General features: G+C 64.4%; 53 protein-coding genes (2 of these 53 only partly in view). 25 read left to right on the plus strand and 28 right to left on the minus strand.

Translation table 11 applies throughout. From position 1 onward, the window contains the following. The 5 genes from VK98_RS05920 to VK98_RS05940 all read left to right on the plus strand — a co-directional run. On the plus strand, positions 1–131 hold the 3' portion of the coding sequence (locus VK98_RS05920) for a LysR substrate-binding domain-containing protein (RefSeq protein ID WP_048413129.1). The gene continues 763 nt to the left of window position 1, outside the view; only the last 131 of its 894 coding nucleotides appear in the window; its start codon lies off the left edge, out of view; its stop codon occupies positions 129–131. A gap of 81 nt (positions 132–212) precedes the next feature. Continuing rightward, positions 213–1223 carry a nucleoid-associated protein gene (locus tag VK98_RS05925; protein ID WP_227105359.1) on the plus strand — a complete coding sequence of 337 codons (1011 nt, stop codon included), beginning with the start codon at positions 213–215 and terminating at the stop codon, positions 1221–1223. Positions 1224–1923: 700 nt separating this feature from the next. Beyond that, positions 1924–3177: an EAL domain-containing protein gene (locus VK98_RS05930; protein WP_197082975.1), complete on the plus strand. Its 1254-nt coding sequence runs from the start codon at positions 1924–1926 to the stop codon at positions 3175–3177. A gap of 99 nt (positions 3178–3276) precedes the next feature. Then, complete coding sequence (locus VK98_RS05935) at positions 3277–3933, plus strand: response regulator transcription factor (protein WP_053077248.1); 657 nt, start codon at positions 3277–3279, stop codon at positions 3931–3933. 107 nt (positions 3934–4040) lie between these two features. Further along, positions 4041–6314 (plus strand): ATP-binding protein, encoded by a 2274-nt coding sequence (locus tag VK98_RS05940; RefSeq protein ID WP_197082976.1) that lies wholly within the window; start codon positions 4041–4043, stop codon positions 6312–6314. Positions 6315–6375: 61 nt separating this feature from the next. Here VK98_RS05940 and VK98_RS05945 read toward each other — a convergent pair whose 3' ends face one another. The 8 genes from VK98_RS05945 to hemF all read right to left on the minus strand — a co-directional run bounded on the left by VK98_RS05945 (position 6376) and on the right by hemF (position 14521). Beyond that, positions 6376–7275 (minus strand): 4-deoxy-4-formamido-L-arabinose-phosphoundecaprenol deformylase, encoded by a 900-nt coding sequence (locus VK98_RS05945; protein WP_048413133.1) that lies wholly within the window; start codon positions 7273–7275, stop codon positions 6376–6378. A 56-nt stretch (positions 7276–7331) separates the two neighbouring features. After that, positions 7332–8375 carry a bifunctional UDP-4-keto-pentose/UDP-xylose synthase gene (locus tag VK98_RS05950; protein WP_053077249.1) on the minus strand — a complete coding sequence of 348 codons (1044 nt, stop codon included), beginning with the start codon at positions 8373–8375 and terminating at the stop codon, positions 7332–7334. Positions 8376–8443: 68 nt separating this feature from the next. Continuing rightward, complete coding sequence (locus VK98_RS05955) at positions 8444–9340, minus strand: formyltransferase (protein ID WP_048413134.1); 897 nt, start codon at positions 9338–9340, stop codon at positions 8444–8446. Beyond that, positions 9337–10284 (minus strand): glycosyltransferase, encoded by a 948-nt coding sequence (locus VK98_RS05960; protein ID WP_048413135.1) that lies wholly within the window; start codon positions 10282–10284, stop codon positions 9337–9339. The genes VK98_RS05955 and VK98_RS05960 overlap by 4 nt, the downstream gene beginning before the upstream one ends. 6 nt (positions 10285–10290) lie before the next feature. Further along, a complete protein-coding gene (locus VK98_RS05965; RefSeq protein WP_048413136.1) occupies positions 10291–11418 on the minus strand; it encodes a DegT/DnrJ/EryC1/StrS aminotransferase family protein in 1128 nt (375 codons plus the stop codon). A gap of 16 nt (positions 11419–11434) precedes the next feature. Beyond that, positions 11435–11806: an SMR family transporter gene (locus VK98_RS05970; protein WP_048413137.1), complete on the minus strand. Its 372-nt coding sequence runs from the start codon at positions 11804–11806 to the stop codon at positions 11435–11437. Between the two features lie 28 nt (positions 11807–11834). Further along, on the minus strand, positions 11835–13505 hold the full coding sequence (locus VK98_RS05975; RefSeq protein WP_053077250.1) for a glycosyltransferase family 39 protein: 1671 nt from the start codon (positions 13503–13505) through the stop codon (positions 11835–11837). 104 nt (positions 13506–13609) lie between these two features. Next, positions 13610–14521, minus strand: coding sequence for an oxygen-dependent coproporphyrinogen oxidase (gene hemF, locus VK98_RS05980; protein WP_048413138.1), 912 nt, complete (start codon positions 14519–14521; stop codon positions 13610–13612). Between the two features lie 99 nt (positions 14522–14620). Between hemF and VK98_RS05985 the strand changes: the two genes are divergently transcribed. Then, complete coding sequence (locus tag VK98_RS05985; protein ID WP_048413139.1) at positions 14621–15241, plus strand: glutathione S-transferase family protein; 621 nt, start codon at positions 14621–14623, stop codon at positions 15239–15241. 144 nt (positions 15242–15385) lie between these two features. Here the strand turns inward: VK98_RS05985 and VK98_RS05990 are convergent, their stop codons facing one another. From VK98_RS05990 to VK98_RS06005, 4 genes are all read right to left on the minus strand, one after another. Further along, on the minus strand, positions 15386–15973 hold the full coding sequence (locus tag VK98_RS05990; RefSeq protein WP_048413140.1) for a porin: 588 nt from the start codon (positions 15971–15973) through the stop codon (positions 15386–15388). Between the two features lie 463 nt (positions 15974–16436). Continuing rightward, positions 16437–17258 (minus strand): carboxylesterase, encoded by an 822-nt coding sequence (locus VK98_RS05995; protein ID WP_082158781.1) that lies wholly within the window; start codon positions 17256–17258, stop codon positions 16437–16439. Between the two features lie 144 nt (positions 17259–17402). Further along, a complete protein-coding gene (locus tag VK98_RS06000) occupies positions 17403–18749 on the minus strand; it encodes an ATP-binding protein (protein ID WP_048413141.1) in 1347 nt (448 codons plus the stop codon). A 3-nt stretch (positions 18750–18752) separates the two neighbouring features. Beyond that, positions 18753–19472, minus strand: coding sequence for a response regulator (locus VK98_RS06005; RefSeq protein WP_048413142.1), 720 nt, complete (start codon positions 19470–19472; stop codon positions 18753–18755). A 245-nt stretch (positions 19473–19717) separates the two neighbouring features. Between VK98_RS06005 and VK98_RS06010 the strand changes: the two genes are divergently transcribed. The 4 genes from VK98_RS06010 (at position 19718) to VK98_RS06025 (ending at position 23898) form a co-directional block, all read left to right on the plus strand. Continuing rightward, on the plus strand, positions 19718–21778 hold the full coding sequence (locus tag VK98_RS06010) for a carbon starvation CstA family protein (RefSeq protein WP_048413143.1): 2061 nt from the start codon (positions 19718–19720) through the stop codon (positions 21776–21778). Next, the gene (locus tag VK98_RS06015; RefSeq protein ID WP_053077251.1) at positions 21778–21966 is read left to right on the plus strand and encodes a YbdD/YjiX family protein; all 189 of its coding nucleotides are present in this window, start codon (positions 21778–21780) and stop codon (positions 21964–21966) included. Before VK98_RS06010 ends, VK98_RS06015 begins: the two co-directional genes overlap by 1 nt. Before the next feature lie 151 nt (positions 21967–22117). Continuing rightward, positions 22118–23308, plus strand: coding sequence for a hypothetical protein (locus VK98_RS06020; RefSeq protein ID WP_048413145.1), 1191 nt, complete (start codon positions 22118–22120; stop codon positions 23306–23308). A 164-nt stretch (positions 23309–23472) separates the two neighbouring features. After that, positions 23473–23898: a DUF2628 domain-containing protein gene (locus tag VK98_RS06025; protein ID WP_197082977.1), complete on the plus strand. Its 426-nt coding sequence runs from the start codon at positions 23473–23475 to the stop codon at positions 23896–23898. A gap of 71 nt (positions 23899–23969) precedes the next feature. Here the strand turns inward: VK98_RS06025 and VK98_RS06030 are convergent, their stop codons facing one another. Beyond that, entirely contained in the window at positions 23970–24995 is a 1026-nt protein-coding gene (locus VK98_RS06030) for a YeiH family putative sulfate export transporter (RefSeq protein WP_048413147.1), read from the minus strand. A gap of 116 nt (positions 24996–25111) precedes the next feature. On the opposite strand from VK98_RS06030, the gene VK98_RS06035 reads away from it, so the two are divergent. Then, positions 25112–25996 carry a LysR family transcriptional regulator gene (locus tag VK98_RS06035; RefSeq protein ID WP_048413148.1) on the plus strand — a complete coding sequence of 295 codons (885 nt, stop codon included), beginning with the start codon at positions 25112–25114 and terminating at the stop codon, positions 25994–25996. A gap of 7 nt (positions 25997–26003) precedes the next feature. Here the strand turns inward: VK98_RS06035 and VK98_RS06040 are convergent, their stop codons facing one another. Genes VK98_RS06040 through paaN form a run of 3 tightly spaced genes read right to left on the minus strand, consistent with a single transcriptional unit; the run spans position 26004 to position 29664 of the window. Next, the gene (locus tag VK98_RS06040) at positions 26004–27632 is read right to left on the minus strand and encodes a cation/acetate symporter (RefSeq protein ID WP_048413149.1); all 1629 of its coding nucleotides are present in this window, start codon (positions 27630–27632) and stop codon (positions 26004–26006) included. Beyond that, entirely contained in the window at positions 27629–27937 is a 309-nt protein-coding gene (locus tag VK98_RS06045; RefSeq protein WP_048413150.1) for a DUF485 domain-containing protein, read from the minus strand. The genes VK98_RS06040 and VK98_RS06045 overlap by 4 nt, the downstream gene beginning before the upstream one ends. A gap of 59 nt (positions 27938–27996) precedes the next feature. Further along, the gene (paaN, locus tag VK98_RS06050; RefSeq protein ID WP_048413151.1) at positions 27997–29664 is read right to left on the minus strand and encodes a phenylacetic acid degradation protein PaaN; all 1668 of its coding nucleotides are present in this window, start codon (positions 29662–29664) and stop codon (positions 27997–27999) included. 201 nt (positions 29665–29865) lie between these two features. On the opposite strand from paaN, the gene paaG reads away from it, so the two are divergent. The 13 genes from paaG (at position 29866) to VK98_RS06120 (ending at position 41501) form a co-directional block, all read left to right on the plus strand. Beyond that, positions 29866–30663 (plus strand): 2-(1,2-epoxy-1,2-dihydrophenyl)acetyl-CoA isomerase PaaG, encoded by a 798-nt coding sequence (gene paaG, locus VK98_RS06055; protein WP_048413152.1) that lies wholly within the window; start codon positions 29866–29868, stop codon positions 30661–30663. Between the two features lie 2 nt (positions 30664–30665). Further along, positions 30666–32180 carry a 3-hydroxyacyl-CoA dehydrogenase gene (locus tag VK98_RS06060; protein ID WP_048413153.1) on the plus strand — a complete coding sequence of 505 codons (1515 nt, stop codon included), beginning with the start codon at positions 30666–30668 and terminating at the stop codon, positions 32178–32180. Beyond that, positions 32173–32595: a hydroxyphenylacetyl-CoA thioesterase PaaI gene (paaI, locus tag VK98_RS06065; protein WP_048413154.1), complete on the plus strand. Its 423-nt coding sequence runs from the start codon at positions 32173–32175 to the stop codon at positions 32593–32595. Before VK98_RS06060 ends, paaI begins: the two co-directional genes overlap by 8 nt. A gap of 90 nt (positions 32596–32685) precedes the next feature. Then, the gene (gene paaK / locus VK98_RS06070) at positions 32686–33999 is read left to right on the plus strand and encodes a phenylacetate--CoA ligase PaaK (RefSeq protein ID WP_048413155.1); all 1314 of its coding nucleotides are present in this window, start codon (positions 32686–32688) and stop codon (positions 33997–33999) included. 121 nt (positions 34000–34120) lie between these two features. Then, complete coding sequence (paaA, locus tag VK98_RS06075; protein ID WP_048413156.1) at positions 34121–35104, plus strand: 1,2-phenylacetyl-CoA epoxidase subunit PaaA; 984 nt, start codon at positions 34121–34123, stop codon at positions 35102–35104. A gap of 12 nt (positions 35105–35116) precedes the next feature. Next, on the plus strand, positions 35117–35614 hold the full coding sequence (locus VK98_RS23230) for a 1,2-phenylacetyl-CoA epoxidase subunit B (RefSeq protein WP_082158782.1): 498 nt from the start codon (positions 35117–35119) through the stop codon (positions 35612–35614). Positions 35615–35624: 10 nt separating this feature from the next. Then, complete coding sequence (gene paaC, locus VK98_RS06090; RefSeq protein ID WP_048413157.1) at positions 35625–36401, plus strand: 1,2-phenylacetyl-CoA epoxidase subunit PaaC; 777 nt, start codon at positions 35625–35627, stop codon at positions 36399–36401. Next, positions 36401–36907: a 1,2-phenylacetyl-CoA epoxidase subunit PaaD gene (gene paaD, locus VK98_RS06095; RefSeq protein ID WP_048413158.1), complete on the plus strand. Its 507-nt coding sequence runs from the start codon at positions 36401–36403 to the stop codon at positions 36905–36907. The genes paaC and paaD overlap by 1 nt, the downstream gene beginning before the upstream one ends. 32 nt (positions 36908–36939) lie before the next feature. Then, on the plus strand, positions 36940–38004 hold the full coding sequence (locus tag VK98_RS06100) for a 2Fe-2S iron-sulfur cluster-binding protein (protein WP_048413159.1): 1065 nt from the start codon (positions 36940–36942) through the stop codon (positions 38002–38004). Positions 38005–38126: 122 nt separating this feature from the next. After that, on the plus strand, positions 38127–38759 hold the full coding sequence (locus tag VK98_RS06105) for a TetR/AcrR family transcriptional regulator (protein ID WP_048413160.1): 633 nt from the start codon (positions 38127–38129) through the stop codon (positions 38757–38759). Continuing rightward, positions 38728–39501: an enoyl-CoA hydratase-related protein gene (locus VK98_RS06110; RefSeq protein ID WP_048413161.1), complete on the plus strand. Its 774-nt coding sequence runs from the start codon at positions 38728–38730 to the stop codon at positions 39499–39501. Before VK98_RS06105 ends, VK98_RS06110 begins: the two co-directional genes overlap by 32 nt. A 15-nt stretch (positions 39502–39516) precedes the next feature. Next, positions 39517–40728, plus strand: coding sequence for a 3-oxoadipyl-CoA thiolase (pcaF, locus tag VK98_RS06115; RefSeq protein WP_048413162.1), 1212 nt, complete (start codon positions 39517–39519; stop codon positions 40726–40728). After that, positions 40728–41501: an enoyl-CoA hydratase-related protein gene (locus tag VK98_RS06120; RefSeq protein WP_048413163.1), complete on the plus strand. Its 774-nt coding sequence runs from the start codon at positions 40728–40730 to the stop codon at positions 41499–41501. The genes pcaF and VK98_RS06120 overlap by 1 nt, the downstream gene beginning before the upstream one ends. A 48-nt stretch (positions 41502–41549) precedes the next feature. On the opposite strand, the gene VK98_RS06125 is transcribed toward VK98_RS06120, so the two are convergent. From VK98_RS06125 to arsC, 5 genes are all read right to left on the minus strand, one after another. Continuing rightward, positions 41550–43082, minus strand: a complete 1533-nt coding sequence (locus VK98_RS06125) for a DHA2 family efflux MFS transporter permease subunit (RefSeq protein ID WP_048413164.1) — start codon at positions 43080–43082, stop codon at positions 41550–41552. Between the two features lie 12 nt (positions 43083–43094). Continuing rightward, positions 43095–44255, minus strand: a complete 1161-nt coding sequence (locus VK98_RS06130; RefSeq protein ID WP_048413165.1) for an EmrA/EmrK family multidrug efflux transporter periplasmic adaptor subunit — start codon at positions 44253–44255, stop codon at positions 43095–43097. A gap of 10 nt (positions 44256–44265) precedes the next feature. Further along, positions 44266–45672: an efflux transporter outer membrane subunit gene (locus VK98_RS06135; RefSeq protein ID WP_048413166.1), complete on the minus strand. Its 1407-nt coding sequence runs from the start codon at positions 45670–45672 to the stop codon at positions 44266–44268. A 110-nt stretch (positions 45673–45782) separates the two neighbouring features. Next, entirely contained in the window at positions 45783–46283 is a 501-nt protein-coding gene (locus VK98_RS06140) for a MarR family transcriptional regulator (protein ID WP_048413167.1), read from the minus strand. 133 nt (positions 46284–46416) lie between these two features. Continuing rightward, positions 46417–46764 carry an arsenate reductase (glutaredoxin) gene (gene arsC, locus VK98_RS06145; RefSeq protein ID WP_048413168.1) on the minus strand — a complete coding sequence of 116 codons (348 nt, stop codon included), beginning with the start codon at positions 46762–46764 and terminating at the stop codon, positions 46417–46419. A gap of 176 nt (positions 46765–46940) precedes the next feature. Here arsC and VK98_RS06150 point away from each other — a divergent pair, with 176 nt between their 5' ends. Then, the gene (locus tag VK98_RS06150) at positions 46941–48137 is read left to right on the plus strand and encodes a multidrug effflux MFS transporter (protein WP_048413169.1); all 1197 of its coding nucleotides are present in this window, start codon (positions 46941–46943) and stop codon (positions 48135–48137) included. On the opposite strand, the gene VK98_RS06155 is transcribed toward VK98_RS06150, so the two are convergent. The 7 genes from VK98_RS06155 to VK98_RS06185 all read right to left on the minus strand — a co-directional run. Further along, positions 48134–49324, minus strand: a complete 1191-nt coding sequence (locus VK98_RS06155) for a GNVR domain-containing protein (RefSeq protein WP_048413170.1) — start codon at positions 49322–49324, stop codon at positions 48134–48136. The two genes, VK98_RS06150 and VK98_RS06155, sit on opposite strands and share 4 nt — an antisense overlap. A 34-nt stretch (positions 49325–49358) precedes the next feature. Beyond that, a complete protein-coding gene (locus VK98_RS06160) occupies positions 49359–51320 on the minus strand; it encodes an SLBB domain-containing protein (protein WP_231589212.1) in 1962 nt (653 codons plus the stop codon). 11 nt (positions 51321–51331) lie between these two features. Further along, positions 51332–54118, minus strand: coding sequence for a YjbH domain-containing protein (locus VK98_RS06165; RefSeq protein ID WP_231589213.1), 2787 nt, complete (start codon positions 54116–54118; stop codon positions 51332–51334). Between the two features lie 238 nt (positions 54119–54356). Further along, on the minus strand, positions 54357–54626 hold the full coding sequence (locus tag VK98_RS06170) for a hypothetical protein (protein WP_053077252.1): 270 nt from the start codon (positions 54624–54626) through the stop codon (positions 54357–54359). 173 nt (positions 54627–54799) lie between these two features. Beyond that, positions 54800–55744, minus strand: a complete 945-nt coding sequence (thrB, locus tag VK98_RS06175; RefSeq protein WP_048413173.1) for a homoserine kinase — start codon at positions 55742–55744, stop codon at positions 54800–54802. A gap of 10 nt (positions 55745–55754) precedes the next feature. Further along, on the minus strand, positions 55755–56102 hold the full coding sequence (locus VK98_RS06180) for a DUF2782 domain-containing protein (RefSeq protein WP_231589214.1): 348 nt from the start codon (positions 56100–56102) through the stop codon (positions 55755–55757). A gap of 5 nt (positions 56103–56107) precedes the next feature. After that, positions 56108–56173, minus strand: partial view of a TIGR00730 family Rossman fold protein gene (locus VK98_RS06185; RefSeq protein WP_048413174.1) — the end only. 663 nt of this gene lie beyond the right edge of the window; 66 of the gene's 729 nt are visible here — the last part of the coding sequence; its start codon lies off the right edge, out of view; its stop codon occupies positions 56108–56110.

Below are 56173 nucleotides of genomic sequence, written 5' to 3' on the forward strand. Positions count from 1 at the left end.
ATTACCGCGAGCCGGACGAGGGCATTTGGGCGCTGACGCCGCACAACCGCCAGCTGTCGCCCAAGGTCCGGCTATTGATGGACTTCCTGGCCGAATCGCTGATCGACGATCCGCTGGCCTTGCCGGAATAGGCGGCCGGCCGCTTTCGCGGTTGCCAAGCCCGGGCGCAGTGGCAATAATCGCGCATTCGATTTTCAGGCGGGAGCGTACAGATGTTGGCGATTGGCGAATGCAGGGTGGAGCGGCTGGTGGTGCACCGGGTGGGCAATGCCGCGCGCGGCGAAGGCGCGCGTCTGTCCGAGCGGGCCAGCTCCGTGGACGAGGAGGTGTCGTCGTTGTTGCTGGGCGGTTATCTGAAGAACATCGTGTCGGACAAGCGCCAGCACCAGTTCTTCCACGAGTCCGACCTGAATCTGAACGAGATCTACCACTACACCCGCCAGTTTTTCCGCGGCGAGCTGGATTTCCTGGCGGTGTCCCAGCGCATCGCCAAGCATTTGTACGCGCGTTCGCAGCACCCCAACATCAATGCCGGCGACCTGCTGGTGATTCTGTTCTCCGGCCTCAACGACGGCGACCGCGAGCTGCGCGCGCTGGGAGTGTTCAAATCCGAGATCCGCGATGATTTCCTGACCGTGGTGGAGTCCGGCGACGTGTTCGACATCAGCCACGCGTCCGGCATCAACCCGCGGCTGATCGACAAGGGCGCGCTGATTCTGGAACACGGGCCCACGGTGTACGCGGTGGACCGGCTCAGCCGCGAGGCCAAGTTCTGGCTGGACGATTTCCTGAAAGCGATGCGGGTGCCGGACAAGGCCTCCAGCAGCAAGATGATGGCCAGCGTGGTGGAGCAGCTGTCGGAGGAGATTGAAGACCCGCTGCAACAGGCGCGTTTCAAGGATGAATTCCTCAATCTGGTGAGCAGCGAGGAAGACGTGTCGGCCAGGCAGCTGGCCAGCGCCGCCGAGAAGTTCGTGCCGCGCGAGCAGGTGGACCAGGCGATGGGCTCCGCCGCCGAATCCTACGGCTTCGCGCTGGACGAGGAGGCCAAGCTGCCGGCCAAGGGCATGGCGCGGCAGCTGGAAAAAACGCTGTCCAAGTACGGCGTCGGCCACGGCATCAGCGTATTGCTGCCCACCGGCATCACCTTGAAGAACATTCAATCGCAGAACGACGGCGAAGGCGAGTTGACTCTGACGCTGCGCCTGAACAAACGCGGCTGATTGTTTGTTGATTTGAATCCCGCCGCGATCGGCGTGGATTTGTTTGCAGTGCGTCCATTTCAAACGGGCAAGGCGACAATCGCCTTGCCCGTTTTCTTTTCTGCTCGGCTTCCCTCGTTTGAGTCGGTTCCCGGCGCGCGTACGCGCGCGGGTCCGGATGCCGCGCGCGCTTGAAATCCTCGCCTATCACGCAATGACGTTGTTTTTATTTTTATCTTTTAATAATTCATTAATTTTTATATTAAAAATATTGCAAGAAATCAATATGACAATTGGCTTGATATTTAAGATAAATCCTATGTTTGATTCTATGGATTTTTTTTATTATCGCAGTTTAAAACCAAATAGAACGACGTGATCTGGTTTGATTGCACCTGATGCGGACGGCGCCGAGGAGACGCCGTGGGGCTGGGCGTGATGCGTGCAGTGGGTCGTGGCTTGAATACCGGGGCTTGCAGCGTCGTTGCGGCGGCAGGCGTCGCCAGGCAGAGCCTGCGATCTTGAATGATTCTTTAGATTCATTGACCTTGGATGCATCTAGCCGGCAATGTGCTTTCACATTGTCATTATTGAATTGGCTAAACGGGCCGGCAATTAAGCTGATCAATCGCATGCTTTTTGGGATGTTGAAAAAATGGCGGCGCGCCAGTCTGAAAGTGGTGGGCATTCGGCTGCCAATATTCCAAATGGTAGGGAATCCATGGAAGATCTTAATGTTATGGTGGTGTCCGGGCCATCACGGGACAATGAGCGTTTTCAACGCATGCTGTTTCAGGCCGGCATCCGCAATATCCGTTATTGCGGCCATATTCGCGAGGCGGAGCAGCAACTGCTGCGCGACCCGGTGGATTTGCTGGTATGCGATATCCAGATGCCGGACGGCGGCGGCGCCGAGCTGATCGCCAAGGTGCATGCCGGCGTGCGCCGCGGCGAACTGTCGGACGCGCCGATGCTGCTGTGGCACAGCGCGGCGGGCAAGTCCTTGCAGGAATCGCATGTCCGGCTGGCGCGCGAAGCCGGTTTCAACTACGTCTGGACGGCGCATCCGACCATGGACGACGGCGAGTGCGCGCAGTTTTTGCGCCAGGTGGAACTGGCGCGCGCGGCGATGGCCGAGGCCGTCCGCGTCAAGGGCGTGCCGGGGCGTCTGGGAACTCGGCCCTTCAGCGAGCAGGAGGTGATAGAGGCTCTGTGCTCCAAAGGCAATGTCACGATCGATCTGCAGCCTCAGGTGCGTTTGCGCGACGGAGCGATCACCGGCGCCGAGGCGCTGGCGCGCTGCATGCACCCGACGCGAGGCAATATCCGCCCATCGGTGTTCCTGCCGGTGGTGAGCAAGCTGGGTCTGGACCTATTGCTGTTTTTCCATGTGTTGAGCGGGGTGATCGCCACCCAGCAGGCGTTGAGCGCGCAGGGGGTGAGGCTGCCGATTTCGATCAACGCGTCCGCGGCTACCCTGTCCTCGCCGAATCTGGCGCGCGAGATCACCATGCGCTGGGACAAGACCCAGCTGGAGCGTTCGCTGCTGGTGGTTGAACTGACGGAAAACCTCGAACCGGAAATCGGCCTTGATTTGATGGTGGCGCTGAATCAGCTGCGCGCCAACGGTTTCGGCATCGCCTGCGACGACTACGGCATCGGCATCTCTTCGCTGAAGATGTTGTCCGCCATGCCTTTTTCGTCCCTGAAGCTGGATCAATTGTTCGTCGCCTCGATGCTGGAGAGCTCGCGGCATTATGAAATCGTCCGCTCTTCCATTCTGCTGGGCAGGGAATTGAAGCTGCAGGTGGTGGCCGAGGGCGTGGAGAGCGCCCGTCACATCAAGGTTTTGCGCGAGATGGGCTGCGAGATCGGCCAGGGCTTCGGCCTGTACCGTCCGATGGCGCCGTCGCGCTACATCGAATTGGTGCGCCGGACTCCGAAGGAGTGGGACCTGGCGGGTCCGGACGACTAGGCGCGGGGGCAGGGCGCGCTGGCGGGACAGGGGATGCGGCGGACATGTTCCCGCGGGGCGCGACGGCAAGCCGATTGGCCAACTTTAAATGAGAACGGCATGAGAAAAAGAATATCGCTGATGATTCTGGACGACCATGACGTGGTGAGGGTGGGGCTGGAAGCCTGCCTCAAGCGCTACCCGGAATTCGAGATCATCGGCAGCTTCGCGCACAGCACTCAGTTGCTGGGAGTGTTTCGCAAGCAGCTGCCGGATGTTCTGTTGATGGACTTTTCTCTGGGCAGCAACGAGGTGGACGGTCTGAATCTGATTCAGTCCATCAATGTGCGTTATCCGGAGTGCAAGGTTCTGGTGCTGTCGTCGGTGGATCTGGTGGGCACGATCAACCTGATGCTGCGCGCGGGCGCCAGAGGTTTTTTCAGCAAGTCGCAGCCGGTGGAGGCGCTGGCGGGCGCGATCCACTGCGTTCATGCCGGGAGGGTGTATCTGACCGTCAAGATGATGAGCGAGATGAATCTCCTGCTGTCCAGCGACATCAAGCTGGAGGAAGGGCAGAAGCTGGATCCGTACTCCCGCTTGTCGCCAAGGGAACGCGAGGTGGTGCGCTGCTGCCTGGACGGCATGAGCACCAGCCAGATCGCGGAGAAGTTCTCGCGCAGCATCAAGACGGTCAGCACCCAGAAAAAAGCGGCTTTCCAGAAACTGGGGATCAATACGGACAGGGAACTGTTCTTGTTGAACTCGAAATTGGAGTAGCGGTGCGACTTAGATATTTGAGCTGTTGGGCCGTTCTGTGCGGCGCGCTGTCAGCGTGCGCCGATCAGAGCGGCACTATCCTGTTGAGCCGGGAGGAGGCGGAGTGGGTGCGCAGAAACCCGGTGGTGGACGTGTACGTGCTCCGCTCCAAGCTGGCGCCCAACCGCAAGAACAGCAGCGTGTACTACAAGGGCATAGAGGCGTATTTCCTGCGGCATGTCGGCGAGAAAAGCGGTTTGAGCTTCAATATCGTGCAAGTGCACTCGGCGCAGGATTTGATCGACGCCAGCCGCGACGGGCGAGCCATGATGCTGGCCAGCATCAATCAGGACGCGATCGGCGAATTGAACTTGAACAAGGACTACTACTTCACCCAGCCGTACTCCTCGCAGCCCTTGATGGCGGTCACACGCCGCAATCATCCGGTGGTGTACGACCACAATAATCTGCATGGGCAGAAGGTCGCCTTCATCTTCAACGACAACTCCCGTTCCTGGCTGCTGGACGACAATGCCAATCTGGCCCTGGTGCCGGTGGAAACGCCGACTCAGGCGCTGCTGGCGATTCGGGAGCAACGCGCGGACATCGGTCTGGTGCCGGAAAACTATGCGCGTTTCCTATTGAATTACCGCTTTCCCGAACTGACCAGCTCCGGCGCGATTCCCGGCTATTACGCGATTTACCGGATGGGGGTCAGCAAGAACCAGCCGCTGCTTTACGACATCCTGAGGCGCTGCCTGGACGATATGTCGGCCGACGACGTCGACGCCGTCCGCTCCGCCTGGGAGGAGCAGGTGGCCGCGCGGCCGTCGGTTTACAGCGTGGTCCGAAGCTATGCCGGCGAGGGCATCGTGTTGGTGCTGCTGTTCTTCGCCATGTTGCTGGCGATGCGCACCACCACCCGGCTGCTGCGCAAGGCGCGGATGGGGGAGGCGGCCAAAAGCGAGTTTCTGGCGGTGGTCAGCCATGAAATCCGCACGCCGATGAACGCCATCATCGCCGCCGGGGAGTTGTTGCAGACCATGCCCTTGGGCGAGAAGCAACGCGAGCTGGTGTTGCAATCCAATCTGGCGGCCAACAGCCTGTTGCAGCTGCTCAACAATATTCTCAACGCCTCGCGGCTGGACGCCGGCCAGGAGGGCCTGGAACCGTCCTTCGTCAATGTCGGCGCCATCCTGGAGGGGCTGGTCAAGTTGTACGCGCTGGCGGCCAAGATGAAAGGGCTGGAGCTGCGTTATGTCTGCGAGCTGCCGGAGCGCGAACTCCGGCTGGACCCTTCGCATCTGCAACGGGTGCTGCACAACCTGATTTCCAATGCGATCAAGTTCACCGACAAGGGCACGGTCACGCTGCAGGCGAAGCTGCGCAGCGGCAAGGCGGGGAGCACGCGCGGCGTTTTGCTGTGCCAGGTGATCGATACCGGCATCGGGGTGCCGCTGGCCGCGCAGAAAACCATTTTCGACGCCTTCGTGCAAGCGGACGCGGTCGCCATCCGCAAGTCCGGCGGCTCCGGCCTGGGGCTGGCCATTTGCAAGCGGCTGGTGGGCTTGATGAAGGGGCGCATCTCGCTGGACAGCGACGGCGTGTCCGGCTCCACCTTCACCATCAGGCTGCCGGTGCTGCTGGGGCGGGCGCTGGAGTGGGAAGCGGAGGAGGAAGCGTTCGATCCGCCGCAGGCGGTGGGACAGGGACAGCTGGTGCTGGTGGTGGAGGACCATCCCGCCAATCAGCTGATGATTTGCGAGCAGCTGCGCCAATTGGGCTGCCGCGCGACGGTGGCCAGCACCGGCATGAGCAGCCTGTCCATTTTGAAGGAGAATCCGGAGATCCGCTTGATCCTGATGGACTGCAGCCTGCCGGACGTCAGCGGCTACGAGGTGGCGTGGCGAATCCGCGCGCGCGAGCGAGAGGAGGGCGGCGCCTTGGTGCCCATTGTGGCGATTTCCGCCGCCAATGACGATCTGCACCGGGAAAAATGCATGAACAGCGGCATGAACGGCGTGCTGGTCAAGCCTTTGCGGCTCAGGGACCTGCAGCAGATGCTGTTCATGTGGCTGCCGGAAACGCTGCCCGTCTCCGAGTCCGCCGAACCGTCGCCGCAGGCCGACGGGCTATGGGCGATGTTCATCGAGCATAACGAGCGCGATTACCGCCAGGCGGTGCAGGCGATCCAGCAGACCCATTGGTCCACGGCCAGCCAGCATCTGCACCGGATCTACGGCGCGGCCTTGACCATGGAACAAGGCGAGCTGGCGGAGCTGGCGCGCGAGCTGGAGGGGATGTTGTTGCGGGGCGAAGCGGCGGGCTTGAGCGAGAGTATGGACGCGCTGCGCGCGACGCTGGACCGGTTGGCCGGCCAGACGTCGCCGGCGGAGGAGTGAGGCGGGTCGGCGGCTGGGAGCCCGCGCGCGCCGTTTGTTTGAACGGGGCGCGAGCAGGCTATCAGGCTTGCAGCGCCAGCGTGCCGCTGCGGCCGGGGATTTCTCCCATCACCACGCGGCCGGCGGGCAGCGCGGCCGCGTCCAGGCTGCTGAACAGCTCGATGCAGCTGCACAGCTGGTAACCCTGGGCTTGCCAGCCCACCAGCAGGTGTTCGAAGGTATAGCCCAGGCGCAGGCCTTCCAGCTCGGCGTGCAGCGTGTACACATGGCCGGTGGCCGGCGCTTCTTCGGTCAGCGCCAGGATATGGTGATGGACGTTGTCGGCGGTGAGGCCGTCCAGACCGATCAACTCGTCCAGCGTCGGCAGCGTGGTGGGCAGTTGCGGCACGCCCAGCGGCTGGCCGGCGGCGTCCACCGGCTGGAAGGGGTGGCTGCCGCGGCCGTCGGACGCGTAAAGCATGCCCAGTTCGCGCTCATAGGCCAGCGCCGCGTCGTTGATCTGCCAGCCGGCCGCGCCGTGGGTGCGCGCCGGCTCGCCGAAGATCTGTTCGAAGCGCTCGGCCGCCTTGCACATTTCCGCGCGGGTCCAGGCGGCGTCCTTGCCGGCGACGTAGTCCTGCCACTTGATGTGGTCCCAGGTGTGGATGCCGACTTCGAAACCCTGCGCGCGCACTTCGCGCATCAGTTCCGCTTCGCGCTTGCCGATGTCCGGGCCGGGCAGCACGGTGCCGTACAACAGGGTGCGGATGCCGTAGTGTTCGACCACCGAGGTGCGCGACACCTTGGACAGGAAGCCGGGACGGAACACCCGCTTGATCGCGCGGCCGGTATGGTCCGGCCCCAGGCTGAACAGGAAGGTGGCCTTGGCGTGATGCTGTTGCAGCATGTGCATCAGCCGCGGCACGCCGTCGCGGGTGCCGCGCCAGGTGTCGACGTCGATTTTAAGGGCGAGTTTTCTCATGGGGGATCTCTGAAACCGGCGCCGGGCTTTCTATCTCGCCTGGCGCCGGGAGCCGCTTACTCGGACAGGTCGCGGCTGGCGGCCACTTGGTCGCGGTAATAGTCGTAAATGCCGCGCAGCGCGTCGGCCATGGTCACGCTCGGCTTCCAGTCCAGGTCCGCCATGGTGTTGGCGATCTTGGGCACGCGGTTCTGCACGTCCTGATAACCCTTGCCGTAGTAAGCGCCGGACGTGGTTTCCTCGATCTTCACCTTGTCGGCGTTGAGCTGGTATTCCGGGTAGACGCGGGCCAGGTCCAGCATCATCGCGGACAGCTCGCGGATGGAGTAGTTGTTGGTTGGGTTGCCGATGTTGTAGATCTGGCCGGAAGCCTTGCCGTCCTGGTTCTCGATGATCTTCATCAGCGCGCTGATGCCGTCGTCCACATAGGTGAAGGCGCGTTTCTGATGGCCGCCGTCCACCAGCTTGATGGTCTCGCCGCGCACGATGTGGCCCAGGAACTGGGTGATCACGCGGCTGGAGCCTTCCTTGGGCGTGTTGATGTTGTCCAGGCCGCCGCCGATCCAGTTGAACGGGCGGAACAGGGTGTAGTTCAGGCCTTCCTGCATGCCGTAGGCGTGGATCACGCGGTCCATCAGCTGCTTGGAGCAGGAATAGATCCAGCGCGGCTTGTTGATCGGGCCGCAGATCAGCTCGGAATTCTCCGGGTCGAACTCTTCGTCGTGGCACATGCCGTAGACTTCCGAGGTGGACGGGAACACCAGGTGTTTCTTGTACTGCACGCACTGGCGGACGATGGGCAGGTTGGCCTCGAAGTCCAGTTCGAACACGCGCAGCGGATTGTTCACATAGGTGGACGGGGTGGCGATGGCCACCAGCGGCAGCACCACGTCGCACTTCTTCACGTGATACTCGATCCATTCCTTGTTGATGGTGATGTCGCCTTCGAAGAAGTGGAAGCGCGGATGGTCTTTCCACTCGGCCACGCGGTCATCGTGCATGTCCATGCCGTAGATGTGCCAGTCGGTGGTTTCGATGATGCGTTTGGTCAGGTGGTGGCCGATGAAGCCGTTGACGCCGAGGATCAGTACTTTTTTCATTGAGATTTCCTTCGTCGCTCCCACAGAGGGGGCTGTGATTTGCATGTGTATTCCGTGAGTCCGTCGCTTCAAGCCAGCGTCAGCGTCGTTGTCGGCGCCAGTGCCGCGCCGTCCAGCGTGGCGGACAGAACCTTCAGGCGGCCGCCGTCCACGGCGTCCAGCCACAGCGCGCCGTTTTCTGAGTGTAGCCGGGCCGCTTGCAATTGCAGGCCGTGAGCGCCGGCGCGCAGCGTTTTCCAGATCACCAGCCGGCCGCTTTCGGTGTCGGCGAAGGCGCCCGGGAAGGGGTGGGTCAGCGCGCGCACGAAGTTGTGCAGCGCGTCGGCGCCGGCCTGCGGGTCGATGCGGCCGTCTTCCGGCTTGCGGCCGCCGAAGTAGCCGCCCTGGCTCAAGTCCTGCTGGCGGAATTCGGCCTTGTCGGCCAGTAGCGCCGGCAGGCTGCGGGCCAGCACCATTTCCGCGGCCACTGTGACCTTGGCGAACACTTCGTCGGCGTTGTCGTCCGGCAGGATGGGCACCGCCATCTGGTCGACGACGGGGCCGTTGTCCGGCTTGACGTTCATCACGTGCAGGGTGGCGCCGGTTTCGGTTTCGCCGTGGATGATGGCCCAGTTGATCGGCACCCGGCCGCGGTATTTGGGCAGCAGCGAGCCGTGCATATTGAAGGCGCCGCGCGCCGCGCACTCCAGCAGCGGGGCTTTCAGCATGTGGCGGTAATAGAAGGAGAACAGGAAGTCCGGCCGCGCCGCTTGCACCTGGGCCAGCACTTCCGGCGTGTTCGGCTCGTCCGGGGTGATCACCGGGATGCCGTAGTCGCGGGCGACTTGCTCCACGCTGGCGAACCAGATGTTCTCCTTGGGGTTGTCGCGGTGGGTGACCACCAGCGCTACCTCCACGCCGCCGCCGATCAGCGCCTTCAGGCAGCGCACGCCGACATTGTGATACGCGAAGACCACGGCTTTCATGGCTTGTCCTTTTGCTCCAGCACCGCGCCGATCACATAGCGCGGCCGGTCCCGCACTTCCTGGTAGATGCGGCCTATGTATTCGCCGAGCAGGCCGATGCCGAACAGCGCGATGCCGATCAGCAGGAAGGCGATGGCGAACAGGGTGAACAGTCCGCCCACTTCCGGACCGACGATGAGGCGGCGCAGCACCAGGTAGACCACCAGCACGCCGGAGCCGGCGGAAACCAGCATGCCCAGCAGCGAGAACAGCTGCAGCGGCACGATGGAGAAGCCGGTCATCAGATCGAAGTTCAGCCGGATCAGGCTGTACAGCGAATACTTGGATTCGCCGGCGAAGCGCTCTTCATGGCCGACGGTGACCTCGGTCGGGTTCTGCGCGAACTGGTAGGCCAGCGCCGGAATGAAGGTGTGCAGCTCGTTGCACTGGTTGATGGTGTCGATGATGCGGCGGCTGTAGGCGCGCATCATGCAGCCCTGGTCGGTCATCTTGATGCGGGTCAGCTTTTCGCGCAGGCGGTTCATCGCGCGGCTGGCCAGGTGACGCCACAGGCTGTCGTTGCGCTGGCGGCGGATGGAGCCGACGTAGTCGTGGCCCTTGTCCATTTCCGCCAACAGCAGCTTGATGTCCTCCGGCGGGTTCTGCAGGTCGGCGTCCAGCGTCACCACGCGCTCGCCGCGGCTGTATTCGAAGCCGGCCAGGATGGCGCGGTGCTGGCCGAAGTTGCCGTTGAACAGCACCACCCGGGTCACGTCCGGACGCAGGTCGAACTGCGCGGCGAGCATGGCCGGGCTTCTGTCGCGGCTGCCGTCGTTGACGAAGACGATTTCATAACGCACGCCCAGCGCGTCCAGCGCCGGGTAGAGGCGGTCGAACAGCGCCGGCAGCACGTCCTGCTCGTTGTACACGGGGATGACTACGGAAAGATCGATTACGCTTTTCATGATGTTTTATACGCTCAGCACGGGCTTCAGCACGCCGCTCACGGCGGCGCACACGCGCTCCACGTCCGCGTCGGCCATGGCCGGGAACAGTGGCAGGGTGACGGTGCGGCGGCCGATGTCTTCCGCCACCGGGAAATCGCCCGGCTGGAAGCCCATCTCGCGGAACAGGGTGAACAAATGCATGGCGGGGTAATGCACGCCCACGCCTATGCCCAAGTCTTTCATGCGGGCGATGAACTCGCCGCGGTCCATGCTCATCCGATCCAGCGGCAGCAGCGGCTGGAACATATGCCAATTGCTCTGGGCCATGTCTTCCAGCGGCAGCTCGCAGGCCAGCTCGCGGTCGAAATGGCGGAAATACAGCGCGGCCAGTTCGCGGCGGCGGGCGTTGAAGCCCTCCAGTCGCGGCAGCTGGCCCAGGCCGATGGCGGCGGCGATGTCGGTCATATTGGCTTTGCCGCCCAGCACGTCCACGTCCATGCCGCCGTCGGCGTGTCGGGTCACGCCCTGCAGCCGCAGTTTCTCGAACAGGCGCGCCTCGTCCTCGTCGTTCAGCACCAGGCAGCCGCCTTCGCCGCTGGTCATGTTCTTGTTGGCGTGGAAGCTGAACGAGACCAGGTCGCCGAAGCTGCCGATGCGGCGGCCGCGCCAATTGGCGCCCATGGACTGGGCGGCGTCCTCGATCACGCGCAGCCGATGGCGCTTGGCGATGTCGTACAGGCGATCGCGGTCCACCGGCAGGCCGGCCAGGTCCACCGGAATGATGGCGCGGGTGCGCGGCGTGATCGCCCGCTCCGCCAGGTCCAGGTCGATGTTGCGACTGGCGCGGTCGGCGTCGACGAACACCGGCTTGGCGCCCACTTTCAGAATCACGTTGGCGGTGGCCACCCAGCTCAGCGGGCAGGTGATCACCTCGTCGCCGGGGCCTACGCCGGCCAGCTGCAAGGCCATTTCCAGCGCGGCGGTGGCGGAGGCCACCACCCGCACCGGACGGCCGCCGACATGGGCGGACAGCTCGGCTTCCAGTTGCCGGGATTTGGGTCCGGTGGTGATCCAGCCGGAGCGCAGCACCTCGCCGACGGCGGCGATGGTGGCTTCGTCGATGTCCGGGCGGGTGAAGGGCAGGAAATCCATGAGAGCCTTTCTGACGTTAGCTGCGGGCGACCAGCACCACGCCGATGATGATGACGCCGATGCCGATCAGCTTCTGCGCGCTCAGCGCTTCGCCGAACAGCCAGTAGGCCAGCAGCGCGTTGACCACGTAGCCGATGGACAGCATAGGGTAGGCGATGCTGACTTCCACCCGCGACAGCGCCATGATCCACGCCACTAAGCTGACCGCGTAGCAGGACAGGCCGCCGACGATGGGCAGATTGGTGGCCAGCGACCAGCCTATCGGCAGCACGTTGGAGGCGGAAAAGTCAAAGTGGCCGATCTGGCGCACGCCGGCTTTCAAGCATAGCTGGGCGGCGGCGTTGAGCAGCACGCCGAGCAGAATCAGGCCGAATTCGATCAACTTCATAGTAGACGGGGTCCAAAGGTTGGCGGTTTCACGGCTTGGCCACCACCAGGCGGCGCGGATCTTGGTAGACCTCCCGCATCGGCAGGCCCTGGGCCAGCAGTTCCTGATAGGTGGCGGGATCGGTCATCGCCAGCGCGCGCGGGGCGGCGTTCCAGGCGGCGACGAACTGTTCCAACCGCGGCATCCAGCGTTGCGGCTCCTGGCCCTCGCCGAATTCAAACTCGTCGACGAACTGCACCAGGGTGACCGGGCGGCCCAGATAGAAGGGGAAAGTCTGATCGTAATAACGGACCGAGAACACCGGGGTGTCGGCGCTCAGATAAGGCTGGATCTGGCGCACGATCTCCTTGCTGCCCTTCAGCCGGCCGTAGCTGTCGTGGCCGGCTGCGGCGACGCTGACGGCGAGCAGGCTGCCAAAGGCCAGCCAGCACAGCGCGGCCAGTTTGCGCTCGCGGCCCAGCAAGCGCCAGGCGACGGCGGCGCAAACCAGGAACAGCAGCGCGGCGGCGGCGACGAAATGGGCGAAGCCGTGCAGCGCGTCGAGCGGGATGTCTTCGGACGCGAAGCGGTCGACGAAGGGATAGAGGGCCAGAGCGGCCAGCCACAGCAGCAGCGCCGGCAGCAAATGCTTCTTCAGCGCGGCGGCCGGCATCCGCTGCAGCGTAGGCGCCAACAGCAGCGCCAGCGCCGGGAACAGCGGCAGGATGTAGGACGGCAGCTTGGAGCTGGACTTGCTGAAAAAGGCGAAGATGAAGACCGACCAGATCAGCAGCAGGCGGCCGGCGCGCAGCCGCGCGCCCGGTTCGCGCCAGCCGTCGCGGCACAGCGCCGGCAACAGGCTGGTCCAGGGCAGCAGGCCCAGCAGCAGATAGGGCACGAAATACCACGGCGCGCCGGTGCGCTTGTGCTCGGTGGTGAGGAAGCGCTCCAGATGCTCGCGGATGAAGAAGAAATGGGCGAAGTCGGGGTTGCGCTGCGACACCAGGATGAACCAGGGCGCGGTCAGCAGCAGGAACAGGGCCAGGCCGCTCAGCCAGTGCATGCGCTTCCAGAAGCCCCATTGCCAGTTGAGCAGGCTGTACAGCACCAGAGTGGCGCCGGGAATCAGCAGGCCGATCAGGCCCTTGCTTAGCGTGGCGGCGGCCATCGCCGCCCAGGTCAGCCACATCCAGTTGCGCGTTTCGCGCGGGCCGGCGTCGTCGCGCTGGGCCAGCAGGAAGCCGCACAGCGCCATGGTCAGGAAGAAGCTGACCCCCATGTCCAGCGACAGGAAATGGCTGTTGGCGACGATCCAGGCGCAGCTGCCCGCGGCCAGCGCCGCGTAGCGGCCGGCGTCCACGCCCCACAGCCGGCGCGCGGTGAAGCCGCACATCGCCACGCTCAGGAAGCCGGTCAGGCCCGGCCAAAAGCGGGCGGCGAATTCGTTGACGCCGAAGGCGGCGAAGCTCAGCGCGCCCATCCAGTATTGCAGCGCCGGTTTTTCGAAATACAGCAGGCCGTTGAGCCGCGGCGTGATCCAGTCGCCGCTGTGCAGCATGAACAGCGACAGCGTCGCGTAGCGGCCTTCATCGGCGTGAATCAGCCCGCGGTAGCCGAGGGAGCCGAACCAGACGACGGCGAATAGCAGCCACAGCGCCGGCTCCAGCCAGGGACGGGCGGCGCGGCCGGAAAACCCGGCCGAGAAATGGGGTTGATTCATGCGGAACGGATAGTCGTTGGATTATTATGGACAGCTGCGCAAGGATACCCGATTTCGCCGTCCTTGTGATTGGCTAAACTCATGCGCGGGCTGGAAAAAACGGCTCAGGCCAGCCAGTCGCGCGGGGCCAGGAAGCGCTCGGTCAGCGCCGCTTCGGGGCTGCCCGGCTCAGGCTGGTAATCGTATTCCCAGCGCGCCAGCGGCGGCATCGACATCAGGATGGATTCGGTGCGTCCTCCGGACTGCAGGCCGAACAGGGTGCCGCGGTCCCAGACCAGATTGAATTCGACGTAGCGGCCGCGGCGGTAAAGCTGGAACTGCCGCTCGCGCTGGCCCCAGCTGTCGCCCTTGCGGCGCTGGACGATGGGCAGGTAGGCGTCGGTGAAGCCATCGCCCACCGCCTGCATGAAGCGGAAACAGGAGTCGAAGCCCCAGGCGTTCAGATCGTCGAAGAACAGGCCGCCGACGCCGCGCGCCTCCTGGCGATGCTTCAGGAAGAAATACTCGTCGCACCAGCGCTTGTAGTCCGGGTACACCTGTTCGCCGAACGGCCGGCACAAGTCGCGGGCCACGCTGTGCCAGTGCACCACGTCGGCCTCCACCGGGTAGAACGGAGTCAGGTCGAAGCCGCCGCCGAACCACCATACCGGCGCCTCGCCGTCCTTCTCCGCGATGAAGAAGCGGACATTGGCGTGGCTGGTGGGGATGTGCGGGTTTTCCGGGTGGATCACCAGAGACACGCCCATGGCCTGGAAACCGCGGCCGGCCAGCTCCGGCCGGTGGGCGGTGGCGGAGGCGGGCAGCGCGTCGCCGTAGACGTGGGAGAAGTTGACCCCGGCCTGCTCGAACAGAGCGCCCTTGGCCAGAACCCGGCTGCGCCCGCCGCCGCCGCCCGGCCGCTGCCAGGCGTCCTCGACGAATTGAGCGCCGCCGTCGGCCTGCTCCAGCGCCGCGCAGATGCGGTCTTGCAGGTCCAAGAGGAAGGCTTTGACATCATTGACGCGCGGCTGGCTCATCGCAGTATCCTGAAGGCTTGAAATGGGCTGCATTGTAGCAGACGGGGCGGCGCGCGAAGACGCGCGCGGCCCGAGCCTTGAACAGGGGAGACTCGCATCGTGATTGATCTGTATACCTGGGGCACGCCCAATGGGCGCAAGATTTCCATCATGTTGGAAGAACTGGAGCTGCCTTACGCTGTGCACGCGGTGGATATCGGCAAGGGCGAGCAGTTCGCCGAATCCTTCTTGGCCATCAGCCCCAACAACAAGATTCCGGCCATCGTCGACAGCGACGGGCCGGAGGGTCGGCCGCTGGCGATGTTCGAGTCCGGCGCCATTCTGCAATACCTGGCGGAAAAGCACGGCCGCCTGCTGCCGGCGGCGGGCGCGGCGCGTTACGAGGCGTTGCAATGGCTGATGTTCCAGATGGGCGGTTTCGGGCCGATGCTGGGGCAGGCCCACCATTTCCTGCGCTACGCGCCGGAAGCGCTGCCTTACGCGCAAAAGCGCTACCACGACGAAGCCTTGAGGCTGTACGGCGTGTTGGATCGGCAACTGGAGGGCAGGGATTACGTTGCCGGCGAGTACGGCGTCGCCGACATCGCGCTGTATCCGTGGGCGGCGCGACATGATTGGCATCAGGTGGATCTGGCGGCGTTTCCGCGGGTGAGCGGCTGGTTCCAACGCGTCGGCGAGCGGCCGGCGGTGCGGCGCGGCATGGCGGTGCCGGCGGCTTGAAACGCAAAACCAGCCGCGGGCGCAGGGGCCGCGGCTGGCGATGGGAGCGAAATCAAAACATAGAGTCGAATGTATTTGCCACTAGCAAACCGGCATCCTCAGCTGTGCGTGTTTAATTTCGTTCTGCTTTGGAGTTGGGCCGTTTTAGAAACTGAAGCTGACGCCTGCTTTGAGTACATTGGAGCCAGTGTTCTTGGCCACGGTGTAACCGTCTTTTTTGAGGTCCTTGCCTGTGATGTATTCATACTCACCGCGCAAAGCCAGGTTTTTGCTTAAGTGGTACTGGGCGCCGAGGCCGACACCCGCACGGGTTTCATTGCGTTTTTCCGTTTGGTTGAGTCCCTTCCAGGTGCTTTGAACCCGGTTGAGACTGACTTTGCCATAGACCTCAAAACTTTCCGTAACCGGAAGGATGCCCAAAACGGCGATGCGAGCGGCTTCGGAGCGCAGCGAACTGTCGGATGATTGGCTGTTGGCGCTAAGCATTGCCTTGGATTTTCCGAAGTTGGCATAGGACAATTCAGTGGCCAGGTATTGGTTGAAGCGGTAGCCGGCGCCCAGTTCCCAGATGGCGCCAGCGGCTTTGGCGTCCTTAATGACAGCGGCTCTGGTGTCGGAGTTAAATTTGGAAAAATTGTAGCCGGTGTTGCCGAAGACATAGAGGCCCGGATCGGCGGCGTGGGCGGACAGAGCTGCCAGGCTCAACACGGAAGCGGTAATCAGTTTTTTCATTTTTTGTGACGATTTGCTTTGTTGGTAACGAGTTCATTGTGCGATCGCTACGAAAATCAATCTGTTTAGGTTGTAATCGCTCTCTGTGTGATAGGTGAGTGGTTTTTGTAACGGACTGTAACAAATAGGGCGGTGATTGGAAGAAAAGATGCCCGCCGAAGCCGGCGGGCACGCAAAGTCACACAAAGGGAAAAGAGAACGGAACCGTTGCAAGACCGGCGGGGGCGCCGATCCGGCTCGTGCAAACAGTTTGCTTCAGCCAGACCTTGTCTTCCATTGTCGCTGTGTTCTGGCTTGGTGACGGTTGGTGACGGGGCGGCGCGGAAGTTTGCGCAGCTGTTAAATTCAATGTTCAGTTGTGATTGCTTGCAACTTTAATTGGAGGGGCGTGGAGCAGGCGCCTTGGGCGCAGGCAAGAAAAAAGGCAAGCGGGAAGCTTGCCTTGATTGCAGCGGCGCGGCGTTCAGGCGGCGGCGAACAGGGCCCAGCCGTTTTGTTCGGCGGCGGCCGCCGACGCTTGGGCGCGGTGGTTGAAAAACTTCAGGCTGCGCTTGAGCACTTCGCCGCGTTCATTGTCCACCATCACCATGTGGTAGCTGTTGGACAGCGGCATGAAGTCTACGCTGCCGCCCAGATAGCGCTGCAAGTAGCGGGCCGAGCGCGGGCTGGTGATGTCGTCCTCGTCGGCGTGGACGATCAGCGTCGGACACGTGATCTGTTCCAGCCGCGGCATCAGCTGGCGACGCAGCCCGTCCACCTGGCGGATGCAGGCCAGCGGGATGTAGGCGTAGTGGAAGCGCTCGCCGCGCTCGAAGCGTTGCTGGATCGCCTTGCGGATGCGGGCGTTCTTGATGCCGAAGGGTTCGACCTCCGGCACGCGCATTTTCTTGGCCAGCCCGGGAATGCGGTAGACGATGTGGCGCGCCCAGGTCAGTTTGGGCAGGCTCCAGCCGTCCAGGAACAGCGGCGGCGCGTACAGCGCGAGGCCGTCCTTGTGGTTTTCCAGTCGCGCCACTTCCAGCGCCACCAGGCCGCCCAGGCAGACGCCGGCCAGGTGCACCACCTTGTGGCGCGTCTTCAGTTCCAGGTATTCCTTGCGTATGGTTTCCACCCAGTCCTGCCAGCGAACGGACAGCAGATCTTCCGGCTCGCCGCCATGTCCCGGCAGCAAGGGGGTGTGCGTGACGATGTCCGCCTCCTCCAGCGTGCGTCCGAGAGCGCCAAGATCATATGCGCTGCCGCCGAGACCGTGAACCAGCAGGGCGGCCGGTCGTGAAGAAACCATGGGAAATACCCGATCCAAGTTGAGATGCTGGCATTATCCCGCCGGCCCGGATCAGGGTCTGTTGGCTTCCTGTCCCCGCTTTGTGACGGCGCGTGACCCCATTCAGATTGCTTAACACACTGCGGCTTTACTTTTCTCCGCGTTTCATTGCTGAGGCTGCATGATGCGCAGGGTGAAGCGCGCGCCGCCCAGCTCGCTGGCGCCGACGCTGGCCTGGCCGCCGTGGTGCTCGGTGATCAGCTTGACGAAGGACAGCCCCAGGCCGTAGCCGCCGGTGGCGCGGTCGCGGCTGCGGTCCAAGCGCAGGAAGGGTTCGAACACCTTGTCGCGCTCGGCCTCGGGGATGCCGCAGCCGTCGTCGTCGACATGGATCAGCAACTGGCCGGCGGCGTTGTGGCGCACCGTCAGCCGAACTTGGGCGTTGGCGTATTTGAAGGCGTTGAGCAAGAGGTTGCGGCTGGCCACGTACATCAGTTTGCGGTCGAAAGCGCCGTTGCCCAGCGCGCAGTCCAGCTCCAGCGCGACGCCGGACGGCTTCAGCGGCGTGACCAGATCGATCAGATCGTCGAACCAGTCGTACAGGTCCACGGTTTCCCAGTGCAGCGGCACCTCGTTGCGGTTGAGCTTGGCGAACTCCATGCTGGTGTTGAACAGCTCTTCCAGTTCCTGCATATCGCGCTCCATGCCTTCGCGGTAACGCCGCCATTCCTGCTCGTCCTCTTCTTCCTCCAGCATGGTCAGGCCGAAGCGCAGCCGCGCGATCGGGGTGCGTATCTCGTGGGCGATGGCGTGCGACAAGGCCTGGCGGGTCTCCATCTGCCGCTCCAGCCGCGCGGCCATGCTGTTGAAGGCCAGGGACAGGGGAGCCAGCAGCCGGCTCTTCGAGGGCTGGGCGCGGGCGCTGAAGTCGCCATCGGCGAACACCTCCGCCTTGCGACGCACTTCCAGCAAGTCCTTCCACAGCGGGCGCAGGCTGAAATAGATCAGGGTGCCCAGCGTGGAGCCGGTCAGCAGAATCCACAGCAGCAGGATTTCCATGTCCTCGCTGATCCAGCTGCTGTTGCTGGCCGGCGCCTCCAGGGGACCCAGCAGCAGCAGGCGCGGATCATGGGGCAGCGGCACGTAAAGCAGCTGGCTGTCGAAGTCCAGATAGGGGCGGCCGCCCAGCAGCGCGGCGTGGCCCTCCGGCTCGAAATCGTCGGGGGGGTGGGCGATCAGTCTGACCGGGTAACTGAAGGCGCGAGCGATCTCGGCCAGCTTGCCGTCCCAGTCCTTGTGCGGGGCTTGGGCCAACTGCTGGCGGATCAGCGTCACGGTGCCGTTCATGAACTGCAGCTTGCCGTCGCGGTCGCTGTTTTCGTACAGCTTGGTGACCAAGAAGCCGAAGCCGATGATGATGATCAGTTCCACCAGCATGGTGGCGAAGAAGTAGCGGGCAAACAGAGTGCCCAGCGACGGCTTGAGCCAGCCGCGCAGACGACGGGTGCTCATTGCTTATTCCCAGTCGCTGCGCGAGAACAGATAGCCTTTGCCGCGCACGGTCTTGATCCGGGCCGGCGCGTCGGGATTGTCGCCCAGTTTGCGGCGCAGCCGCGAAATGCGCGCGTCGATGGAGCGGTCCAGCCCGTCGAAGCCGATGCCGCGCAACTCGCTCATGATGTCGTCGCGCGACAGCACCTGGCCGGCGTGGGAGGACAGCAGCCACAGCAGGTCGAATTCGGCGGTGGTCAGATCGATCAGCTCCCCGTTCAGCGTGGCTTCGCGCGTGGCCTGGCTGATGCAGAACTGGCCGAAAGTGAAGCTGTCTTCGTCGGCGGCCTCGCCGTCGGCCTGCGCGCCGGGTCCGCCGCGGCGCAGCAGCGCGCGCACCCGCGCCAGCAGGCGGCGCGGCTCCACCGGCTTGGCGAGGTAGTCGTCGGCGCCCAGTTCCAGGCCCAGGATTTCGTCCACGTCCTCGTCGCGCGCGGTCATGATCAGCACCCGGCCGTTATAACGCGGGCGGATTTCGCGGCAGACGTCGAAGCCTTCCTTGCCCGGCAGCATGATGTCCAGGATCACCAGGTCCGGCTTTTCTTCCAGGATGATGGCCGGCGCGGTGTCGCCGCGGCCGTGCTGGGAGATGCGATAGCCGTGCTTGCTCAGATAAGCGCCTATCAATTCGGCTAGTCTCACGTCATCTTCGACGATGAGAATATGGGGGGTATCGCTTGGCATGTGTTCGAGAGGATTTGTTGCCTTGAATTTTAAAATACTAGCACGCAGCCATCCGAAGCGACTTTAGCATTATCGTGACTGCTATTCGTCATAAACCATTGATAGCTTTTGCAAATGAACAAGCTTGCTTGATTTTCCAGCGCTATCAATCCAGAATCGGTCAGGCAAAAAAAGCCGGCCGTGGCCGCTGTCGTCGCCAGGGACCGGGGAATTAAAACGGGATAAAGAGAATAGGAACTTGCCATATGCAACAGATAAGAGAATGGGCCGTGTGGCTGGCCGTCGCCCTGGCCGGCGCGGCGGCCTTCGCCGTCGTGGCCCTCAATCGCGGCGAACCGGTCAACGCGGTCTGGCTGATCGTGGCGGCGGTGTCGGTCTACTCCATCGCCTATCGTTTTTACGGCCGCTTCATCGCTCACAAAGTGCTGGAGCTGGACGCCCGCCGACTGACCCCGGCGGAAAAATACAATGACGGCCTGGACTACGTGCCCACCAATAAATGGGTGCTGTTCGGCCACCACTTCGCCGCCATCGCCGGCGCCGGGCCGCTGGTGGGACCGGTGCTGGCCGCACAGATGGGCTATCTGCCGGGCACGCTGTGGATTCTGGTCGGCGTGATGCTGGCCGGCGCGGTGCAGGACTTCCTGATTCTGTTCCTGTCGGTGCGCCGCGACGGCAAATCGCTGGGCGAGATCATCCGCACCGAACTGGGCGCCATCCCCGGCGTCATCGCCTCCATCGGCATCCTGATGATCATGGTCATCCTGCTGGCCGTGCTGGCCCTGGTGGTGGTCAAGGCGCTGACCGGCAGCCCGTGGGGCACCTTCACCATCGCCGCGACGATACCGATCGCGCTGTTCATGGGCGTTTACACCCGCTACATCCGTCCGGGCAAGATCGGCGAGATTTCGGTCATCGGCTTCATCCTGCTGATGCTGGCCATCGTTTACGGCGGCGACATCGCCAAGAACGAAACCCTGGCGCCGCTGTTCACCCTGAGCGGCACTACGCTGGCCTGGACCCTGATCGGCTACGGTTTCGTCGCCTCGGTGCTGCCGGTATGGCTGTTGCTGGCGCCGCGCGACTATCTGTCCACCTTCCTGAAAATAGGCACCATCGTCGGCCTGGCCATCGGCATCATGATCGTGGCGCCCAATATGCACATGCCGGCGGTGACCAAGTTCATCGACGGCAGCGGCCCGGTGTTCGCCGGCAACCTGTTCCCCTTCCTGTTCATCACCATCGCCTGCGGCGCGGTGTCCGGTTTCCACGCCTTGGTAGCTTCCGGCACCACGCCCAAGATGCTGGAGAACGAAACCCACGCGCGGATGATAGGCTACGGCTCCATGTTGATGGAAAGCTTCGTCGCCATCATGGCGCTGATCGCCGCCTGCGTGCTGGACCCGGGCATCTACTTCGCGATGAACAGCCCGGCGGCGGTGATAGGCAAGACCGCGGAGGAGGCCGCCCAGGTGATTTCCAGCTGGGGCTTCGTCATCACGCCGGACATGCTGACCCAGATGGCCAAGGACGTGGGCGAGAGCACCATCCTGTCGCGCGCCGGCGGCGCGCCGACGTTGGCGGTGGGCATGGCGCACATTCTGTCCAATGTGATCGGCGGGCCGGCGATGATGGCCTTCTGGTATCACTTCGCCATTCTGTTCGAAGCCCTGTTCATCCTGACCACCATAGACGCCGGCACCCGCGTGCTGCGCTTCATGATCCAGGACCTGCTGGGTCTGGTGGTCAAGCCTATGGCCAACACCGAGTCCTGGGCCGCCAACCTGATCGCCACCGGTCTCGCGGTGACCGGCTGGGGCTACTTCCTGTACCAGGGCGTGGTGGATCCGCTGGGCGGCATCAACACCTTGTGGCCGCTGTTCGGCATCGCCAACCAGATGCTGGCCGGCATCGCGCTGATCCTGGCCACCGCGGTGCTGATCAAGATGCAGAAAACCCGCTACATCTGGGTCACCGCCGTGCCCACGCTGTGGCTGCTGGTGGTGACGCTGACCGCCGGCTGGCAGAAGCTGTTCCACGCCAGCCCCAAGATCAGCTTCCTGGCCCACGCTGACAAGTTCTCCGCCGCCGCCGCCAAGGGCGAGGTGCTGGCGCCGGCCAAGAATATGGCGCAAATGCAGCAGATCATCTTCAATGACTATGTGGACGCCACCTTGACGGCGTTGTTCATGGCGGTGGTGATCGCCATGCTGGTGTTTGCGTTGAACGTGATGCGCAAGTCGCTGGCAGTGAGGTGGTCCACCGCCAAAGAAGTGCCGGCGGTGTTCCGGGAGGAGGGCGCGTGATGAGCAAGCTATGGCAGCAATGGGCGAAGACCGCCCGGCTGATGGTGGGGGTCAAGGATTACGACGCCTACGTCGCCAGCCGCCGCCGTTTCGATCCCAAGGCGGAGGTGATGAGCCGGGAGGCTTTTTTCCGCCGCTGTCAGGACGAACGCTATGGCGGCAAGAGCATGAAGAAGTGTCCGTGCTGATTCCTGACGGCTGGTCATAGTCAGACGCCCGGCTTGGCCGGGCGTTTTTCATTGCATGCGTGGGTTCGTTCCGTGGGAATTGCGGTTTTAATGTTTTGGCATTTTTTTGCGGATTTTAAATCCAAATTGGCTTGAGTTTTAGGCGTGGGTTATGCTGAACGCCCTTTCCACTAGCCCGGCTGCGTATGCGAAATGCGCGCCGTTGATGGACGATATGAGCGATTCCACGTTTGCAAGCCCGATTCTTGACCGCCTGCTGGAGGGCGGAGTGATTGACAAGGCGATTTACGAGGCTGCGCGCGACAAACTGCGCGAGCAGGGCGCGGAGCCCTTCTCCACCTTGGGGGGAGGCCTGGACTGGTTGGAAGAGGAGGAAGTGCTGAGCTTTGAGCAGATGGTTGAGATCGAAGCCAAGGCGGATGCGGATGAAGGCTTTGCTTCCAATGCGGTGCGCAGGCAGGCGCTGGACGAGTACAGCCAGGATCTGGAACTGGAATTGGCCCTGCTCCAGCGGCAAAAGGCGACTCCATGGCGCGAAAAATTGGCTTGGGGGCTGGGCGGCGCAGCGCTGCTCGGGGCGGCCGGCTGGTATTTCCTGACTCCGCCGCTGGTGCCCCGATGTGAAGCCTCAGTAGTGAAGAAAAGCATACGGGCCTCTTTGATGTCCGAGAAGCTGCACCAGATATCGTCCAAACTCAGTGCGAGTGCGCCGGAGACCTTCAACCTACGAAACCTCAAGTTGGAGCAAGTCAAGGAGCTGGGTTACATCAAGGCAGAACGGGCCCGTGGCTGCGTGGCGGTACTGGTGGCCGATGAGCAGCAGCGCGCGCCCATCGCCTACGAGATACGGGGAAAAGGCGACGCTATCCATGTAAGGGGAAGCGATGAGCGTGTGCTGCGCATACGTTATGCTCAGTTGGACGCGGATGGTACGTTGCCGGAGTTGGGCAAGCCTTTGGGCCGGCAGGGCGTGAGGCAGGCGCTGCAACAAGGCGTGCTCGACTTTCGCAAGCTGGGTGGGCCGGGTGCCGAGACTTTGACCCGTGCTTTGGGGGCGTTGGGGAAGCCGGAGTTTGCGCTCGGTGAAGTACTGCCCTTGAATGACTGCGTGCAAGGCGCAGGGGGTGTCTGGAATTGTAAGTTGATGGTCCAGTATCGCGACCCGTTTATGACAATGATTGGCAAGAAGGGCCGTTTGTTGCTGGAAGGCGAGTTCAGCTTTGTCCGGGATAGCAAGGGCTGGCGCCCGGCGGACAACTTCAAGAGGCAGTTCGCCACGGCCTTGGTGGAAAGCCAGCAGATGGTTATGAAGGGGTTGTCACGCGAGCAGGCGTGGGAGTGATAGGGAGTGTGTCAGAAGGAGGCTGAACAGGAGCGAAGCCGAAGCATGTCCGTAATGTAAAACCACTATCACGCGCTTGCGCGTAAGCTGGGCGGTTTTGTTTTGGCTAGGGGCAGGCTCTGACCTCGATTTCATTGTCCTATCCTGTGGCATATTGCAAAATAATGTCATTATTGACCATATGTGGAAAAGCCATGTCAGAACCTTCCGCTCACGCTGCCTACAGCGATAAATGGCAGAGGCGATTCGCCTTCTTCGATCAGCACGGCGCGCCGAACAGCGCCAGTTACAAGGAAGCCTTCAAGGCTTTGTCGTTTGGCGACCGCCTTAAGGTGCAGATGAATTTCATCGCCTTTTTCTTCTGGCCAATCTATTACCTGGTGCTTGGCTTGTGGAAAAACATGTTGTCCTTATTGGGCGTGGCGCTGCTGATCAACTTGGTCCTGGTCTTGCTGGAGGTGCCGGAATCGATCACCCGGGGACTTGGCTTTGGTTTTAGCGCCTTGGCCGGCATGTCGGTGAACTATCTGTATTACCAAAAGAAGGTCAAAGGCTATAAGGGCTGGAATCCCTTCCGCGGGCTGTTCTAAGCCATGACGGCAATTCAGTGAAAAACCGCCTGGGCGCAAACCAGGCGGTTTTGTTTTGGGCTAAGCGGCGTTTAATGCAGCAAATGACTGACGCCGAAGTTGATCAGGCCGCCGCCGACGATCAGCCAGCCAAACAGGATGGAGGCCAGCAACATCGGTTTGGCGCCGGCCTGGCGAATGGCGGAGAAGTGGGTGGTGATGCCCAGCGCGCCCATCGCGGCGGCCAGCAGCAGGTTGTCCAGCGAGACGATGGCGCTGACCCAAGCGGCCGGCAGCAGGTTGAAGGAGTTGAAGGCGGCCACGGCCAGGAAGGCGACGGCGAACCAGGGGATGGCGATGCGGCCCTTCTCTTGACGGCTGCCGTGCGGCTTGGCGGCCAGCCAGCTGGACAGCGCGATCAGGAACGGCGCCAGCATCATCACCCGTATCATCTTGGTGATCACCGCGGTGGTCATCGCCGCTTCGCTGACCGATTTGCCAGCGGCAACCGCTTGCGCCACTTCATGGATGGTGGAGCCGGCGAACACGCCGTAGCTGAACTCGGAAATGCCCAGATGGCTGGTCCATTGATACAGCATCGGCCACAGAAACATGGCCACGGTGCCGAACACCACCACGGTGGCGACGGCTACCGCCACTTTCTCCGCATGCGCTTTGAGCACCGGCTCGGTGGCCAGAATCGCGGCCGCGCCGCAGATGGAGCTGCCGGCGCCGATCAGGATCACGCTTTGTTCGTCCATGCCCAAGTATTTGCGGCCGATGCGGAAGGCCAGCAGAAAGGTGGTGCACAGCACCAGGGTATCGATCAGCACCCCGGCGAAGCCGACGGCGGCGATGTCCTGAAAGGTGAGTTTGAAGCCGAACAAGATAATGCCCAGGCGCAGCAGCTTCTGTTTGGAGAACTGGATGCCGTGGTGGCTGGCGACGGCGAAGTAGCGGTAAACGGTGTTGCCTATCAGCATGCCGCCCAGGATGGCGATGGTGAGCGCGGAGAAGCCCAGATGCTTCATCGCCGGCAAGTCCGCTGCGTACAGCGAAGCGACGGCGAGGGCGATGGCCAACGCCAGGCCCGGCATGATTTGGCGAAGGTTTGTCATAAGTAAATGCCTGTTTGGTCTATGGCGAATGGTGCTAACGATACGCCCCTCGTTTTCAGTAGAGAAACGGATAAAATGGATATATGTCAGTAGCAAAATCAATATAAGGAACAGACATGGCCTTGAAGCTGACCCTGCGCGAGCTGGAAGTGTTCGTCGCGGTGGCCGAATACGGCACCGTCACCCAGGCGGCCCAACAGGTGGCGTTGACCCAGTCCGCGGCCAGCCAGGCGCTGGACAAGCTGGAAACCGGGCTCGACGTGCGCCTGTTCGACCGCATCGGCAAACGGCTAAGCCTGAACGAGCACGGCCGCCTGCTGTGGCCCAAGGCGCGGGCGATGCTGGACGCGGCCCAGGACATGCAGAGCCTGTTCAACGCCGGGGCGATGTCCTTGAAGATTGGCGCCAGCAGCACGGTGGCCAACTATCTGTTGCCGCAGCAGCTGGCGGCTTTCCGCGCCGCCTGGCCGCTGGCGCGGCTGGAACTGGACGTGGCCAATACCCGCGACATCGTCGACGCGGTGGCGGCGCTGCGGGTGGACTTCGGCTTCATCGAAGGGCCTTGCCACCATCCTGACTTGGTTGCCCAGCCCTGGCGGCAGGACGAGCTGGTGGTGTTCGCCGCCGCCGATCACCCTTTGGCGCGAGGCGAGGCGGCGCGCCAGGACCTGGCGCAGGCGGAATGGATTCTGCGCGAAGCCGGCTCCGGCACGCGCGAGGAGGTGGACCGCCTGCTCCTGCCTCACCTGGCCATGCTCAACGTCAGCATGGAACTGGGCCATTCCGAGGCGATCAAGCACGCGGTGGCGGCCGGTCTGGGCGTCAGCTGCCTGTCGCGGCGGGTGGTGGCCGATCTGTTGCAGACCGGCGCGGTGGTGGAAGTGAGCGCCGGCTTGCCGGCGCTGACGCGCACGCTGTATCAAGTGCAGCACCGCGACAAGACGCTGACCCGCGGCATGGCCGCGTTCCAGAACATGACGATGGCGGCGCTGCTGGCCTGAAAACGGGCTAGTGTCTGCCGGCGCCGGCCCCCAGCCCGGTCAGCGCGCGGATGTACTGCGCCGGGAAACGGCTGCGCTCCAATTGTCCCTGGGACGAGCGGTCGCAGACCGACAACAGCCAGGCGCAAGCGAAGGCCGCGCTCATGGAAAACAGCGCCGGGTTGGCGTAGGGGAAGATCGGCCGCGGATTGCCGAGGATATCCACCCACACCATGGGGCCCAGCATTAAGAGCGCGATGGCGGACGCCAGGCCGGCCACGCTGCCGGCCACAGCGCCGCGGGTGGTGAGCCGGGACCAGAACATCGCTAGGAACAGCACCGGGAAATTCACCGAGGCGGCAATCGCCAGCACCAGGCCGGACAGGAAGGCGATGTTCTGCTTTTCGAACAACAGCCCCAGCAGGATGGCCAGCAGGCCTATCACCAGCGTCGCCAGCCGCGACACCCGCATTTCCTCGGCGCTGCTCACCTTGCCTTTGCGCAGCGCCACCGCGTACAGGTCGTGGGACACCGCCGACGCGGCCGACAGGGCCAGGCCGGCCACCACGGCGAGAATGGTGGCGAAAGCCACCGCCGACACCAGGCCGAGGAACAGGTTGCCGCCCACTGCCTGGGCCAGGTGCACCGCCACCATATTGGCGCCGCCGACAATGCCGCCGCCTCCGTCGCGAAAGCCGGCGTCGCCGCCGACGATGAGGATGGCGCCAAAGCCCACCAGGATCAGCAGCAGGTAGAAATAGCCGATGAAACCGGTGGCGTAGAACACCGACTGGCGCGCGGCGCGGGCGTCGGCCACGGTGAAGAAGCGCATCAGCACGTGGGGCAGGCCGGCGGTGCCGAACATCATGCCCAAGCCCAGGGAGACGGCGTCCACCGGATTGGACACCAGGCCGCCCGGCGCCAGGATGGCCTGGCCGCGAAGATCGGCGGCGGCGGCGAACATCGCCTCGCTGCTGTAGCCAAAGCGCCGCCAGACCATGAAGGCCATGAAGCTGGTGGCCGACAGCAGCAGCACCGCCTTGACGATCTGCACCCAGGTGGTGGCCAGCATGCCGCCGAACATCACGTACAACACCATCAGCACGCCGACGATGACGACGGCGCTCAGATAGCTGGCGCCGAACAGCAGCTCGATCAGCTTGCCTGCGCCCACCATCTGCGCCACCAGATAGAGCAGCGCCACCGTCAGCGTGCCGCAGGCGGCGGTGATGCGCACCGGAGTCTGGCTCAGCCGGTAGGACACCACGTCGGCGAAGGTGAAGCGGCCGAGGTTGCGCAGCCGTTCGGCGATCAGGAACATGATGATGGGCCAGCCGGCCAACACCCCCAGCGCATAGATCAGGCCGTCGTAGCCTTTGCTGAACATCATCGCGGAGATGCCGAGAAAGGACGCGGCGGAGATCATGTCGCCGGCGATGGCCAGGCCGTTCTGCAGCGGGCTGACGCCGCCGCCGGCGGTATAGAAATCGGAGGCGGAACGGGTGCGGCGCGCGGCCCAGCCGGTGATGAACAGGGTCAGCGTGACGAACAGTAGGAACATCAGGATGGCGTTCCAGTTCAGGGGGCGCGGCGCGCCGGCCTGCGCCCAGGCGGGGGCGGCCAGCGTCAGCGTCGACATGGCGAGGCGGGATCTCATGGCTGGCACTCCCGCAGGACTTCGTCGTTCAGCGGGTCCAGCCGCTTGTTGGCCTGGCGCACGTAGATTCCGGTCAGCGCGAACGCGGCCAGGATGATGGCGACGCCCACCGGCATGCCCAAGGTGGTGACGCCGGCGCCTACGGGCTGGGCCAGCCAGTGCGGCGCGAAGGCCAGCACCAGGATGAAGCCGTAATAGAGCAGCAGCATGACGGCGGTCAGGCTCCAGCCCAATCGCGCTTTGCGGCTGGCCAGTTGTTGAAAGGCGGGATGGTTCAGAATCGCTTGCTGTTGTTGTGGCGTCATGACGCGGCTCCGTGCGTAAGTCTGGCGGGCGACGCCCCGGCCATGGCCGGGGCCATGGGTCAGCCGAAGCTGCGGGTTTGCGCCACGCGGAAGCGATTGGCGACGAAGGCGCTGTCGGACAGGCTGGCGTTGGCCGCCGGGTTGCCGCCGCTGCCGTGGAAGTCGCTGAAGGCGGCGGATTGGTTGACCATCACCGCGCCGGTGAAGTTGAGCGCCAGCGACACGCAGGCGTTCTCCGCCGCCTGCCGGGCTTGCTCCTGCACTCGCTGGTCCGTGCTGTACACCGAGAAGCTCAGCGCGCCGTGGCGGCGCATGCCGTCTTCCGCCCGGCGCAGCGCGGCGGCGCTGTCCGGCGCCTGGATCAGGAAGCCGATCGGCCCGAAGTGTTCCTGCTCGTAAATGGCGCGGTCTTCCAGCGTCAGCTGGCGCAGCAGCGGGGTGTGCACCTCGGCTTCCGGATAGTGCGGATGGCTCAGCCTCCGGCTGTCCAGCGCCGGCCGGCCCAGCGCGCGCGCCGCTTCCAGCCTTTGCAGCACGCCGGGGTTCTGGATCGCGCCCAGCAGCTCCACCGCCTTGGCCGGTTCGGCGCACAAGGCCTCCAGCGCCGCGCACAGGCCGGCCACCGTCTGCTGGTAAGACAACTGGCCTTCCGGAGTGTGGATGCCGTCGGCCGGGATGAAGATGTTCTGCGGCGCGGTGCACATCTGGCCGCTGTACAGCGCCAGCGACAGCGCGAGATTGCGGCACAGGCCGGGGAAGTCGGCGGTGGAGTCCAGCACCACGCAGTTGACGCCGGCTTTCTCGGTGTAGACCTGGGCGTGGCGGCACTGGCTTTCCAGCCATTCGCCGTGCGCGCTGCTGCCGGTGAAGTCGATTAGCTTCACCTCCGGTCGCTGCGCCAGCAGGCTGGCCAGCGGCTCGCCGTGCTGATTCGCCGCCAGCAGCACGGTATTGGGGTCGAAGCCGGCCTCGGCCAGCACCTCGCGGGCGATGCGCACCGTCAGGGCCAGCGGCAGCACCGCGCCGGGGTGGGGCTTGACGATCACGCTGTTGCCGGTGGCCAGGCTGGCGAACAGTCCCGGATAACCGTTCCAGGTGGGAAAGGTGCTGCAGCCTATCAGCAGGCCGACGCCGCGCGGGACCACCTTCCAGCTTTTCTCCAGCACCAGCGGCTCATGCTTGCCCTGCGGCTTGCTCCAGCGGCAATGCTCGGGAATGGCCGACATCTCGCGCCAGGCGTAGGCCACCGCTTCCAGCGCGCGGTCCTGCGCATGCGGGCCGCCGGCCTGGAACGCCATCATGAAAGCCTGGCCGGTGGTGTGCATCACCGCGTGGGCGATCTCGAAACTGCGGCGGTTCAGCCGCTGGATGATTTCCAGGCAAACGCCCACCCAGGCTTGCGGGCCGGCTTGCCGCCACGATTGCAGCGCCGTGGCGGAGGCTTGCAGCAAGGCGTCGGCGTCGTGGCGCGGATAGCGGATGCGCAAGGCGCCGCGATAGGGGGAGCGCTCGCTGCCCACCCAGCCCTGCGTGGCCGGCAGACCGTCCAGCTGGAAGTCTTGTTGCAATAAAGCCTCAAACGCCGCCTGGCCGTCGGCGGCGGCGGTTTCGCCGTAGCTCTTGGGGCTGGGCATTTCCGGGTGCGGCGACCAGTACTGGCGCTCGCTCAAGGCCTGCAGGGCCTGGTCCAAGGTGGCTTGATGTTGCTGGAACAAAGGGTGAGACATGGACGTTCTCCTCGGGCGGAGGGATGGGAGACCGGCCTGCGCGATGCCAGCGACAGGACCGGGTGCGGCAACAACAGTTTCAGCGCGCTGTCATTGATGTGGGTCAGCTTATAATTGATTTTCCGGTCGGTCAATGATAGCGTTTGCCACAGTAGCGGTTTTGCCGGCATCGCCATGGCCGCATCCAGAAAGGGAGCAAGCATGCAGACTTCGGAAACGAGTGTTGAATTGAAGCTGGAAGCCGGCGTGGCGACCTTGACGCTGAACCGGCCGCAGCGGCTGAACAGCTTCAACCCCGCCATGCATCAGGCTTTGGCGGCGATGCTGGACCGTCTGCGCGACGACGCCGAGGTCAGGGCGCTGGTGTTGACCGGCGCCGGCCGCGCCTTCTGCGCCGGCCAGGATTTGAGCGATAGGGCGCCGGAACCGGGGCAGCCGCCGGCGGATCTGGGCCTGTCCATCGAGGCCTATTACGCGCCGCTGGTGCGGCGGCTGCGCGACATGCCCAAGCCGGTGATCGCCGCGGTCAACGGCGTGGCGGCCGGTGCCGGCGCGAACCTCGCCCTGGCCTGCGATCTGGTGATCGCCGCGCGCTCGGCGCGCTTCATCCAGGCTTTCAGCAAGATAGGCCTGATGCCGGACGCCGGCGGCAGCTACTGGCTGCCGCGCCTGCTGGGTCAGGCGCGGGCGATGGGGCTGGCGCTGCTGGCCGAGCCCCTGTCTGCCGAGCAGGCCGAGCAATGGGGCTTGATCTGGCGCTGCGTCGACGACGAGGATTTTCCCGCCGCGGTGGGGCAGCTTGCCGAGCAGTTGGCCAGCGGGCCGACGCTGGCCTACGCGCGGATCAAGCGGGCGCTGCAAGCATCCGAGGGCAACAGTCTGGAACAGCAGCTGCAACTGGAGCGCGATACGCAGCGGGAGCTGGGCTTCAGCGCCGATTACCGCGAAGGCGTGGCGGCTTTCCTGGCCAAGCGTCCGCCGCGCTTTGGAGGGCAGTGAGCATGCAATTGGGCAGCGAACAGCGAGTGGCGGTGATAGGCGCCGGCGCGATGGGGCGCGGCATCGCCGCAGTGGCCGCCGCCGCCGGGCATGAAGTGTATTTATACGATCAGGACGCCGGCGCGGCAGCGGCGGCGCCGGATGCGATCGCCGCCGACTGGGCCGGCCTGGTCCAGCGCGGCAAATGGAGTCAGCCGCAGCTGGACGCCGCGCGCCGCCGGCTGCGGCCGGTAAGCAGCTTGGAGGAGCTGGCCGACGCGAGCTTGGCGATCGAGGCCATCGTCGAGCGGCTGGACGCCAAGCAGGCGCTATTGCGACAGTTGGACGCGCTGTTGCCGGCCGCCACCGTCCTGGCCAGCAACACTTCTTCCCTGTCCATCACCGCGCTGGCGGCGGGCTTGCGTCATCCGGAGCGGGTGATAGGCCTGCATTTCTTCAACCCGGCCACGCGGATGAAGCTGGTGGAAGTGGTGAGCGGCTTGGCGACCGCTCCGGCGTTGGCGGACCGTTTGTGCGCGTTGATGCGGTCCTGGGGCAAGACGCCGGCGTCGGCCGCGTCCACGCCCGGCTTCATCGTCAACCGGGTGGCGCGTCCGTTCTACGCCGAGGCCTTGCGGCTGCTGCAAGAAGGCGTCTGCGCGCCGGCCACGCTGGACGCCTTGCTGCGCGAGGCCGGCGGCTTCGCGATGGGGCCGTTGGAACTGATGGATCTGATCGGTCACGACGTGAATTTCGCGGTGACGCAATCGGTGTACCAGGCGATGCAGCAGGATCCGCGTTTCCGGCCGTCGCCGCTGCAGCAGGAGCTGGTGGCGGCAGGCCGCTTGGGCCGCAAGAGCGGCCGCGGTTTTTACGATTACGACCAGACTTTGCCGGAAGCGGAGGCGACGCCGCCGCGGCCCGCTCCCGCCATGCTGCGGGTGCACGGCGGCCTGGGCGTGGCCGAACCGCTGCTGGCGCGCTTGCAGGCGGGCGGCGTGCGGCTGGAGCGCGAGTCGGGGCCGGCTCAAGGCTGGCTAGGCTGGGACGGTTTGCGGCTGGCCCTGTCCGATGGCCGCAGCGCCACCCGCCGCGCCGCCGACAGCGGTCACGCCGGCTGGGCGGTGTTCGATCTGGCGCTGGATTACGCCAGCGCGCCGAGGCTGGCGCTGGCGCTGGCGGACCAGGCCGCGCCGGAGCTGGCGGCGCAGGCGGAGGGCGTGCTGCAGGCGGCCGGCCTGCAGGTGTCGCGGCTGGACGACGCCGCCGGCATGGCGGTGTTGCGCACCGTGGCGATGCTGGCCAACGAGGCGGCCGACGCGGTGGGGCAGGGGGTGGCGGCGGCGGACAGCGTGGACCAGGCCATGTGCCTGGGCGCCGGCTATCCCCGCGGTCCGCTGACCTGGGCCGATCGCCTCGGCAACGACTACGTGGCGGGGGCGCTGGACGCGCTGCACGCGCATTACGGCGACGGCCGTTATCGGGTTTCGCCGTTGCTGCGGCGTCTGGCCCTGTCCGGAGGACGCTTCCATGACTGAGACCGAATCCGCTTTGCAATTGGCCGAGCACAGCGCGCTGGCGATGCTGAGCCAGGACCGGGCGTCTGCCAGCCTGGGCATGGAGCTGCTGGAGGTGGCGCCGGGCCGCGCCCGGCTGCGCATGCGGGTGCGCGACGATATGCTCAACGGCTTTCAGCTGTGCCACGGCGGTCTGCTGTGCGCACTGGCGGACACCGCCTTCGCCGTCGCCTGCAATAGTTGGGGGCCGCGCGCGCTGGGCGCGGCCATCAGCATGGAATATCTGCTGCCGGCCCGCAGCGGGGATTGTCTGCTGGCGGAGGCCGAGTGCCTGCACCAGGGCGGCCAGCAAGGACTTTACGATGTGAGGGTGAGCAATCAGCGCGGCGAAGTCCTGGCGCTGCTGCGCGGCCGCTCTCATCGCCCCGCTTCCTAAGCACCCGCCAAGGAGAACACGCCGTCCGCTCTTTTCAGCCCGCAGCCAATGGCCGCAGAGCCAAGCCCCAACCTACACAGGAGAAGCATCATGCCCACCACCCGCCCTTCGCCCAGCGAACTGGACGCTATGGAAACCGCCAGCCGCGACGAGTTGTCCGCCCTGCAACTGCAGCGTCTGCAATGGTCGCTGCAACATGCTTACGACAACGTCGCTCCCTTCCGTGCCAAGTGCGCGCAAGCTGATGTTCACCCTTCTGAGCTGCGACGCCTGGAGGACCTCAGCCGCTTTCCGTTCACCAGCAAGGCGGATCTGCGCGACAACTATCCGTTCGGCCTGTTCGCGGTGCCGCGGGATCAGGTATCGCGCATTCACGCCAGCAGCGGCACCACCGGCCAGCCGACGGTGGTGGGCTATACCCGCAAGGACATCGACAGTTGGGCCACGGTGGTGGCGCGGTCCATCCGCGCCGCCGGCGGCCGGCGCGGCAGCATGGTACACATCGCTTACGGCTACGGCCTGTTCACCGGCGGCCTGGGCGCGCACTACGGCGCCGAGCGCCTGGGCTGCACCGTGGTGCCGATGTCCGGCGGTCAGACCGAGCGCCAGGTGCAACTGATCCAGGACTTCCGCCCGGACATCATCATGGTCACGCCGTCCTATATGTTGAACATCCTTGATGAAATGGAGCGCCGGGGCATGGAGTCCGCCGCCTGCTCGCTGCGGGTCGGCATCTTCGGCGCCGAGCCGTGGACCGGGCTGATGCGGCAGGAGATCGAACGCCGCGCCGGCATCGACGCGGTGGATATTTACGGCCTGTCCGAGGTGATGGGGCCGGGCGTGGCCAGCGAATGCGTGGAAAGCAAGGACGGCCCGGTGATCTGGGAAGATTTCTTCTACCCGGAAATCATCGATCCGTTCAGCGGCGAGGTGCTGCCGGATGGCGAGGAAGGCGAGCTGGTGCTGACCTCGCTGACCAAGGAAGCGATGCCGGTGATCCGCTACCGCACCCGCGACCTGACCCGGCTGCTGCCGCCCAGCAGCCGCTCGATGCGGCGCATCGGCAAGATCGTCGGCCGCTCCGACGATATGCTGATCATCCGCGGCGTCAATGTGTTCCCCACCCAGATCGAGGAAGTGATTCTGCGGCAGCCGGGGTTGGCGCCGCATTTCTACCTGGAAGTCGACAAGGACGGCCACCTGGACTGCCTGTCGGTCTTCGTCGAACGCGAGCTCAGCGGGCCGGCGCGCGACGACGCCAGGCAACTGGCGGAGCGGCAGCTGCAGCACAGCATCAAGAGCCATGTCGGCGTGACCACCACGGTGCGGGTGGTGGAGCCGATGACGATAGAACGTTCGGTGGGCAAGGCGCGGCGAGTGGTGGACAAGCGGCCGCGCGGCTAGGCGGCGGCTGGTGGGAATTACTAACGCTTGTATTTTAATTGAACGAACGGTAAATTAATTAATAAACCGTTTCCGCGCCCCAGACGCCGGGTCCGGCGGCGCTCACCAAGGAGGATACGCGATGTACACCCAAGCCCTGGATCAGCCGGACATCGCCGCGGCGGCGACCGAACCGTCGCAGCGCCTGCAGGCTTTCGACGCCAAGCTGCAGGCGGACGACAAGATAGAAGCGCGCGACTGGATGCCGGACGCCTACCGCAAGACCTTGCTGCGGCAGATCTCCCAGCATGCGCATTCCGAAGTGGTGGGCATGTTGCCGGAAGGCAACTGGATCGGCCGCGCGCCCACGCTCAAGCGCAAGGCCATCCTGCTGGCCAAGGTGCAGGACGAGGGCGGGCACGGCCTGTATCTGTACGCGGCGGCGGAAACCCTGGGCCGCCCGCGCGACGAGATGGTGACGGCCCTGCTGTCCGGCCGCGCCAAGTACTCCAGCATCTTCAACTACCCAACCTTGTCCTGGGCCGACATCGGCACCATAGGCTGGCTGGTGGACGGCGCGGCGATCATGAACCAGATCCCGCTGTGCCGCTGCTCCTACGGCCCGTACGCCCGCGCCATGGTGCGCATCTGCAAGGAGGAGAGCTTCCACCAGCGTCAGGGCTACGACCTGCTGCTGACGATGATGGGCGGCAGCGCGGCGCAGCGGGCCATGGCGCAGGAGTCGGTGAACCGCTGGTGGTGGCCGGTGCTGATGATGTTCGGCCCACCGGATCGGGACTCGGTGCACAGCGCCAGCAGCATGCAATGGGGCATCAAGCGCATCTCCAACGACGATCTGCGGCAGAAATTCGTCGACGCCATTGTGCCGCAGGCCGAGGTGCTGGGCATCGCGCTGCCGGACCCGGAACTGGCCTGGAACGCGGAACGCGGGCATTACGACTTCGGCGAGCCGGACTGGGAGGAGTTCAAGCGAGTGTTGGCCGGCGACGGCCCCTGCAACCGCGAACGCATGGCCGCGCGCGTCCGCGCGCATGAAGAGGGGGCCTGGGTGCGCGCCGCCGCCCGCGCCCACGCCGACAAACAGATGGCGCGCGCCGCCGCCTGATCAGGAGCCACCATGCCCGAGTCCCCCAACGCCTGGCCGCGTTTCGAGGTCTTCGTCCTCGGCCGCAACGCCTTGCAATACAAGCATTCCAGCAGCCTGCACGCCGCCGATGCGCGCCATGCGCTGCTGCTGGCCAGAGACATCTATTTTCGCCGTCAGGAAGGCGTCAGCCTGTGGGTGGCGCCCAGCGCCAGCCTAGAGGAAAACGGCGAGCCGCCGTCCTCGGCGCAGGCTGCGGAAGCGCAACAGTACGAAGTGTTCCTGCAGCTCAAGCCGGGCCTAGACCATTTGCACGTCGCCAGCCTGCTGGCCGCGTCGGCGCGCCAGGTTCTGGAACAGGCGGAGCGGGCCTTCGGCGCGTTTCCGCCCGGCGCGGTGTGGGCGCTGCCCAGCGCGGCGTTGAGCTGCAGCGCGCCGGATGAACGGGAAATGCTGTTCGAGCCGATGGCCGGCAAGACTTATCGCTTGCCCACCTTCTTCCAGTTGCCGGAAGCCGTGAACCATATGTGAGGAGTGTGCGATGTCTGTGCTTGTGCAAATGCAGCCGCCGGCAACGGCGGACCTGATCGAATACGCGCTGCGGCTGGGCGACAACACCTTGTTGCTGGGCCAGCGCCTGGGCGAATGCTGCGGCCACGCGCCGGAGCTGGAGGACGATATCGCGTTGAGCAATATCGCGCTGGATCTGATAGGCCAGACGCGGCTGCTGCTGAGCCTGGCCGGCGAATGGGAAGGACGGGGCCGGGACGAGGACGCGCTGGCCTATCTGCGCGACGCGCCGGAGTTCCGCAATCTGACCTTGCTGGAGTTGCCCAACGGCGACTTCGGCCAGACCGTGCTGCGCATCGCCCTGTTCAGCGCCTACCAGGTGGCCTTGTGGCGGGCGCTGCGCGACGGCGCCGAGCCGCGCCTGGCGGCGATCGCCGGCAAGGCGCTGGCGGAAAGCCGCTACCACCTGCGCTACGCGGCGGAATGGGTGGTGCGGCTGGGCGACGGCACCGACGAATCGCGGCGGCGCATGCAGCAGGCGCTGGTTCATTGGTGGCCGTATCTGGCCGAGATGTTCGACGACGACGCGCTGGAGCGGCGTCTGGACGGCGTCGCGCCGCAGGCTGCTGCTCTACGGACGGAGTGGGAAGCGCTGATGCTGCCGGTGCTGGCGGAAGCCACGCTGCGGCCGCCGGCGGCCACGGCGTACCGGTCCGGCGGCAAGCGCGGCGAGCACAGCGAAGCCTTGGGCCATGTGTTGGCGGAGATGCAGTTCCTGCAGCGCGCCTACCCCGGGGGACGCTGGTGATGGGCGCCGCGGGTCTGAGCGTGGCGCAAGCCTGGCGGGTGCTGGCCGAGGTGCCGGACCCCGAGGTGCCGGCGGTGTCGCTGTGCGATCTGGGCATTGTGCGCAAGGTGGCGCGGGTGGGGGAGGACCTAGAGATCACGCTGACCCCGACCTATTCCGGCTGTCCGGCCACCGAGGCCATCGCCGCCTCGGTGCGGCAGGCGCTGGGCCGGGCCGGCGAAGCGCGGGTGGTGTTGCGCACCCAGCTGAGCCCGGCCTGGAGCAGCGACTGGATCAGCGCCGACGGCCGCGACAAGCTGCGCCGCTACGGCATCGCGCCGCCGGCGTGCGCGAGCGCGGCCGAGGACGGCTGGCAGCCCTTGCGTTTCCAATCGACGGCTCCAGCCTGCCCGCAATGCGGCTCCGGCCGCAGCCGGCGGCTGAGCCAGTTCGGCTCCACCGCCTGCAAGGCGCTCTACCGCTGCGAGGCGTGCCTGGAGCCATTCGAGTATTTCAAGCCGATCTGAGTCCATAGAGAGGACCGGATAAGGAGACCGGAATGAGACTAGCTTTCCATCGCCTGCGCGTCGTCGAACGCCGCCAGGAAACCGACGACGCCATTTCGCTGACGCTGGAGCCGCCGGCGGAGTTCAAGGATAACTTCCGCTTCACCCAGGGCCAGCATCTGGTGTTCCGCGAGCATATCGACGGCGTGGAGCAGCGGCGCACTTATTCGCTGTGCTGCGGCGCGGACGAGGATATTTTGCGGGTGGCAGTGAAGCGGGTGGACGGCGGCGTGTTCTCCAGCCATGTCCACCAGCATTGGCAGCTTGGGCACGAGGTGGAGGCGATGCCGCCGGAGGGGCGTTTCTTCACGCCGCTGGCGGCGGAGCAGCGCAAGCATTATCTGGGCATCGCCTCCGGCAGCGGCATCACCCCGCTGCTGTCCATGCTGAAGACCACCTTGCGGCGCGAACCGCACAGCCGTTTCACCCTGTTGTACGGCAACCGGCGGCGCGGCGGCATTCTGTTCGCCGACGAGCTGGCGGCGCTGAAGTCGCGCTATCCGGCGCGGCTGGCGGTGTATCACTTCCTTAGCCGCGAAGCGCAGCAGCCGGAGTTGTTTCACGGTCGTCTCGACGGCGAGCGGCTGCAACGGGCCTTGACCGCGCTGCTGCCGGACGGCGCGGTGGACGAAGCCTTCGTCTGCGGACCCAACGACATGATAGACCAGGCCTGCGCCTGTCTGGAGCAGACCGGCCTGGCGGCCGGGCACATCCATTACGAACGTTTCGGCGTGCCGCGGCGCGGCGAAGCCAAGCCGGCGGCGGTCGAGGACAGCCCGGCGGCCAGCGTCACCGTCATCATCGACGGCCAGCAGCGGCAGCTGGAACTGGGCGTCGGCGAGCGCATCCTGGAAGCGGCCACCGCGGCCGGGGTCGACCTACCTTACTCTTGCCAAGGTGGGGTATGCTGCACCTGCCGGGCCAAAGTGCTGTCCGGCCGGGTTTCCATGGACAAGAACTTCGCCCTGGAGCCGGCCGAGGTGGAACAAGGCTTCGTGCTCGCCTGTCAGGCGCGTCCACGGACCCAGCAAGTGGTGCTCAGTTTTGATGAGCGTTGACGGTTGCTTGTCTAGAACCGCTGGCCAAACCCGGTTTGACCGGGTTTTGCCTGGCGGCTCGTAGTCATCGGGGAGGTTCGCTGGTACCGCGTCTGGTCTTTTCATTCAACCGATATGCGGATATGGCCAGAACTAAATCTCCCAATTACGAGGCGCAGCAACAAAACATACTGGAGAACGCTGCCCGCCTGTTTGCCGAGCAGAGTTTTCCCAGTGCTTCGATAGCCCAACTGGCTGAGTTGTGCGGCATGTCCAAGCCGCTGCTGTACCACTACTATCGCGACAAATCGCACCTGCTGTTCGACATCGCCGACACCTATGTGGACCGCCTGGTCGGCATCGTCGACGAGGCGGCGCGGCAAGGCCTGCCGGCGGACGCGCATCTGCGGCTGCTGATCGAGCGCTTCATGGAGGAGTACGCGTCCTCGCGCCATTACCACATGGTGTTGGTGCAGGACGTCAAATTCCTGGGCGAGGCGGACCGGCTGAAGGTGAAGGCCAAGCAGGCCGGCGTGGTGGCGGCCTTCGCCGAACTGATCGCCCGCTTGCGGCCGGAGTTGCCGGCGACGGAGGTCAAACCGGTGACGATGACCTTGTTCGGCATGATGAACTGGACCTTCACCTGGTTCCGCGCGGACGGCGCGGTGGACCGGCAGGGCATGGCGCGGATAGTCAGCCAGTTGTTTCTTCACGGCGTGTACGGGTGTGGAGAGGGAACTGACCATGAGCGAGCATCTGAGGGAGGGCCGCGCTGAGCGGGTCTGCCACCTGGAAATTCACCGGCCGGCGCAACACAATGCGCTGAGCCCCGAGTTGATGCGGGAGCTGGAGTCCGCGCTGGACGCGGCGGACAGCGATCCCGACATCAGCGTCATTTTGCTGTCCGGCACCGAGCAGGCCTTCGCCGCCGGCGCCGACATCGGCCGCATGGCCGAATGGGATTATCAGCAAGTCTTCCTCGACGACTACGTGAGCCGGCACTGGGAGCGCGCGCGCAGCGTGCGCAAGCCGCTGATCGCCGCGGTGCGCGGCCTGGCGATAGGCGGCGGCTGCGAGCTGGCGATGATGTGCGACGTGATCATCGCCGGCGAGTCCGCCCGCTTCGGCCAGCCGGAAGTCAAGCTGGGCACGCTACCCGGCATGGGCGGAACCCAGCGGCTGCCGCGCGCCATCGGCAAGGCCAAGGCAATGGAATGGTGCTTGAGCGGCCAGCTCTACAGCGCCGTCGAAGCCGAACGCGCCGGCCTGGTGTCGCGGGTAGTGGCGGACGCCGAGGTGCTGGCGACGGCGCAGGCGCTGGCCGCGCGGATGGCCGGCTACTCGCTGCCGGCGCTGATGCTGATCAAGGAGTCCTTGAACCGCGCCTTCGAATCCAGCCTGGCCGAAGGCCTGCTGTTCGAACGGCGCGCCTTTCACGCCAGTTTCTCCCTGGCCGACCGCAAGGAGGGCATGCAGGCCTTTCTCGACAAGCGGCCGCCGCAGTTCCAACACCGTTGATCCAGGAGGTTTCCCATGCCCCATGCCTATCTTTGCGATGGCATCCGCACCCCGTTTGGCCGTTACGGCGGCGCGCTTTCCGGCGTGCGCGCCGACGATCTGGCGGCATTGCCGCTCGCCGCGCTGATGCGGCGCCATCCGCAGCTGGACTGGTCCTGCCTGGACGAGGTGATCCTGGGCTGCGCCAATCAGGCCGGCGAGGACAATCGCAACGTGGCTCGGATGGCGGCGCTGCTGGCCGGCCTGCCGCAGTCCACGCCGGCGCTCACCGTCAACCGCCTGTGCGCGTCCGGCCTGGACGCGGTGGGCCTCGCCGCGCGGGCGATCGCCGCCGGCGAAGCCGAACTGGCGCTGGCCGGCGGGGTGGAGAGCATGTCGCGCGCGCCTTTCGTCATGGGCAAGGCCGACAGCCCGTTCGCGCGCAGCGCGCGCATCGAGGACAGCACCATAGGCTGGCGCTTCGTCAACCCGGCTTTCCAAAGCCAGTTCGGCATTGATTCGATGCCGGAAACCGCGGAAAACGTCGCGCGTCAGTTCGATATTTCCCGCGCCGATCAGGACGCCTTCGCGCTGCGCAGCCAGCAGCGCTACGCCGCGGCGCGCGAGCGCGGTTTCTTCGACGCGGAAATCCTGGCGCTGGAGCTGCCGCAACGCAAGGGCGAGCCGCTGCGGGTGAGCCAGGACGAACATCCGCGGCCGGCCACCACGCTGGCGGAGCTGGCGCGGCTCAAGGGCGTGGTGGCGGACGGATCGGTCACCGCCGGCAACGCCTCCGGCGTCAACGACGGCGCGGCGGCGCTGCTGCTGGCCAGCGGCGCCGGGCTCAAGCGCCACGGCCTGCGGCCGCGGGCGCGGATTCTGGGCATGTGCTCGGTGGGACTGGAGCCGCGCATCATGGGCATGGGGCCGGCGCCGGCGGCGGAAAAGCTGTTGCGGCGGCTGGGCCTGAGCGTGGCGGATCTGGACGTGATCGAGCTGAACGAGGCTTTCGCATCGCAATCGCTGGCGGTGTTGCGTCAGCTGGGATTGGACGACGACGACGCCCGGGTCAATCCCAACGGCGGCGCGATCGCGCTGGGCCATCCGCTGGGCGCGTCCGGGGCCCGGCTGGCCTTGACCGCGCTGCGCCAGCTGGAGGCCAGCGGCGACCGGCTGGCGCTGTGCGCGATGTGCGTCGGCGTCGGCCAGGGCGTGGCCTTGGTGCTGGAGCGGGTGGAGGAGGCGTGATGGACGAACTGGTCTTGCTGGATTACCCGTCCGCCGGCGTGGCGCGGCTGCGCTTGAACCGGCCGCAGGCGCGCAACGCCTTGAACATGGCGTTGCGGCGGGAGCTGGCGCGGCGTTTCCAGGCGCTGAGCGCCGAGGCCGAGGTGAGGGCGGTTCTGCTGTGCGGCGACCGCCGCGCCTTCGCCGCCGGCGCGGATCTGGCCGAGCTGGCCGATTGCGGCAGCATTGAGCTGATGCAGCGCCAAGTGCACAAGCTGTGGCAGGCGATTGCCGACTGTCCCAAGCCGGTGATCGCCGCGGTGGCCGGCTACGCCTTGGGCGGCGGTTGCGAACTGGCGATGCACGCCGACATCATCGTCGCCGCCGAGTCGGCGCAGTTTGGCCAGCCGGAAGTCAAGGTGGGGGTGATGCCGGGCGCCGGCGGCACCCAGCGCCTGCTGCGGGCGGTGGGCAAGTTCCGCGCGATGAAGCTGCTGCTGAGCGGCGAGCCCGTCGGCGCGGCGGAGGCGCTGGCGATGGGTCTGGTCTGCGAGGTGGTGGCGGACGAGGCGTTGGAGGCGCGGGCATTGGAGTTGGCGGCGTGGATCGCCGCGTTGCCGCCGCTGGCGGTGGCGCAGATCAAGGAGGTGGTGCTGGCCGGCGCCGACGCGCCGCTGGCGACGGCGCTGATGCTGGAGCGCAAGGCGTATCAGCTCTTGTTCGCGTCGCGGGATCAGAAGGAGGGGATGCGGGCTTTCCTGGACAAGCGCGCGGCGGTGTTCCGGGGGGAATAGAAAAACCGGGCGGCGATGTCGTCGCCGCCCGGTCCGCTCAGGCTATTTTCAATGCGCGCCGCTGTCGCCGCCGGAGGCGGTGAACGGCGGCTTGGCGAACCACACCAGGCCGATCAGCAGCACGAACAAGACGCCGGACAGCCAGAAGATCTCGTTGGCCGCCATGATGTAGCCCTGCTTGGTGATCTGCAGCGAGGTCAGCGCCGCCTGCTGCCCGGAGGACAGGCCGGCCATGTCCAGCAGCCGGAACCAGGCGTTGGAGGCCTGATCGTAGAGGCTGACGTGCTCGGTCAGGCGCGCGTGGTGCATCGCCTCGCGGCGGTCCCACATCGTGGTGGTGATCGAGGTGCCGATGCTGCCGGCCAGAATCCGCAGGAAGTTGGACAGGCTGGACGCGCTGGCGATCTGGCTCGGGTGCAGACCGGACAGGGTGATGGTGGTCAGCGGCATGAAGAAGCAGGCCACGCCTATGCCCTGCACCACCTGCGGCCACACCACGTAGGCGAAGTCCATCTGCGGGTTGAAGGTGCTGCGCCAGAAGAAGCAGATCGCGTACACGCTGAAGCTCACCGTCACCACCCAGCGCATATCCAGCCGCTGCGCGTACTTGCCGATGATGGGCGACAGCACCACCGGGATCAGCCCGATAGGCGCGGCGGCCAGGCCGGCCCAGGTGGCGGTGTAGCCCATCTGGGTCTGCAGCATCAAGGGCAGCAGCACCACGGTGCCGAAGTAGAGCATGAAGCCCAGGCTGATGGCGACGGTGCCGACGGTGAAGTTGCGCTGCTTGAACAGGCTCAGGTCGACGATGGGGTGTTTCTCGCCCAGTTCCCAGATCACCAGATAGACCAGCGCCAGCACCGCGATCACCGCCAGGGTGATCACCTCGGTGGAGTTGAACCAGTCCAGCTCCTTGCCGCGGTCCAGCACCATTTGCAGCGAGCCTACGCCTATCACCAGCAAGGCGAGGCCGATGCGGTCGATAGGCAGATCGACGGTTTCGGTTTCGCGCGGCTTGAGGATGCGCCAGGAAATGAAGGCCGCCGCCAGACCCACCGGCACGTTGATGAAGAAGATCCAGCCCCAGTGCCAGTTGTCGCTGATCACGCCGCCCAGAATCGGGCCGAACACCGGCGCGACGATCACCGTCATCGCCCATAGCGCCAGCGCCATGCCTTTCTTCTCCGGCGGGTAGCAGGACAACAGCAGGCTCTGCGACAGCGGAATCATCGGGCCGGCCACCGCGCCTTGCAGCACGCGGAAGAAAATCAGCATTTCCAGGCTGCTGGACATGCCGCACAGCCAGGAGGTGAGCACGAACAGCAGGGTGGAGGCGGTAAAAAGCTTCACCTCGCCCAGGCGCTTGGCCAGCCAGCCGGTCAGCGGCACCGCGATGGCGTTGGCCACCCCGAAGGAGGTGATCACCCAGGTGCCCTGGCTGGTCGCCGCGCCCAGGTTGCCCGAGATGGTGGGCAGCGCCACGTTGGCGATGGTGGTGTCCAGCACTTGCATGAACACCGACATCGACAGCGCCAGCGTGATCCAGACCAGCTTGGAGCCGGTCAGTGGTGGATGATTCATGGTCCGGCCCCCTTATTCGGCCTTGCCTTCACCCGCGTTGGCCGCCAGCAGCGTCCGCACCAGTTCGTCGGCCTGTTTCAGGTCCGGCAGCTGGCCGGAGACGTCCTGATGGGCGACGAAGGGCTGGGCCTCGGCCACCGCCTTGCCGTCGGTGCCGGAGGTGTCCACCACCGCGTCCATCGACAGGCCGACGCGCAGCGGATGCGATTGCAGGTCTTTCGGATCCAGCTGGATGCGCACCGGCACGCGTTGCACCACCTTGATCCAGTTGCCGGTGGCGTTCTGCGCCGGCAGCAGCGAGAAGGCGCTGCCGGTGCCGGCGGACAGGCCCACCACCTTGCCGTGATAGACGATCTTGCCGCCGTAGAGGTCGGACTTCAGCTCCACCGGCTGGCCGATGCGGATCTTGGCCAGCTGGCCTTCCTTGAAGTTGGCGTCCACCCACAGGTTTTGCAGCGGGATCACCGACATTAGCGGGGTGCCGGCGGCCAGGCGTTGGCCAACCTGCACATTGCGGCGGGCGACGGCGCCGTCCAGCGGCGCCTTGATCTCGGTGCGCTGCAGCGCGAGCCAGGCTTCCTTCAGCCGGCTGGCGGCGGCCTTGACCGCCGGCTGCTGCGCCAGAGCGTCCTTGCCCAGCAGCGCGGCGCTGGCTTTCTGCTGTTCGCGCGCGGCATCCAGCGCGGCCTTGGCGGCGGCGACGGCGTCGTTGGCGTGGCTCAGTTCTTCCGCCGACAGCGCGTCGGTGCCGGCCAGCTGCTTGCGGCGTTTCAGGTCGGAGTCGGTGCGGGCCAGCTCGGTTTCGCGCAAGGTGACCTGGGCCGCCAGCTGCTGGGTGTTGTTCATCAGCTGACGAGTCTGGCGCACCACTTGGGCGAATTCATTGCGGGCGCGGTCGAAGTTCAGCTGCGCGTCGTTCTTGTCCAGGCTGACCAGCAGTTGGCCGGCCTTGACGTGCTGGGTGTCGTCCACCAGCACCTTGGCGACGGTACCGCCCACTTCCGGGGTGACTTGCACCAGATGGCCGCTGACGTAAGCGTCGTCGGTGCTTTCCTGGTGGCTGAGCACCAGCGCCCAGTAGGCGCCGTAGCCGATGGCGATGGCGGCGAACAGGGTGGTGGCGACGATCAGATTGCGTTTGCGGCCTTGCGCGGTTTTGGTTTTCTTGTCCATGGATGCGTTCTCAGTGGGTGGCGGGCGCAGCGTTGAAGCCGCCGCCCAATGCGGTGTTCAGGGAAACCCAGGCCAGCTTGCGGCCGGCTTCGGCGTCGATGCGCGCGGATTGTTGCGCCAGCGCGCTGTCCTGGGCGTCCAGCAGATTCAGCTTGTTGATGATGCCGGCCTTGAAGCGGGCGGCGGCGGAATCGGCGGCGCGCAGGCTGCTGTCCTGCGCCTGACGCGCCTGCTCCAGCTGCTTGCCGCTTTGCTGCCAGCCGCTGACGGCGTCGGCGGCGTCGCGCATCGCGTCCAGCACGGTCTGGTTGTAGCTGTGCACGGCCAGGTCGTAGCCGGCTTGCTGCTTGCCCAGATTGGCCTGGATGGCGCCGGAGTGGAAGATCGGCAGGCTGATCGCCGGCATGAAGCCCCAGAAAGTGGAGTTGCCGTTCATCAGCTTGTTCAGCTCCAGCGAAGTCTGGCCGGCGAAGGCGGTCAGCTTGATATTGGGATAGAACTCGGCGCGCGCGGCCTTGACCGCGCCGGCCATCGCTTCCACTCGCGCGCGCTGGGCGGCGATGTCCGGGCGTTTGCCCAGCAGGTCCGCGTGCAGGCTGTCCGCGTCCAGCGTCGGCGTCGGCGCGCTCTTGGCGGCTTGCAGCGCGTTCAGCGCGTCCGGCCCCTGGCCGGTCAGCGCCGCCAGCGCGTGGCGGGCGCGGTCGCTGTCCTGGGCCAGCGCGCTTTGCTGCTGGCGCAGGCGGTGCAGCGAGACTTCGTTGCCGCGCTGGTTGTCGCCCGGCAACAGGCCGGCGTTGATGCGGGCCTGGGTCAGCGTCTGCCGGCTTTCCGCCAGCTGGATGCGCTTGGCCAGCAGCGCGCTTTGCGCCTGCAGCCGCTGCAACTGGGTGTATTGGGCGATGACGGCCTGGGTCAGGGTCAAGCGCGTCTGCGCGCCTTCAAAAGCGATGGCTTGCTGCTGGCCGACGGCTTCGTCGATCTGGCCGCGGTGCTTGCCCCAGAAGTCGAATTCCCAGCTGCCCATCAGCATCGCGGTGTAGGCGTTGACGTAGTCGCGCGAGATCGGCGCCGGAAACTCGTAATTCAACTGCGTCATATTGGCGCTGAAATCGAGTTTGGGGCCGCTATTGCCTTCGACGATGCCGACGGCTGCGCGAGCCTGGCGCAGCCGGGCCTCGGCCAGCTTCAAGGACGGCGCTTCTTGCAAGGCGCGCGCCACCAACTGGTTCAGCGTCGCGTCGTTCAGCTGTGTCCACCAGTCGCTGGCGATCTGCCCGTTCTGGCCGTCGGCCAGCCGCAGTTGCTCGGCATTGAGCTGCGCTGCCGGCGCGCTGTCAGGGCCGAAGCTGGCGCAGCCGCCCAACAGGGCGCTGAGCAGCAGGGCGCTGACGCCGTGCTGCCATTGAGTCTTTTTCACCTTGTGGGACTCCCCGTGTTCACTTGCTGTATTAGCAATTGATGAAGTGATTGATGATGTGATAGTCACGCAGGTTATTATAAGGGCGAAAAAAAGCCGGTCTCCCAGCTTCAACCGCCCAGGCTGCAGAGCAGTTTGCGCAATAAGCGTTCGAACTCCTGTTTTTCCGCGGCGTCGAAATCCGCCCACAGCTCGCGGTGGCATTCGCGGGAGATGGGCAGCAGCGATTCCACGAGTTGAACGCCCCCCGGCGTCAACTCCAGCAGGATCTTGCGGCGGTCTTCGGCGCTGGGCGAACGGGCCGCCCAGCCGTTTTTGACCAGTTCGTCGGCGATGCGCGTGGCGTTGGTGCGCGATGAATCCAGCGTGTCGCTGATTTCAGACGGGTAGAGCGCTTGTTGCGGACAGGCGTACAGCGCCAGCAGCGCCATCCACACCGTCTCGTTGAGGCCGTGATGCTTCAGCTTGTCGCACAGGTGGGCGGACAGCCGCGGCAGGATGTGGTACAGCAAGCGCGCCAGAATGACTTCCTGGCGCGGCACGCCGGGAAAACGCGCTTCGATCCGGTTGACGGCCTGCTCTAGCGTTTGAAATGACTTGGTTGGATTCATAGTCGTTATTTTAATAACGCAGGTTACTATTCCGCAAGTGATAATTTTGAGGGGATGGGCCGGGCACGGCCAGGCGGGCGCAAAAACGCCCAAGGCGCGGGCCTTGGGCGGTGGCGGGAGGCGCTGGGAAAGGCTAGTCCAGCAGCTGCAGCACCCGTTCCGGCGGACGTCCCACCACGGCGCGCTCGCCGCTGACGGCGATTGGGCGTTCGATCAGCTTGGGATTGTCTATCATGGCGGTAATCAGATGCCGGGGCTCCAGCGTGATGTCGTCCAGATAGAGTTCGGTGTATTCCTCCTCCTTCTGGCGAATCAGGTCGCGCGGCTCCATGTTCAGCAGCGTCAGCAGGCGCTCCAGTTCTTCGTAGCTGGGCGGGTGCTTCAAGTACTCTACGACTTCGATTTCCGCGCCGGCGTTTTCCAGCAGGCTCAGCGCCTCCCTGGATTTGGAACAGCGCGGGTTGTGGTACAGGCGAATCATGCTGGTCTCTCCTTGTTATGCGTGCGCGGAGTGGCTTGATCGTGGCACGAAATCGCAATGGGCGCCAGCGCTCGCGATGCGATTTGTGTCAATGAGGTTTAATTTGAAGCAGACCAGTTTGGCAAGTTCCGGTCTAACCATTACCATGCATTGACTCTCATTGTTATTTATCCGCCATGCATCCCTCCACCCGCAGCCATTTTGGGCTGGCAATCCTCCTCGCGGCCCTGTCCACGCTGGGGCCGTTTTCGATCGACACCTTCCTGCCGGCGATGAGCGCGATCGGGCAAAGCCTGGCGGTCTCTCCGTTGCAGATGCAGCAGGCGTTGACGGTATATCTGCTGTCTTACGCGGTGATGATGTTGTGGCATGGCTCGATCTCGGACGCGGTGGGCCGCCGTCCGGTGGTGCTGGTCACCACCTTGCTGTTCAGCCTGGCGTCGATAGGCTGCGCCTTGGCCGACAGTCTGGGGCAGCTGCTGCTGTTCCGGGCGCTGCAAGGCTTCTGCGGCGGCGCCGGCCTGGTGGTGGGGCGCGCCATCATCCGCGACAAGCTGGACGGCGCCGACGCCCAGCGGCTGATGTCGCAGGTGACCATGCTGTTTTCGCTGTCGCCGGCGATCGCGCCGGTGGTGGGCGGCTGGCTGTTCGGCGCCTTCGGCTGGCATTCCATCTTCGTGTTCATGGCGCTGATCGGTCTGGCGCTGTTCCTGATGAGCTGGTTCGCCCTGCCGGAAACCCATAACGAATCCGCGCGCCAGCCCTTGAAGATCAAGTATCTGCTAGCTAATTACTGGCAGGTGGGACGCAAGCGCGAGTTCCAACTGCTGACCGCGGCGGTGTCCTTCAACTTCGCCGGCTTCTTCTTGTACATCCCGTCGGCGCCGGTCTTTCTGATGCAGCATCTGCACCTGGGGCCGGGGCAGTTTCTGTGGATGTTCGGCCCGGCGGTGTCCGGCATCATGTTCGGCGCCTATCTGTCGGGCAAGATGGCGGGGCGGGTGTCGCAAAAAGACATCGTGTCGCGCGGCTACGTGGTGATGTTTATCGCGGCCGGCTGGAACCTGCTGTACAACTTGCTGGCGCCGGAAGCCGCGATGCCGTGGGCGGTGTTGCCGCTGGCCTTGTACACCACCGGCATGTCGATTGCCGCGCCGTCCATTACTCTGAACCTGATGGACCAGTTTCCATCCTTGCGCGGCACCGCCTCGTCCTTGCAGGGCTTTTTCCAGACCATGATGTCCAGCGTGGTGGCCGGCCTGATCGCGCCGCTGGTCTGGGGCAGCCCGCTGAGCCTGGCGGCCAGCATGGCGGTCATGCTGGCGCTGGGCTTCGCGTTCCGGATGGGCTATAGGCGCAGGGTGACGCGTTAGCGCTCCTTCAAGGCCCAGTTCAACTCATGCAAGCGGCCGGATTGTTGCGCGCTGTGGAAGCGTTCGCGCAGCAGGGCCAGCGCGATGCCGAGGACTAGGCCGCCGACTAGTCCCGCGGCCGTGATCAATGAGCGAACGGGTTTGCTCTTTAGTTCGGGCACTACGGCGCTGTCCAATATCTGGATTTGTGACGAGTCCTTGGCTTCGTCGATTCTGGCCAGCTCGTATTGCTTGGCCAAAAGTTCAAAAATCGTTTCCTGATACTTGACCTCGCGCAGCCGTCTCAGATACTCCAGCCCGGATTGCGGCATTTTGCCGGTGGGCACCATGATGTTGCCGGAGGTTTCGGCGCCGTTTTCCAGCTTGGCCAACTGGGTTTTCAAACCCATCAGTTCTTGTTTGGTCCGCTGATAGAGCGGGTTTTGCTCGGTGGCGTAGCTACGCAGCGCCTCCAATTGCACTTCCTTGGCGGCGATGTTGGCCTTGAGCAGGGTGACGGTGTTCATAATCGCCTGCACCTGGCCGTCTGGCTGAATCATGCCGGTGCGCTCCTGGGTCTGGCGCAGTGCGGTTTCTGCTGAGGTTAGCTGGGTCTTGGTTTGCTTTAGCTGGGTTTCGAAAAACAGCCGGCGTTTGGCCGCGTCGGTGACGGCCAGGGACTGGTTCAGCTGGGTCAACTGGGCGATATAGCCATTGGCCAAGGCGGCGGCGAACTGGGGATCCTTGTCTTCCACGCTGATGCTGATCAAACCATCCTTGTTGCTGCTGGTTATGGTACTAGCGCTCTGCAGTGCCCTTCTGGTCTCATCCATTGTGTCTGTTGCATAGCGCTGTTTCAGCTTGAACTGCTGTATCAAGCCGTCCGCCACTGTACGGCTTTGCAGCAGGCCGGTGTAAAGATCGCCGGGGTTCTTCAGCCCGGCGATGCCGCCGGCTGCGCCGGCCAGCCCGCCCAGTTGGCTCAGCAACAGATTCATGCTCGAGTTTTGCTGCTGCGGCGGCAGTATCTTGGCGGTGGCGCTATACAGAGGCGGCAGCAGCAGGCTCAAGACCAAGGCGCCGCTCCCCAACGCGATAACGCTGCCGATGACCCAGCGCTTGTGTTTCAGCAAAGTCTTCAATACGTCGAGGAGGTCGACGTTATTGGAAGATAGGGGTTGAGGTTCTGCCTTGTCGTGTATGGACATGTCTGAATCCCGAATTAAGTGTGGGGGGCCTGTCTTATTTCAAGACTTTCAAGCCGGCGGCGCCTAGCCCGAACTGATAGAGAATCGAGGTCCATTCTTTCAGCGACTGGGTCCAGCTGCTGACGGCCAGTTCGTCGGGCACGACGATGGTGTCGCCCGGATTGATGCGCTTGCCGCCCAGGCTGTTGAACCAGCCCGCGTTGTTGTTGCTGGCCACGGTGCCGTCGGCGCGGATCACATAGGTTGCGGACTTGTCGCCGGTCTGGCTGATGCCGCCGGCCAGATCCAGGTAGTCCTTCACCGAGCGTTGCGGCCGGTAGATGAAGGCATTGCTCTGGTAAACCGAGCCCAGGACATTGACGGTGCCGGGCCGGCGCGGGATGGTGACGGCGTCGCCGTTTTGCAGCGGCAGGTCCGGCAGGTCCTTGACTTGGGCGCTGCTGCCGCTCAGTTCCAGCACGACGCGTCCTTCCGCTTTGATGGCGCGCATTTTTTCCGCCAGCTTGCGTTGGCGCTCGACTTCCGCGGTAATGGCCGCGACATTGTCTTTATCGGTTTGTTTGGACAGGCGAGCGGCGGAGGCTTGTTCCAGTTCCTTTTCAAAGCGGTTGGCCACCTCATCCAGCTTGGCCTGCTGTTCTTTCTTGATGTTCTCGCGTTGCAGATTGGTGGCGAAGACATAGCCGTTTTCAGTGGCGCCGCCCAGGCGCATGATCAGGTCGCGCAGGGTTTCGCCTTTTTGCAGCAAAAAGGTGCCGGTTTGCTTCACTTCTCCGCTGACGCGGACGTATTCGGTGTCTTGTTGAATGTTCACCGGCAAGGCGTTGGGCGCGAACACGCGGAAAATATCGCTGGCGCCCAGCTTGAGCCGCTTCAATGCGGCGTTGTCAGGGCTGGTTTGTCCATTGGATGTCTGCCACTGCGCTTCGAAGCGATTGTCTACGCTTTTTTCCAATTGCCAAGCTTTGCCTTCCGCCGCCGATTCCAGGCCGCCGGCCCAATGCAGCAGGTCGGCGACGCTGTCGCCGTCGACAAATTCATAGATGGCCGGATGCTTGACGTCGCCTTGCAAGGCAACCCGCTTGCCGGTGGGCCGGATTTGAATCACGTCGCCGTCGCGCAGGGTCAGATCACTGGACTTGTCCCCGTCCACCAGAATTTTGTAAAGATCCAGCTGGCCGACGGCCTTGCCGTCGCGCATCAATTGGATATGGCGCATCGATCCGTTGTCGCTGGGGCCGCCCGCGGCGAACAACGCGTTCAGCAAGGTGCTCATCCCGCCCAGGGTATAGCTGCCGGGCGCGCGCGCATGGCCGACGACGTAGACCTGCACTGCGCGGGTCTGCAGCAGGCTGGCGCTCAGGTCGAAGTTGTGGAACACGCGCGAGACGCTCTTTTTCAGCGTGTCTTGCAAATCCCTGAACTTCACGCCGGCAACCGCGATGGCGCCGACTCTGGGCAGGTAGACCGTGCCGTTGCGCTCCACGGTCAGGGTCAGGTCGATGTCGACCATGCCCCAGCCCTTGACCTGGATCTGGTCGCCGGCGCCGATCACATAGTCCGGGTTGACCTGGGCGGTGCCGCTTGGGGCAAAGGTCGATGGCGGGTTGTCGAACAAGTCCGCGCCGAAGACGGGCAGGATGTTGCCGGTGGCCACTTTCACGTATTCGATGAAGGGCGGCAACCTCCCTTCTTGCGACTCGTTCTGCAAGGGATCGCGCTTGCTTGGTTTCGCTCCAGGCGGCAGTCTGCGCTGCTGTTGCGGCACCTGCTGCGGCCATGCTTGTTGAGCAAGCGGGGCCTGGTTGCTGATGCTGGGTTGTCCGTACATCATGGCTTCCGGCTCATAGCTCGGCATCATGGTGTTGGAGAAGTCGCCAGCCGAGTTTGGCGTGGCGGCGATGGCGGGACTGGCGGCGCACAGAGCGATGAGCAGCGGGACCACCTGGCGGCGAAGGCGTGAATAGTCGGTCATGGTCGCGAGAAGATGGTTCATGGGCGGTCGTTTCAATCCAGTGATTTCGAAACTTGGATGCCGGCCTGCTTGGGGCCCAGCATCAGCGAGGTGCGATAACGGGACTCGTCCCGCTGGGCATGCCAGAGCCAGGAGCCTGAGGCATAACCCAGCAGGCTGCCGGCGGCGACGTCTGACAACCAGTGATCTTTGCCGGCGACGCGGCCGAGCGCGCCGATGGCGGCCAAGCCGTACAGCCAGGGTTGGTCGTACTCCTTGGCGAAAGGCGTCAGCGCGCCGAACAGCACCGCGGCGTGATTGGAGGTGAAGCTGCTTTGGAAGCGGGAACTGCCCGCCGGCTGCTGCTGCCAGGGATTGTCGCTGGCGTTTGGCCGCGCCCGGTTGCCTAATCCCTTCAAGGCGATGCTGCCGGCGGCGGAGAGCGCCGAGGATTCCAACGCGATCAAACCGGTGTTGCTGAGCCTGTCGTCGCCCAGGGCGAAGGCTCCGCCCGCCAGGCCCAGCGCGGCGATGGGCAGGGTATTGCCAATCTGCTTCCAGCCCTTGAGCAGACGGTTGTCCTGATGTCGGCCCACGGCCTGATTCACCGGCTTGTCCAAAGCTATCGCCGCCAGAGTCATGCCGGCGGCAATCGCCACGGCGCCCGGTTTGTCCTCCATGGTTGCGAATTGCCTGGACGAGTCGTCCAACCGCAGTCGCACTGATGGCCAGGGATGGAAGTTCGGGGGCGGCGGATTGACTTGCGGCAAGCCCTGCTCATCCGGTCGTTCGGCGAAGTTGCCCAAACCGTCGTAGGCGTTCACATCGCTGCGCGGGTCGTTGAGCTGGTCGTAGAGGTCTCCGGGCGACATAACCATTTGGCCGACATCTCGCGTCCATGGGGATAGGGCGAAGTTGCCCACCGCCTGGGTGTCCAGCGTCAGCATGCTGTTCAGCGGTATGGAAATGAACAGCCCCTTGTCCTTATAGGGCGAGCTGGGGGTGCCGGGCGAGGTGATGTCGTTGCCGTTGGTGCTGGTGTACCAGGCGCCGATCTCGATGCCGGAGCGAAAGCGGCGCTTCAACTCCAAACGCGCGCCGCTGTCCTTGGCGAGAAAACGGCCGGCTCGCACCGTGGCGGTAACGTTCAGCGGCAATTTGTAGTGGAGCGAGGCCAGCGCGGTGACGGTCTGGTAGTCGCGTTTGCCCAGCCAGCCCTTGTAGTCGCGCTGTTGCAGGGCGTCCACGGCGAGGTCTATCGCCCAGTGGCGGGTGTCGGGGTAGTAGAGCACTTGGCCGCCGGCGCCGCGGAACATTTCCTCGTAAATGCCGGCGGACGCGCGGGCATAGGTATTGGGCCCCAGAGTCAGATACTGGTTCAGCAGCAGGCGATCCAGTTTGGGAGAGTTGGTTTTCTTGTATTCGGCCACGTCGGAACGGACATGGGGCAGCAGGCTGTTGGACGGTTGTTTGACCCCGGAGACCGTGTTGTAGAGGTTGGCGCTGAGCGCGCTGTTCAAAAACAAGCCGGTTCCAAGGCGCCGCGTATAAGTGGCGGCGGCGGCGATCTCATAGCGGAAGGCGCCGCTGGGGTCGTTGAAATAGACCCCGGTCTTGGGCACCAGCCGGAAGCGGTTGGCTTCGTTGTCTTCGGCGTTGAGTTGGACGATGTCGCCGTCCTTGCCCGCCAAAACCTCCAGGTTGACGCTGTCTTTGATGTTTGCGCTGAGCTGTTGCGCGTAAACCTCTTCCAGTTCGGAATCCTTGCCAGGCTTGATGTTGACGCTGTCCAGAAAGCGTTGGCGGTCGACCTTGCCCAGCAGGTAGTCGTTCAAGGTGGCCAGATTGAAAAAACTATAGGTCGCGATTGGCTGCTCCAGCTTGGTGTAGACCACGCGGATGCTGCGCGTTTCAATTGGGGCAAAGTACAGCGCGGTGCGTACCGCGCGGCCCACCGCGCGGCCTACATTAGAAATCCGGCTATTGTTCAGCTCCAGTACGAATTCGTCGCCGCGCATGCTGATGCGGATGTTTTTGAAATCCTGCTTGCTCAAGGCGCTGACCAGGCCATGGCCATAGGCGCTGTCGGCATGCCATTGGTGGAAGGTGGGACGGAGCGGCACGTCGGGGCCGCCGCTGAAATAAGCGGGTTCGCTGATCTTGGGCACGAACTCGCGTTCGTTCAAAGGAATTTCTATCGAGGCGTTCAGACTGGCGTGAGTTTTTTGCTTGGCCAATTGCAGGCCCAGCCAGCCCCAGCGGTATTCAATGCCGGCGGCAGGCCCCTTTTTCCTTTGCGCGGCGAAGGTGTCTTTGGAGCGGAAATCCGATGGGTAGTGATTGGCGTCGTATTCGGCGATCAGCGACCAGCGGGGAAAACGCTCTGGGGTCCAGCGCAGGCCGCCGAAAGGGCCTTCGATTCGACCGGAACCGACACCCGCCGAGACTTCCAGATTGGGGCGGAGGTGCTTGCTGGCCACCAGATAATTGCCGCGCCACAGTGCTGTGCCGAAAATATCCGTGCGGCCGAAGGCGAGCGCGGGCCAAACGCCGGACTCGTCCAGCAGTCGCCATTTTGTGTCGATCGCCTTGTCCTTAAAGCTACCGTAGCCTCCGCCGTATTGTGGATTGTCAAAACCGGCAATGCCGGAGATGGAGACGTAGCGGCCTGAAATCTGCAGAAAGGGCAGCGCCGTCGCCGAGACCCATAAGGTGTTGTAGGGCTTGTCGGAGCTGACCCCAAAGCTTAAAGAGCCGTCGCGGCCAACATCCGCCGACGGCATATTGATGTAGCCGGATTGGCCATTGAGCGATGGTTGCGCGTAAACCGGCAACAGCAAGCCGCAACTTCCCCCGAACACTATCCCTTTGATCAGAATGCCACGCATGGATTGCTTTATTTAGAGTTATTGATTTCGTATTGCGAGAAACAATTACTAATAAAAATCTTAAAAGTTACGCAGCGCTCCGTATCGAGAGCGGATAGAAACACAGGCAACCTGTTGCTTGCGCAGACAGGCTGCCTGTTTGGGGCGAAAGCCAACGTCCGATCAAGCCGCGGTGCATAAGCACGGCGACTTAATGGTGGGTGGTGGCGGAGTGTGAGGTAGAGGAGTCGCTGTTGCTGGAAACCGCAACCGCGGCGGCAACCGCAGCGCCAATGGCTGCAATGGTGCCCACGCTCAGACCGGCAATGCCGGCGGTGGTGCCGGCCGCGCCAGCGGCGGCCGCAGAGGAGGTGCCGGCGGCGCTGCTGCCCGCCGCCGAGGTCGCTGCGGCTTCTTCGGCGGCAAACACCGGAGCAGAGAGCAGGCCAGCCAAGGCAAGAATAAAGACTTTCTTCAACATGATAGTGTGCCCTTGTGTATTTGTGCTTCGAAATTAATCTAAGTGCAACATTTAAAACAGGAAAACTATCAACATCATAAAATCAATAATGCTTGCCATCAGCATAGAGCAAGACTGTAAGTCTGCAAAGTGACAACTGGGAATTTGTCAGCGGGATGGGAGCGAGTGTGCCATTAATGCCGCAGCCATAACTCGCCGCGCGAGCGATGCGCCTCCAGCACGGTTTGGAAGACGCCGGGGTCCTTGGTGTAGGTCATCTCGCCCGCTGTCGGGAAATGCAGGTCCTGCAGCCGCGACACCCAGAAGCGCAGCGCGGCGGCGCGCAGCATCAGCGGCCAAGCCCGTTTCTCCTCCGCGGTGAGCTCGCGCTCCGACTGATAACCGCCTAGCAGCGCGGCGGCGCGCTCGTCGTCGATGCCGTGGTCCGCGTTGCGGGCCCAGTCGTTGACCGCGATGGCCAGATCGTAGAGCAGCACATCGTTGCAGGCGTAGTAGAAGTCGATGAAGCCGGCGATGCGGTCGCCGTCCAGCAGCACATTGTCGCGGAACAGGTCGGCGTGGATCACGCCCGAAGGCAAGTGATCGAAGCGGTGGCTGTCCTGAAACTGCACCTCCTCGCGCAGCAAGGCGGCGGCGTCTTCGTCCATGCGGGGGTAGACCTGGCGCGCGGTTTCGCTCCACCAGCGCGGGCCGCGCGGATTGGCCATTTTGCCGGGGAAGGTGGCGCCGGCGATATGCATTTGCGCCAGCATTTCACCGACTGCGCGGCACTGTGCCGAGGTGGGCTGAGCAACGTCGGCGCCGTCCAGGCAGCTGACCAGGCAGGCCGGCTTGCCGGCCAGCATCGAGGCGAACTGGTCGGTGTTGTCGGCCACCGGCGCCGGGCAGGCCACGCCGTGGCGCGCCAGGTGGCTCATCAAGGTCAGGTAATAGGGCAGTTCCTGCAGCTTCAGCGCCTCGAACAGCGTCAGCACATAGCGGCCGTGCGTGGTGGTGACGAAGTAATTGGTGTTGGTGATGCCGGAGGCAATGCCCTGCAAGTCCAGCAATTGGCCCAAGGTGTAGCGCTTGAGCCATTCCTGCATCTGGTCATCTCTGACCGTGGTGTAAACCGACATAGTGGCCCTCTCAGAACCGGATCAGCACCCAGCGCGGGATGATGATGCGGTTGGCGGGGTCGATCTGCTTCATGGTGCCGGAGCCGTTGTCGTCCATCAGGTAATAGGGCACGCCGTGCGATGGAGTCACCTTGACCATGTAGAGATGGCCGTTGAGCCGGTATTCCTCGATCTTGTCCTCGCCCTTCTGGATGATGCGCACCTCCGGTTCCGCGGTGGCGGCGCTTTGTTCGCTGATCGTCGGCGGCGGCGGCACCGGGGTCTTGGCGGGGGAGGGCGTATCGGCCCAGGCGGCTGTCAATGGCAGCAGGGCGAGGGCGGCGAGCAGGCGGCGCATGGCGTGGTCCTTGATTGTCATCAGTGTTAAAGGTGCAGCAGTTGTTCGCGCTCTTCGGGCAGCGCTTCAAAACCGCGGGTTTCGTAATGTTT

The organism is Chromobacterium sp. LK11, from assembly GCF_001043705.1.
GTDB classification, from domain to species: domain Bacteria; phylum Pseudomonadota; class Gammaproteobacteria; order Burkholderiales; family Chromobacteriaceae; genus Chromobacterium; species Chromobacterium alkanivorans.

Excerpts from the sequence above, each read along its gene's own strand:
- VK98_RS06040 (WP_048413149.1), bottom strand. The coding sequence starts at position 27,632 with ATGAGATCCCGCCTCGCCATGTCGACGCTGACGCTGGCCGCCCCCGCC.
- VK98_RS05960 (WP_048413135.1), bottom strand. The coding sequence starts at position 10,284 with ATGAAAAGCGTAATCGATCTTTCCGTAGTCATCCCCGTGTACAACGAG.
- paaG (WP_048413152.1), top strand. The coding sequence starts at position 29,866 with ATGCAGACTTCGGAAACGAGTGTTGAATTGAAGCTGGAAGCCGGCGTG.
- VK98_RS06105 (WP_048413160.1), top strand. The coding sequence starts at position 38,127 with ATGGCCAGAACTAAATCTCCCAATTACGAGGCGCAGCAACAAAACATA.
- VK98_RS05990 (WP_048413140.1), bottom strand. The coding sequence starts at position 15,973 with ATGAAAAAACTGATTACCGCTTCCGTGTTGAGCCTGGCAGCTCTGTCC.
- VK98_RS05935 (WP_053077248.1), top strand. The coding sequence starts at position 3,277 with ATGAGAAAAAGAATATCGCTGATGATTCTGGACGACCATGACGTGGTG.
- thrB (WP_048413173.1), bottom strand. The coding sequence starts at position 55,744 with ATGTCGGTTTACACCACGGTCAGAGATGACCAGATGCAGGAATGGCTC.
- VK98_RS06140 (WP_048413167.1), bottom strand. The coding sequence starts at position 46,283 with ATGAATCCAACCAAGTCATTTCAAACGCTAGAGCAGGCCGTCAACCGG.
- VK98_RS06160 (WP_231589212.1), bottom strand. The coding sequence starts at position 51,320 with ATGAACCATCTTCTCGCGACCATGACCGACTATTCACGCCTTCGCCGC.
- VK98_RS05925 (WP_227105359.1), top strand. The coding sequence starts at position 213 with ATGTTGGCGATTGGCGAATGCAGGGTGGAGCGGCTGGTGGTGCACCGG.
- VK98_RS06010 (WP_048413143.1), top strand. The coding sequence starts at position 19,718 with ATGCAACAGATAAGAGAATGGGCCGTGTGGCTGGCCGTCGCCCTGGCC.
- paaA (WP_048413156.1), top strand. The coding sequence starts at position 34,121 with ATGTACACCCAAGCCCTGGATCAGCCGGACATCGCCGCGGCGGCGACC.
- VK98_RS06015 (WP_053077251.1), top strand. The coding sequence starts at position 21,778 with ATGAGCAAGCTATGGCAGCAATGGGCGAAGACCGCCCGGCTGATGGTG.
- VK98_RS23230 (WP_082158782.1), top strand. The coding sequence starts at position 35,117 with ATGCCCGAGTCCCCCAACGCCTGGCCGCGTTTCGAGGTCTTCGTCCTC.
- VK98_RS05965 (WP_048413136.1), bottom strand. The coding sequence starts at position 11,418 with ATGGATTTCCTGCCCTTCACCCGCCCGGACATCGACGAAGCCACCATC.
- VK98_RS06020 (WP_048413145.1), top strand. The coding sequence starts at position 22,118 with ATGCTGAACGCCCTTTCCACTAGCCCGGCTGCGTATGCGAAATGCGCG.
- VK98_RS06005 (WP_048413142.1), bottom strand. The coding sequence starts at position 19,472 with ATGCCAAGCGATACCCCCCATATTCTCATCGTCGAAGATGACGTGAGA.
- paaI (WP_048413154.1), top strand. The coding sequence starts at position 32,173 with ATGACTGAGACCGAATCCGCTTTGCAATTGGCCGAGCACAGCGCGCTG.
- VK98_RS06035 (WP_048413148.1), top strand. The coding sequence starts at position 25,112 with ATGGCCTTGAAGCTGACCCTGCGCGAGCTGGAAGTGTTCGTCGCGGTG.
- paaN (WP_048413151.1), bottom strand. The coding sequence starts at position 29,664 with ATGTCTCACCCTTTGTTCCAGCAACATCAAGCCACCTTGGACCAGGCC.
- paaD (WP_048413158.1), top strand. The coding sequence starts at position 36,401 with ATGGGCGCCGCGGGTCTGAGCGTGGCGCAAGCCTGGCGGGTGCTGGCC.
- VK98_RS06025 (WP_197082977.1), top strand. The coding sequence starts at position 23,473 with ATGTCATTATTGACCATATGTGGAAAAGCCATGTCAGAACCTTCCGCT.
- VK98_RS05955 (WP_048413134.1), bottom strand. The coding sequence starts at position 9,340 with ATGAAAGCCGTGGTCTTCGCGTATCACAATGTCGGCGTGCGCTGCCTG.
- pcaF (WP_048413162.1), top strand. The coding sequence starts at position 39,517 with ATGCCCCATGCCTATCTTTGCGATGGCATCCGCACCCCGTTTGGCCGT.
- VK98_RS06125 (WP_048413164.1), bottom strand. The coding sequence starts at position 43,082 with ATGAATCATCCACCACTGACCGGCTCCAAGCTGGTCTGGATCACGCTG.
- VK98_RS06155 (WP_048413170.1), bottom strand. The coding sequence starts at position 49,324 with ATGTCCATACACGACAAGGCAGAACCTCAACCCCTATCTTCCAATAAC.
- VK98_RS05975 (WP_053077250.1), bottom strand. The coding sequence starts at position 13,505 with ATGAATCAACCCCATTTCTCGGCCGGGTTTTCCGGCCGCGCCGCCCGT.
- VK98_RS05995 (WP_082158781.1), bottom strand. The coding sequence starts at position 17,258 with ATGGTTTCTTCACGACCGGCCGCCCTGCTGGTTCACGGTCTCGGCGGC.
- VK98_RS05970 (WP_048413137.1), bottom strand. The coding sequence starts at position 11,806 with ATGAAGTTGATCGAATTCGGCCTGATTCTGCTCGGCGTGCTGCTCAAC.
- paaK (WP_048413155.1), top strand. The coding sequence starts at position 32,686 with ATGCCCACCACCCGCCCTTCGCCCAGCGAACTGGACGCTATGGAAACC.
- VK98_RS06110 (WP_048413161.1), top strand. The coding sequence starts at position 38,728 with ATGAGCGAGCATCTGAGGGAGGGCCGCGCTGAGCGGGTCTGCCACCTG.
- VK98_RS05930 (WP_197082975.1), top strand. The coding sequence starts at position 1,924 with ATGGAAGATCTTAATGTTATGGTGGTGTCCGGGCCATCACGGGACAAT.
- VK98_RS05950 (WP_053077249.1), bottom strand. The coding sequence starts at position 8,375 with ATGAAAAAAGTACTGATCCTCGGCGTCAACGGCTTCATCGGCCACCAC.
- VK98_RS06180 (WP_231589214.1), bottom strand. The coding sequence starts at position 56,102 with ATGACAATCAAGGACCACGCCATGCGCCGCCTGCTCGCCGCCCTCGCC.
- VK98_RS06100 (WP_048413159.1), top strand. The coding sequence starts at position 36,940 with ATGAGACTAGCTTTCCATCGCCTGCGCGTCGTCGAACGCCGCCAGGAA.
- VK98_RS06060 (WP_048413153.1), top strand. The coding sequence starts at position 30,666 with ATGCAATTGGGCAGCGAACAGCGAGTGGCGGTGATAGGCGCCGGCGCG.
- VK98_RS06000 (WP_048413141.1), bottom strand. The coding sequence starts at position 18,749 with ATGAGCACCCGTCGTCTGCGCGGCTGGCTCAAGCCGTCGCTGGGCACT.
- VK98_RS06150 (WP_048413169.1), top strand. The coding sequence starts at position 46,941 with ATGCATCCCTCCACCCGCAGCCATTTTGGGCTGGCAATCCTCCTCGCG.
- VK98_RS06030 (WP_048413147.1), bottom strand. The coding sequence starts at position 24,995 with ATGACAAACCTTCGCCAAATCATGCCGGGCCTGGCGTTGGCCATCGCC.
- hemF (WP_048413138.1), bottom strand. The coding sequence starts at position 14,521 with ATGAGCCAGCCGCGCGTCAATGATGTCAAAGCCTTCCTCTTGGACCTG.
- VK98_RS06130 (WP_048413165.1), bottom strand. The coding sequence starts at position 44,255 with ATGGACAAGAAAACCAAAACCGCGCAAGGCCGCAAACGCAATCTGATC.
- VK98_RS06120 (WP_048413163.1), top strand. The coding sequence starts at position 40,728 with ATGGACGAACTGGTCTTGCTGGATTACCCGTCCGCCGGCGTGGCGCGG.
- arsC (WP_048413168.1), bottom strand. The coding sequence starts at position 46,764 with ATGATTCGCCTGTACCACAACCCGCGCTGTTCCAAATCCAGGGAGGCG.
- VK98_RS06045 (WP_048413150.1), bottom strand. The coding sequence starts at position 27,937 with ATGACGCCACAACAACAGCAAGCGATTCTGAACCATCCCGCCTTTCAA.
- VK98_RS06170 (WP_053077252.1), bottom strand. The coding sequence starts at position 54,626 with ATGTTGAAGAAAGTCTTTATTCTTGCCTTGGCTGGCCTGCTCTCTGCT.
- VK98_RS05945 (WP_048413133.1), bottom strand. The coding sequence starts at position 7,275 with ATGAGAAAACTCGCCCTTAAAATCGACGTCGACACCTGGCGCGGCACC.
- paaC (WP_048413157.1), top strand. The coding sequence starts at position 35,625 with ATGTCTGTGCTTGTGCAAATGCAGCCGCCGGCAACGGCGGACCTGATC.